This window comes from Halobacillus sp. Marseille-Q1614 (genome assembly GCF_902809865.1).
Taxonomy (GTDB): Bacteria; Bacillota; Bacilli; order Bacillales; family Halobacillaceae; genus Halobacillus_A.
The window spans coordinates 3,624,682-3,682,352 of record NZ_CADDWH010000001.1 but is presented as its reverse complement, the minus strand read 5'-3'; the positions used below and the strand labels follow the sequence as shown (position 1 = coordinate 3,682,352).

The 57,671-nt window shown below is 43.1% G+C and carries 50 protein-coding genes and 1 pseudogene (2 of these 51 only partly in view); 18 read left to right on the top strand and 33 right to left on the bottom strand.

Translation table 11 applies throughout. The features are described from left to right. Positions 1-123, bottom strand: the 5' portion of a protein-coding gene (pepT, locus tag HUS26_RS18400) for a peptidase T (RefSeq protein ID WP_173918489.1). It extends 1,113 nt beyond the left edge of the window; the window shows 123 of its 1,236 coding nt (coding positions 1-123); it begins with the start codon at positions 121-123; the stop codon falls past the left edge of the window. Between the two features lie 264 nt (positions 124-387). On the opposite strand from pepT, the gene HUS26_RS18395 reads away from it, so the two are divergent. After that, on the top strand, positions 388-1,461 hold the full coding sequence (locus HUS26_RS18395; protein WP_173918488.1) for an AI-2E family transporter: 1,074 nt from the start codon (positions 388-390) through the stop codon (positions 1,459-1,461). A gap of 77 nt (positions 1,462-1,538) precedes the next feature. After that, a complete protein-coding gene (locus tag HUS26_RS18390) occupies positions 1,539-2,729 on the top strand; it encodes an MFS transporter (protein WP_173918487.1) in 1,191 nt (396 codons plus the stop codon). A gap of 175 nt (positions 2,730-2,904) precedes the next feature. Here the strand turns inward: HUS26_RS18390 and HUS26_RS18385 are convergent, their stop codons facing one another. From HUS26_RS18385 to HUS26_RS18370, 4 genes are all read right to left on the bottom strand, one after another. Beyond that, the gene (locus tag HUS26_RS18385; RefSeq protein WP_173918486.1) at positions 2,905-3,954 is read right to left on the bottom strand and encodes a DctP family TRAP transporter solute-binding subunit; all 1,050 of its coding nucleotides are present in this window, start codon (positions 3,952-3,954) and stop codon (positions 2,905-2,907) included. Positions 3,955-4,018: 64 nt separating this feature from the next. Beyond that, entirely contained in the window at positions 4,019-5,284 is a 1,266-nt protein-coding gene (locus HUS26_RS18380) for a TRAP transporter large permease (protein WP_173918485.1), read from the bottom strand. A gap of 36 nt (positions 5,285-5,320) precedes the next feature. Further along, entirely contained in the window at positions 5,321-5,881 is a 561-nt protein-coding gene (locus HUS26_RS18375; RefSeq protein ID WP_254434242.1) for a TRAP transporter small permease, read from the bottom strand. Between the two features lie 250 nt (positions 5,882-6,131). After that, positions 6,132-6,986 carry a GNAT family N-acetyltransferase gene (locus tag HUS26_RS18370; protein WP_173918483.1) on the bottom strand — a complete coding sequence of 285 codons (855 nt, stop codon included), beginning with the start codon at positions 6,984-6,986 and terminating at the stop codon, positions 6,132-6,134. 118 nt (positions 6,987-7,104) lie between these two features. Between HUS26_RS18370 and HUS26_RS18365 the strand changes: the two genes are divergently transcribed. Then, a complete protein-coding gene (locus tag HUS26_RS18365; protein ID WP_173918482.1) occupies positions 7,105-7,287 on the top strand; it encodes an SE1832 family protein in 183 nt (60 codons plus the stop codon). A gap of 76 nt (positions 7,288-7,363) precedes the next feature. Here HUS26_RS18365 and HUS26_RS18360 read toward each other — a convergent pair whose 3' ends face one another. Continuing rightward, positions 7,364-9,214, bottom strand: a complete 1,851-nt coding sequence (locus HUS26_RS18360) for a sodium:proton antiporter (RefSeq protein WP_173918481.1) — start codon at positions 9,212-9,214, stop codon at positions 7,364-7,366. Between the two features lie 301 nt (positions 9,215-9,515). Here HUS26_RS18360 and brnQ point away from each other — a divergent pair, with 301 nt between their 5' ends. The 3 genes from brnQ (at position 9,516) to HUS26_RS18345 (ending at position 12,274) form a co-directional block, all read left to right on the top strand. Further along, on the top strand, positions 9,516-10,832 hold the full coding sequence (gene brnQ / locus HUS26_RS18355) for a branched-chain amino acid transport system II carrier protein (RefSeq protein ID WP_173918480.1): 1,317 nt from the start codon (positions 9,516-9,518) through the stop codon (positions 10,830-10,832). Between the two features lie 211 nt (positions 10,833-11,043). Next, the gene (locus tag HUS26_RS18350) at positions 11,044-11,637 is read left to right on the top strand and encodes a helix-turn-helix domain-containing protein (protein WP_173918479.1); all 594 of its coding nucleotides are present in this window, start codon (positions 11,044-11,046) and stop codon (positions 11,635-11,637) included. Then, complete coding sequence (locus HUS26_RS18345; RefSeq protein ID WP_173918478.1) at positions 11,543-12,274, top strand: IS3 family transposase; 732 nt, start codon at positions 11,543-11,545, stop codon at positions 12,272-12,274. Before HUS26_RS18350 ends, HUS26_RS18345 begins: the two co-directional genes overlap by 95 nt. Positions 12,275-12,322: 48 nt before the next feature. Here HUS26_RS18345 and HUS26_RS18340 read toward each other — a convergent pair whose 3' ends face one another. The 4 genes from HUS26_RS18340 to HUS26_RS18325 form a co-directional block, all read right to left on the bottom strand. Further along, positions 12,323-13,177 carry a transglutaminase family protein gene (locus tag HUS26_RS18340; RefSeq protein ID WP_173918477.1) on the bottom strand — a complete coding sequence of 285 codons (855 nt, stop codon included), beginning with the start codon at positions 13,175-13,177 and terminating at the stop codon, positions 12,323-12,325. A gap of 21 nt (positions 13,178-13,198) precedes the next feature. After that, positions 13,199-14,170 carry an alpha-E domain-containing protein gene (locus HUS26_RS18335; protein WP_173918476.1) on the bottom strand — a complete coding sequence of 324 codons (972 nt, stop codon included), beginning with the start codon at positions 14,168-14,170 and terminating at the stop codon, positions 13,199-13,201. Beyond that, positions 14,163-15,620: a circularly permuted type 2 ATP-grasp protein gene (locus HUS26_RS18330; RefSeq protein ID WP_173918475.1), complete on the bottom strand. Its 1,458-nt coding sequence runs from the start codon at positions 15,618-15,620 to the stop codon at positions 14,163-14,165. The genes HUS26_RS18335 and HUS26_RS18330 overlap by 8 nt, the downstream gene beginning before the upstream one ends. A 348-nt stretch (positions 15,621-15,968) precedes the next feature. Then, positions 15,969-16,907 carry an NADP-dependent oxidoreductase gene (locus HUS26_RS18325; RefSeq protein ID WP_173918474.1) on the bottom strand — a complete coding sequence of 313 codons (939 nt, stop codon included), beginning with the start codon at positions 16,905-16,907 and terminating at the stop codon, positions 15,969-15,971. Between the two features lie 100 nt (positions 16,908-17,007). Between HUS26_RS18325 and recQ the strand changes: the two genes are divergently transcribed. The 3 genes from recQ to kynB all read left to right on the top strand — a co-directional run bounded on the left by recQ (position 17,008) and on the right by kynB (position 21,407). Then, positions 17,008-19,152: a DNA helicase RecQ gene (recQ, locus tag HUS26_RS18320; RefSeq protein WP_173918473.1), complete on the top strand. Its 2,145-nt coding sequence runs from the start codon at positions 17,008-17,010 to the stop codon at positions 19,150-19,152. 357 nt (positions 19,153-19,509) lie between these two features. Then, entirely contained in the window at positions 19,510-20,775 is a 1,266-nt protein-coding gene (gene kynU / locus HUS26_RS18315) for a kynureninase (RefSeq protein WP_173918472.1), read from the top strand. Positions 20,776-20,786: 11 nt separating this feature from the next. Next, complete coding sequence (kynB, locus tag HUS26_RS18310) at positions 20,787-21,407, top strand: arylformamidase (RefSeq protein ID WP_173918471.1); 621 nt, start codon at positions 20,787-20,789, stop codon at positions 21,405-21,407. Positions 21,408-21,570: 163 nt separating this feature from the next. On the opposite strand, the gene HUS26_RS18305 is transcribed toward kynB, so the two are convergent. The 6 genes from HUS26_RS18305 to HUS26_RS18280 form a co-directional block, all read right to left on the bottom strand. Continuing rightward, positions 21,571-23,097 (bottom strand): BCCT family transporter, encoded by a 1,527-nt coding sequence (locus HUS26_RS18305; RefSeq protein ID WP_173918470.1) that lies wholly within the window; start codon positions 23,095-23,097, stop codon positions 21,571-21,573. Positions 23,098-23,239: 142 nt separating this feature from the next. Beyond that, complete coding sequence (locus tag HUS26_RS18300; protein ID WP_173918469.1) at positions 23,240-23,416, bottom strand: hypothetical protein; 177 nt, start codon at positions 23,414-23,416, stop codon at positions 23,240-23,242. A 54-nt stretch (positions 23,417-23,470) separates the two neighbouring features. Next, positions 23,471-24,955, bottom strand: a complete 1,485-nt coding sequence (locus HUS26_RS18295; RefSeq protein ID WP_173918468.1) for an NAD(P)/FAD-dependent oxidoreductase — start codon at positions 24,953-24,955, stop codon at positions 23,471-23,473. 325 nt (positions 24,956-25,280) lie between these two features. Continuing rightward, positions 25,281-26,522 (bottom strand): aminopeptidase, encoded by a 1,242-nt coding sequence (locus HUS26_RS18290; protein ID WP_173918907.1) that lies wholly within the window; start codon positions 26,520-26,522, stop codon positions 25,281-25,283. 205 nt (positions 26,523-26,727) lie between these two features. Further along, positions 26,728-28,626 (bottom strand): ABC-F family ATP-binding cassette domain-containing protein, encoded by a 1,899-nt coding sequence (locus HUS26_RS18285; protein ID WP_173918467.1) that lies wholly within the window; start codon positions 28,624-28,626, stop codon positions 26,728-26,730. A gap of 247 nt (positions 28,627-28,873) precedes the next feature. Next, positions 28,874-30,304, bottom strand: a complete 1,431-nt coding sequence (locus tag HUS26_RS18280; RefSeq protein ID WP_173918466.1) for a sodium:alanine symporter family protein — start codon at positions 30,302-30,304, stop codon at positions 28,874-28,876. 235 nt (positions 30,305-30,539) lie between these two features. Between HUS26_RS18280 and HUS26_RS18275 the strand changes: the two genes are divergently transcribed. The 3 genes from HUS26_RS18275 (at position 30,540) to HUS26_RS18265 (ending at position 34,109) form a co-directional block, all read left to right on the top strand. Then, positions 30,540-31,619 carry a Fe(3+) ABC transporter substrate-binding protein gene (locus HUS26_RS18275; RefSeq protein WP_254434241.1) on the top strand — a complete coding sequence of 360 codons (1,080 nt, stop codon included), beginning with the start codon at positions 30,540-30,542 and terminating at the stop codon, positions 31,617-31,619. A 164-nt stretch (positions 31,620-31,783) separates the two neighbouring features. After that, the gene (locus tag HUS26_RS18270; protein ID WP_254434240.1) at positions 31,784-33,388 is read left to right on the top strand and encodes an iron ABC transporter permease; all 1,605 of its coding nucleotides are present in this window, start codon (positions 31,784-31,786) and stop codon (positions 33,386-33,388) included. A gap of 1 nt (position 33,389) precedes the next feature. Beyond that, on the top strand, positions 33,390-34,109 hold the full coding sequence (locus HUS26_RS18265; protein ID WP_173918464.1) for an ABC transporter ATP-binding protein: 720 nt from the start codon (positions 33,390-33,392) through the stop codon (positions 34,107-34,109). A 189-nt stretch (positions 34,110-34,298) separates the two neighbouring features. On the opposite strand, the gene HUS26_RS18260 is transcribed toward HUS26_RS18265, so the two are convergent. The 3 genes from HUS26_RS18260 to HUS26_RS18250 are packed head-to-tail and all read right to left on the bottom strand — an operon-like array spanning position 34,299 to position 36,904. Further along, positions 34,299-34,814: an acyl-CoA thioesterase gene (locus HUS26_RS18260; protein ID WP_173918463.1), complete on the bottom strand. Its 516-nt coding sequence runs from the start codon at positions 34,812-34,814 to the stop codon at positions 34,299-34,301. A gap of 48 nt (positions 34,815-34,862) precedes the next feature. Continuing rightward, on the bottom strand, positions 34,863-36,215 hold the full coding sequence (locus HUS26_RS18255) for a HAMP domain-containing sensor histidine kinase (RefSeq protein ID WP_173918462.1): 1,353 nt from the start codon (positions 36,213-36,215) through the stop codon (positions 34,863-34,865). After that, on the bottom strand, positions 36,212-36,904 hold the full coding sequence (locus HUS26_RS18250) for a response regulator transcription factor (protein ID WP_173918461.1): 693 nt from the start codon (positions 36,902-36,904) through the stop codon (positions 36,212-36,214). Before HUS26_RS18250 ends, HUS26_RS18255 begins: the two co-directional genes overlap by 4 nt. Before the next feature lie 187 nt (positions 36,905-37,091). On the opposite strand from HUS26_RS18250, the gene HUS26_RS18245 reads away from it, so the two are divergent. After that, the gene (locus tag HUS26_RS18245; protein ID WP_173918460.1) at positions 37,092-38,240 is read left to right on the top strand and encodes a S1C family serine protease; all 1,149 of its coding nucleotides are present in this window, start codon (positions 37,092-37,094) and stop codon (positions 38,238-38,240) included. A gap of 373 nt (positions 38,241-38,613) precedes the next feature. Here HUS26_RS18245 and cls read toward each other — a convergent pair whose 3' ends face one another. The 8 genes from cls to HUS26_RS18210 form a co-directional block, all read right to left on the bottom strand. Then, positions 38,614-40,056, bottom strand: coding sequence for a cardiolipin synthase (gene cls, locus HUS26_RS18240; RefSeq protein ID WP_173918905.1), 1,443 nt, complete (start codon positions 40,054-40,056; stop codon positions 38,614-38,616). 86 nt (positions 40,057-40,142) lie between these two features. Beyond that, positions 40,143-40,679 (bottom strand): transcription repressor NadR, encoded by a 537-nt coding sequence (locus HUS26_RS18235; RefSeq protein ID WP_173918459.1) that lies wholly within the window; start codon positions 40,677-40,679, stop codon positions 40,143-40,145. A gap of 70 nt (positions 40,680-40,749) precedes the next feature. Continuing rightward, a complete protein-coding gene (locus HUS26_RS18230) occupies positions 40,750-42,231 on the bottom strand; it encodes a sucrose-6-phosphate hydrolase (RefSeq protein ID WP_173918458.1) in 1,482 nt (493 codons plus the stop codon). An 81-nt stretch (positions 42,232-42,312) separates the two neighbouring features. Then, positions 42,313-42,810, bottom strand: a complete 498-nt coding sequence (locus HUS26_RS18225; RefSeq protein ID WP_173918457.1) for a PTS glucose transporter subunit IIA — start codon at positions 42,808-42,810, stop codon at positions 42,313-42,315. A 108-nt stretch (positions 42,811-42,918) separates the two neighbouring features. Further along, positions 42,919-44,103 carry a methionine gamma-lyase gene (megL, locus tag HUS26_RS18220; protein ID WP_173918456.1) on the bottom strand — a complete coding sequence of 395 codons (1,185 nt, stop codon included), beginning with the start codon at positions 44,101-44,103 and terminating at the stop codon, positions 42,919-42,921. Between the two features lie 235 nt (positions 44,104-44,338). Further along, positions 44,339-44,542 (bottom strand): hypothetical protein, encoded by a 204-nt coding sequence (locus HUS26_RS20090; protein WP_254434239.1) that lies wholly within the window; start codon positions 44,540-44,542, stop codon positions 44,339-44,341. Continuing rightward, on the bottom strand, positions 44,539-45,531 hold the full coding sequence (locus tag HUS26_RS18215; RefSeq protein ID WP_254434238.1) for an MFS transporter: 993 nt from the start codon (positions 45,529-45,531) through the stop codon (positions 44,539-44,541). Before HUS26_RS18215 ends, HUS26_RS20090 begins: the two co-directional genes overlap by 4 nt. After that, positions 45,528-45,953, bottom strand: a complete 426-nt coding sequence (locus HUS26_RS18210) for a MarR family winged helix-turn-helix transcriptional regulator (protein WP_173918455.1) — start codon at positions 45,951-45,953, stop codon at positions 45,528-45,530. The genes HUS26_RS18215 and HUS26_RS18210 overlap by 4 nt, the downstream gene beginning before the upstream one ends. Before the next feature lie 177 nt (positions 45,954-46,130). On the opposite strand from HUS26_RS18210, the gene HUS26_RS18205 reads away from it, so the two are divergent. Next, positions 46,131-47,723, top strand: a complete 1,593-nt coding sequence (locus HUS26_RS18205; protein ID WP_173918454.1) for an FAD-dependent oxidoreductase — start codon at positions 46,131-46,133, stop codon at positions 47,721-47,723. Between the two features lie 313 nt (positions 47,724-48,036). Further along, positions 48,037-48,939 (top strand): EamA family transporter RarD, encoded by a 903-nt coding sequence (rarD, locus tag HUS26_RS18200; RefSeq protein ID WP_173918453.1) that lies wholly within the window; start codon positions 48,037-48,039, stop codon positions 48,937-48,939. A gap of 35 nt (positions 48,940-48,974) precedes the next feature. Here the strand turns inward: rarD and HUS26_RS18195 are convergent, their stop codons facing one another. Beyond that, positions 48,975-49,685, bottom strand: coding sequence for a GntR family transcriptional regulator (locus HUS26_RS18195; RefSeq protein ID WP_173918452.1), 711 nt, complete (start codon positions 49,683-49,685; stop codon positions 48,975-48,977). Positions 49,686-49,831: 146 nt separating this feature from the next. Between HUS26_RS18195 and HUS26_RS18190 the strand changes: the two genes are divergently transcribed. Further along, positions 49,832-51,181 (top strand): 6-phospho-alpha-glucosidase, encoded by a 1,350-nt coding sequence (locus HUS26_RS18190; protein WP_173918451.1) that lies wholly within the window; start codon positions 49,832-49,834, stop codon positions 51,179-51,181. Between the two features lie 78 nt (positions 51,182-51,259). Further along, positions 51,260-52,816, top strand: a complete 1,557-nt coding sequence (locus tag HUS26_RS18185) for a PTS transporter subunit EIIC (protein WP_173918450.1) — start codon at positions 51,260-51,262, stop codon at positions 52,814-52,816. A 65-nt stretch (positions 52,817-52,881) separates the two neighbouring features. On the opposite strand, the gene HUS26_RS18180 is transcribed toward HUS26_RS18185, so the two are convergent. The 3 genes and pseudogenes from HUS26_RS18180 to HUS26_RS20085 all read right to left on the bottom strand — a co-directional run. Next, the gene (locus HUS26_RS18180; RefSeq protein ID WP_173918449.1) at positions 52,882-53,379 is read right to left on the bottom strand and encodes a lactoylglutathione lyase family protein; all 498 of its coding nucleotides are present in this window, start codon (positions 53,377-53,379) and stop codon (positions 52,882-52,884) included. A 27-nt stretch (positions 53,380-53,406) separates the two neighbouring features. Beyond that, the gene (locus tag HUS26_RS18175) at positions 53,407-54,360 is read right to left on the bottom strand and encodes an NAD(P)/FAD-dependent oxidoreductase (RefSeq protein ID WP_305792013.1); all 954 of its coding nucleotides are present in this window, start codon (positions 54,358-54,360) and stop codon (positions 53,407-53,409) included. Positions 54,361-54,664: 304 nt separating this feature from the next. Then, positions 54,665-54,838: pseudogene (locus tag HUS26_RS20085) on the bottom strand (efflux RND transporter permease subunit); the annotation flags it as partial. Between the two features lie 190 nt (positions 54,839-55,028). On the opposite strand from HUS26_RS20085, the gene HUS26_RS18170 reads away from it, so the two are divergent. Beyond that, a complete protein-coding gene (locus HUS26_RS18170) occupies positions 55,029-55,874 on the top strand; it encodes a TetR/AcrR family transcriptional regulator (RefSeq protein WP_173918447.1) in 846 nt (281 codons plus the stop codon). Positions 55,875-56,103: 229 nt separating this feature from the next. Here HUS26_RS18170 and HUS26_RS18165 read toward each other — a convergent pair whose 3' ends face one another. Next, positions 56,104-56,553, bottom strand: coding sequence for a hypothetical protein (locus HUS26_RS18165; RefSeq protein ID WP_173918446.1), 450 nt, complete (start codon positions 56,551-56,553; stop codon positions 56,104-56,106). Further along, positions 56,553-57,671, bottom strand: partial view of an NAD(P)/FAD-dependent oxidoreductase gene (locus tag HUS26_RS18160; RefSeq protein ID WP_173918445.1) — the 3' portion only. It continues 102 nt past the right edge of the window; 1,119 of the gene's 1,221 nt are visible here — the last part of the coding sequence; its start codon lies beyond the right edge, outside the window — the gene reads right to left on this strand; the stop codon is at positions 56,553-56,555. The genes HUS26_RS18165 and HUS26_RS18160 overlap by 1 nt, the downstream gene beginning before the upstream one ends.

Genomic DNA, 57,671 nt, shown 5'->3' with positions numbered 1-57,671 from the left:
ATCAACTAGCTTTTGCGCCAAATCCCATTGCCCTTCTGTTGAAGGTGTTGTTTCACTTTCTAAATTCGACTGTGTATCGATTTTTACATAGTTAATAAATCGGGTAAGCAATTCTTCTTTCATAAAAATTCATCCTTTTCTATAAAAAAATATTTCCTGCTCTATTAAACCTCACAGTGGATAGGTATAGGAATCGCCTTCTCTTTTTTTGCGAACGCCCGCCCGAGCCTCCTATCACATCCATTATACTATCTTCTTACAACCTCAGTTATTCTTATGAGCGTAACCTTCTCTCTTATTGTATACTTTACTATAGAATATTTTGGTTATTGAATAGCGAAATTAGGGTACCGCCAGTAAACGAATTTTAAAAAAAGGTGTGAAGTAATGATTCATAAACGTTGGTTCCAAGTGTTAGTATCAGGTATATTGTTGTGTTTGCTTATTCTGCTGTTACATGAAATCAGCTTCTTCTTTAAACCATTTCTTACATATGCCGCTGCGATAGCGTTTCCGCTCATCGGCGGTGCGATTTTATTTTATATCTCAAGACCGCTGATGCACTTGCTTGAGCATTATAAAGTTCCAAGATTGGCTTCCATTCTGGTCATCTTCCTCGTGTTCATTCTGGCTGGTTTTCTAGTCGTTCAGTTTATTGCGCCTATTGCCCAGCAGCAGTTCAGCCGGCTTGTTGAAAACATCCCCCGCATGGGTGAAATGATCACAGAAACGATAACGTACTGGCAGCAAAACCAGGATATCATTCCTGATCAGTTTAACAGTGCTCTCGAAAATGTGGTTCAAACGTTACAGGATTCGCTGGATGCAGCGCCGGGTGTTATCATTAACGTCGTCAGCCAGCTTGTCGGTTTTGTATTCGGCCTCGTGCTTATTCCATTTTTCCTTTTCTTTATGCTTAAGGATGGACATAAGCTTGTTCCTTTCTTAAAACAATTTATGAACCTGCGGGTTGCCGGAAGCTTCGATCGTCTGGCTAAGTCATTGGACCATACGCTTCATTCATTTATTATCGGGCAGTTAATTGTTAGTGTGTTTGTAGGATTGATCTTACTTGTCGGGTACCTTATCATCGGCTTAGAGTATTCATTGACACTGGCTCTCTTTGCGATGCTGATGAATGTAATCCCGTTTGTCGGACCGTTCTTAGCGGTGATTCCCGCTATTCTCGTCGCCCTTTTTCAGGAGCCGATCATGGCTGTCTATGTAGCGATTATTATGATTATCGCTCAGCAGCTGGAAGGAAACCTCGTTTCTCCTAATGTTATGGGAAAAGCTTTGAACATCCATCCGCTTACGATCATTACGGTCATTTTAGCAGCGGGAAGCCTGGCTGGTTTTCTCGGATTGCTGTTTGCCATTCCGGCCTATGCTGTCATAAAAACGATTATCAGTCATTTCTACCAGGAGTGGCTGGACAACCGCAAAGCAGCTCATGATTAAAGGTCTGTTCTCTCACCCGCTATCACTGGTATAGCGGGTTTTATATGTTTGACATGTACAGAAAGGAAGGAATCATTATGGATCGAGCGTCTAATAAGCTTTGGACCTGGCCGTTTATCTTTTTAATACTAGCGAATTTATTTACATTTATGAGCTTTCAGATGCTGCTGCCGAACCTTCCACCTTACATAGAATCGATCGGCGGAAGTGAACTGCAAATTGGATTAGTGACGACGATGTTTTCCATTGCTGCTATTTTAATCCGCCCTATTACCGGTCATATTCTCATGACAAGCAAACGGAAGCTTCTCGTCTTGATCGGGGCTGTCTCGTTATTAGCGATGACTCTGTTATACCCTATTACCCAAATCGTTGTTTTGGTGCTCATTATCCGTTTTGCTCACGGACTAGCATGGGGCTGGTCCACCACTGTAAATGGGACAGCCGCTGTGGATATAGTGCCAAGACGACGTGTAGGAGAAGGGATGGGCTATTTTGGTTTATCGATTACTATTGGAATGATTATGGCGCCAAGCCTCGGGATTTACCTTTATCAAAACTATGATTTCTACTTACTCGTCTGGATTTCTGCAGGGTTAGGGATCATTGCTATCTTATTATTTAGTTTGACCTCTTTTAAGACGCCAGAGAGCGTATACTATAACCAAAAACAGCCGCCGCGTTTTTCCTTTGTAGGAGCGCTGATTGAAAAAAGAAGCGGCTACCCTGCTTTGGTTACTTTCTTAACGACATTCGGCTATGGCTCGATCGTCACATATATTGTGATCTTCGGTGTAGAGCAAGGGTTAGACGGAGTATTTTTGTTTTATTTCTTCAATGCCCTTCTGGCGACTTTAGCCCGTCCGATTACAGGGAAATATTTTGATAAGCATGGCCCCTGGAAACTCATTATGGTCTGCTCGGCCTTATCTTTTATCGCTATGTGGATTTTAGCTCTGGCTGATTCTAATCTGGATCTAGTGCTGGCCGGTGCTCTCTTTGGAGCAGGATACGGCTCGATGATGCCTGCTTTTCAAGCCTGGGTCATTTCGAAGACTACGGTTGAGCGAAGCGGTATTGCTAACGGAATGTTTTACTCTTCCATTGACCTTGGAATCGGTCTAAGTGCTCTTATCCTTGGCTTTGTTTATGCTTTCGTAGACACTGCTGCTCTCTTTAAAATGTCAAGCTTTCTTTTTATTATAGTCATTCTGTTAACATGGAAAGATTACCGGGTGCAGACGGAACCATGGCAGGCCCCGCAATAAAAATTGCGAGTGGAGCCAGACAGAAAAAAAGACTGTACTCCACCTAGAAGCAGGATCTTTTTAAGTAAAGGGATTCTCCTTGGAATCGAGTGGTTCTCGCACCGAAGGAGAAAATAAACATTCTCTCTACAACACAAAAGACCGCTTCCTTGTTTAAAGGAAGCGGTCTTTATTATTATTCTGCTGATTCAGCTTCTTCAATTTCCTTCTCTAATTTCTCTAAAATAGCTCCATCTACTCCAGAGACATTTTCAATATAGTAATCACGGATAGGCATCGCTTTTTCACGGAAAGCTTCTCGCTGTTCTTCTGTTAACTCGATAATCTCTGTTTGGTTTTCTTCATCATTCTTGATGGTTTCCAGCCATTCCTCGTTTTGAGCCTGCTGCTCATCAAACGCCCACTGTTGCATTTCTTCTGTTGTTTCATTTACCATTTCCTGCATTTCTTCTGGAAGACCATTAAACCAGTCTGTGTTTACAGTAGTCATGGCCACATAATTATTATGATTGGAAATGGTCATATAATCCTGTACTTCGTGGAATGAAGCATCTCCAATAAAGAAGATTGGGTTTTCCTGACCATCTACTGTATTACGATCTAAAGCGGTGTACAGCTCAGACCAGCTCATCGGAGTCGGGTCAGCCCCATACGCTTTGTAGGACTCAAGAATTAAAGGAGAATCCTGTGTACGCATTTTGAAGCTCTGGAAATCGTCAGGGCTTTCGATAGGAGTGTTGGATGTCCACTGCATCGCTCCCTCTGTCCAGTACGATAGCGGTGTAATACTATGTTCTTCATATCTCTCACGCAGATCAGTATTTAAAGCTTCACTCGTGTTTAAGATTTCCTGTGTTTTTTCAACATCGTCAGGAAATAGGAAGTGCAATGCAAAAATCTGCCCTTCATTTACCATGTTTCCTGTAAAGCCTGGCGACATAACCGCCATTTCAACGGTTCCATTCTGGAGCTGTTCTACTTGGTCAGTTTCACTGCCTAGTCCGCCAAATTCATAAACGTCGATGTTCACTTGTCCATCTGACTTTTCTTTCATGCGCTTAGCGAATTCTTCAGCATACTCATATTGACCCTGGCCTTCTACTTCCTCCGTAACGAATCTCCAGTTATAACTTTCTCCGCCGCCATCACCGCCGTTGCCCTCTTCATTTTGACCACAGGCAGCCAGCATTAAGCTCATAGCCGACGCTGCAACTAATCCTAACATCTTCTTTTTGTTTAAAATGATAATGACCTCCCAATTTTTTATTTATTTTAGCTTTCCCCCGGCTCTATAAAAGAATGAGAGAAAGTTCTTCAAAGTAAATCAATAAAACAGAAATTATCACCATCATTATGATATAAGGCGGGGTACCTTTAATAACCTCAAGGTACGGTTTATTAAAGACGGCACTCGCCGTAAAGATATCGACCCCAAATGGCGGTGTGGCAGAACCTAAAGCGGCCTGGAATGTAATGACCACTCCTAAGTGAACCGGATCGACACCCGCACTCATAGCTGCCGGGTAGAAAATTGGAGTAAGTACCAATATTACGACGATAGGATCTACAAACATACAGCCAATAAAGAAGAAGATGGTAACCATAATCAATACATAAACGGCTGTAGGATCAGTTCCTAACACAGTATCTGTAATCATTTGCGGAATCCGGGCAAATGATATAACCCAAGTAAACGCTTGTCCTCCTGCTACCAGTACGAATACGGCGGAGGTTACCAGACCTGTTGATCTTGCAATTGCCGGCAGCTCTTTTATATGAATGGATCGATAAATAACAACTTCTAATATAAAAGCATAGAGGACAGAGACCCCGGCTGCTTCTGTAGGGCTGAAGAGTCCTGAATAGATTCCGCCGATAATAATGACTGGGAATCCAAGCGGCAATAAAGCTTTACGTGTAAACTTGAACCGCTCGCTCCATGTCGCTTTATCCGCTAGTGGTATATTGGCTCTTTTTGCATAGATAATACTGAAAATAGCAAAGCTTAAGAAAACAATAATACCTGGTATGATTCCTGCAATAAACAGATCGCCAACAGAAGTTCCAGAAACTAAGCCATACATGATCATTCCGATACTTGGAGGAACAAGTAAAGCTACATCACTAGAGTTAATGATTAAAGCAATCGCGGATGAATCTTTGTAACCTATTCTAAGTAAACGTTCACGCATCGGCTTCCCAACCGCTACTACAGTAGCCTGGGTGGAGCCTGAAATGGCGCCAAACAATGTACAGGCAGCAGCTGTCGTTACGGCATAACCGCCTCTGATATGTCCAATAAACGATCCAATAAAGTCTAATAATCTTCGAGATGTTTTTCCTGCTGTCATTATATCAGCAGCAAAAATAAATAGAGGTACAGCTAGAAGTACGTATGCTTCAATACCTGTAGCAAATTGCTGCATTAAAATCATAGGGTCCATATTGGGAAAAAATAAGAATACACCGATAAGAGGAGCCACCATAAGCGGAATCATCATCGGGAAATTCAATAACAAAAGGACCACCATGATCGATAGTAAGGTTGCGGCCATGTCGTTATCCCTCTCTATGTGAATTTGATATTTGGTTTATAGATGTCCTGTAGCCTCATCGATTTTAGGCTTTTCTTCGTCATTGTAATCCTTTGCATCTGTTCCTAAATAAACGTGCTCACGGTCACGAAGGTTCACCCACGCATTTCGCAAGAATTGTATCCCCCCGAGCAAAAATCCTAGAGGAATCGGTACGTAAACAAGATACTCAGGCATTTCTAATGCTGGTGTTACTGTACCTGAATTATAAACGCTTATGACATAGTAGTAGGAATAGTAAGTCAGCGTAAAGAGAACACCTGCCGTACAAAGATGAATAAATACCGATACGACCTTTCTTACTTTGAAAGGAGCTAAATCGTAGAAAGCTGACATGCTTATGTGACGGCCTTTTCTCGCCGCATAACTGATCCCCATAAATGTGGCAACAATAATAGCAATTTTGCTGACTTCATTTGCGAAGAAAATAGAATAGCTGAATAATGCTCGTGTAACGGCGTTTCCTACAACCATGAGAGCGATAATAAGAACAGCATATCCTAAAATAAATTCTTCTATTTTAAGGATGACTTTGTCTAATGCTCTGAAAAATTTCAAATGTTTTGCCCCCTCTGGTGAGCCTATAGTAAGGATTTTAGCCCAATTACTTAAAATCATACAGAATATTATGAGAACCTACAAACGGACTGTAAGAGGATAAATGCCCCTTACATAGTATTTAAACAGACCTGCTTCAAAATAGTCTGCTATATTACATAAAGATTAATAATGCTTCTAAAAGGTTACAAATACTCGTAATTCTAAATAATTGTAAAAAATCGTTGTAAGAAACGACCTAGACAGTTTTTTAACCTTCAAGGAAGTGATAAACGAGTGATTCCCCCACTTGCTTATACCCGATTTTTGTATAGATAGAATTGGAAGTAGGATTAGATAAGTCCGTATACAGTGAACAGAATTTTTTGTCTTCCTTCAGCAGTTTCTCACTGAGCTGAGTCACAGCTGAAGTAGCGTAGCCTTTTCTTTTGTACTGATCTGGTGTAAATACCCCATTGATTGTCGCTCCATTGATCGTAGAACGGCTGTGACAAACCATGGATACATTTTTCCCGTTAACCTGATAAACATACACCTTTTGCGCATCTAGTAATCTTTTGGCTGTCTGCTTCGCATAGGGTACCTGGGATAATTCCTGAGCCTCTTTATAGAACTGCTCAAACCATTCAGAGATCCAGTTAAGATCACTGCTCTTTGCGACGGCCAGCTTACCATCTCCCTTCTTTTCTTTATTCACTTGCTCCAACTCATAAATAGCCTGCTTCATGTGAAGCTCTGCTCTCCTGCCCGTTCGCTTCGTCCATTCTTCCACAAACCAATTGACGATATGAGCAGCACCTAAAACTCCAGGAACGTCTTGGCCATTTTTATAAAGATAATCAGCTAACACTTTTATTGCCTCTCTTGAAACACCGGAAACTGATGGAAGGATCCACAAATGCGGTGGGGTCCTCATCGTTAAATAATGAGGCTGGCTGTTTTCTTCAACTGTCAATAAGGTCTCCTGATGATGATAACGGGAAGGATTATTGGAAAGTTCCCCTAATATTCCTAAAGGCAGATTATTCTCTGATTCTTTTTCTAAAAGTAGTGGATGTGTGTTTATTTTAAATTGGTGAATATCTTTAAACTGAGCTATATTCATCAAAATGCCTCTCTCTCTAGTACCATTAGATATATTTCACCATGCTTTATTCAGAATTTTCAAACCATTGTTGGACTATCGCTATTCCTCTACAATAGTTACTAAAGGAGTGATGACGATGACCAAACAGGAAATAAGAGATGAAATCGCGTTTCTGAAATCAGATTATATACGCATTCAAGGGGATCTAGAAAAACTGGACGCCGCCGGCGGTAACGTGGAAAATGCCGAAAAACAGCTCGCCCAGATGGAAGATCAATTAAAAGATTTAAAACAGCAGCTGGCAAAAGCACCAGAATAAAAAAGCGTCACGATCATGGATCGTGACGCTTTTTAGCCTTCTCCTAGCTGGGAGAAGTAGCATTTTTACCTTTTTTCTACTTCTTCCCATTCCTCTGGTTTTCCAGCTTTTCCCGAATTTTTTCTTTTTCTTTATTCGGCGGAGTTAGAGACACAATAACATCTCCCGTCTCCACTTTCGGCTGGCTTTCATTGCTAAAGAACTCAATTTTCTTAGAAGGTTTTCTGACAAAAACCATCATGGCCCCTTCATTCATATTCTTTAAATAATCCATATACTTAAACTGTTCGGTTATCGTTGTCTTCCTGAATATATATCCCATTTTAATAAGACGATTTAATTCTTCCCAGGAAGCCGATTGTCCAATTAATACTTTACCGCCGATCGTACGGCCGAGATCTTCTAAGTTATCTCCCTGCTGCTGTTTTCTTAAACTCAGCTGATAGAGATTGCTGCGGCCAAACTCGGGTACAAACGTTGTACAGACAAGGGCGTTGTAGGAATCGTACTCGGTCGCTGCCACCATATATTCGTACGGGGTCATTTCGAGATGATATTCCGTCTGCTCGGATAAGATCTCCCCATGGTAGGTCTTTAAACCTTTCGATCTGGCGTTCGCCAGCCTCTCCCAGGAAGAATCGCTTATCATAACAGGTACTTTTAACTCTTCAAGTACACTGGCCAGCCCGGTTGTAAATGGACTCCCTCCTACTACTAACACTCCAGGAGGCCCTTCCATTGACAGGCCGAGCTTTTTCGAAAGCCATCCGATAGAAAAGCCATGGGCGACTACTGTAGTGAATACTAGAGCAAAGGTTAAAGATATCAAAATAGAAGCATCTTCAAACCCGGCATCCAGCAGTACATTTGCAAAATAACCAGCTACCGTAAGAGCCACAATTCCTCTTGGAGCGATCCAGCTCACCAGCAGCTTCTCCGACTTGGAAAGATCGGTTCGCCATGTCGATACAAAGATGGACAGCGGGCGGACAATAAACAGCATGAGCAGTACAAAGCCAATGATCTGTGGATTAAATATTTCAAGAAGCGTTTCTCTATTCAATGAAGCGGTCAGCATCACGAAAATAGTGGATATAAACAAGAGAGAGATATTCTCTTTAAAGTGACGCATATCTGATATGGAAGAGATATGCATATTGGCCAGCGTCATCCCCATCGCTGTTACCGATAACAGGCCAGTTTCGTGAGTGACTTCATCTGCCAGTGTAAAGCACAGGATAACAGCCGCAAACACAACTGGAGACTTAAGAAACTCAGGAATATACCCACGCTCGAACATAATACCAATCCCTTTTCCTAATCCGTAACCTAACAGGACAGCAAAGATAGAAGCCAGGAAAAAGGTGACGAGAGACGAGATCGTTCCATTATGACCGATGAGAAACTCAATAATCTCAAAAGCAAATACAGCTAAAAGAGCTCCAATCGGGTCGATAATAATACCTTCCCACTTTAAGATCTTAGCAGGTCTCGGCTTTAATTTGGCCTGCCTTAATAAAGGAAGAATGACAGTAGGACCTGTTACGATAAACAGCCCTCCAATTACAAAAGCGACCGCCCATGACAGACCTGCCACATAGTGAGCGGCAAACGACCCTAAAATCCAGCTGATAAACGCTCCAACCGTGACGATTCGAAACACAGGACGCCCTAAACCTTTTACTTCTTTAACGTCCAGATTTAAGCTGCCTTCGAATAATATCACCGCTACAGCTAAAGATATAATCGGACGATAGAGTTCTCCAAAATCTGCCTGTGGATCAATTAATCCAATAATCGGACCGGCTAAAAGCCCGGCAATCGACATAATCACAATAGCCGGCAGCCGAAACCGCCAGGCCAGCCACTGAGAACCCACTCCCAGAAGCCCTATCAATGTTAAATTCAATAATAGCGAATCTATCATAAAAAGAACCTACTCTCCTATTTAAATCTTCATCATATGTCAATATTCTATAGACGCTTTGAGGCAATGTAAATCATATTGATTGGGCAATATGTTTTCCTTATAATACACCTTCCAAAAAGTACTAAACCACTTTTTCGAAATTTACTAAAAAATACGTTGACATAATTTTTTGACATTGGTACGATTACGCCTGTGACAAATGTTGATGGCAGGTTTTTTATGGAATTTAATGACTTCTTTAAGCGTCTCTGAGAAGTTCTTAACAAAAGAATGACTATCATTTGAGGAGTAATGCTTTATGCAAAAAAGAGATACAGTCTTTATCGGCTTCATGCTGTTTGCTTTATTTTTTGGAGCAGGTAACTTAATATACCCGGTTACTTTAGGGATGGAGGCCGGAACCTTGTATTGGCCGGCCATTATTGGCTTCGTCTTAACCGGTGTAGGGCTGCCAATTGTTACAGTTGCCGCCATATCACTCGTGAAAAATGGAGCGATCGAATTAGCCGGAAGAGTCCACCCTATGTTCGCTGTTATTTTTACATCTATTATTTATCTGGCGATCGGTCCGTTCTTTGGAATTCCAAGAGCCGCCAACGTTGGATTTGAAATGGGTGTCGCTCCGTGGATCGGAGGTATTAACGGTTTAGGGCTATTGGTCTTTACCGTTATATTCTTCGTTCTCGTCTTTATTACAAGTTTAAACCCGAGCAAGCTTGTTGACACAGTGGGTCAATATCTAACTCCCGCTCTGTTCCTTGCGATTATCAGCTTAGTCGTCGGCAGCTTTTTTCTATTGAACGGAGAAGTCCAGCCGCCTGTTGAAAAATACAGTGCTCAGCCATTTTCCGCAGGATTCATTGAAGGTTATTTAACAATGGATGCGATTGCGGCGCTAGCGTTTGGAATCATTGTCATTACAGCATTGAAAGAGCGGGGAGTTACTGATCCAAAAGAAATTACGTACCGTTCTCTGCAAGCCGGCTTTGTAACAGCACTCGGTCTCGCTTCTGTATATATTTGTATTGGATGGATCGGTGCCAAAATGGCATCTGAGGGGACCTATGAAAGCGGGAGTGCTGTCCTTTCTGCGGCTGCCAGCCTGATGTATGGAAACGTCGGAACTTTGCTTATTGGCGTCATTGTGCTGCTTGCGTGCTTTACAACATGTGTAGGGCTGACCGTAGCCTGCGGCCAGTTCTTCTCTAAGAGATTTCCACAGCTATCTTATAAAGCTGTCATTACACTGATTACTATCGTAAGTTTTGCGGTATCCAACCTAGGTTTGAACGAGATCATTGCTTACTCTGTTCCTGTTCTTGTTTTCCTTTATCCAATTACGATTGTGCTCGTCATTCTTACGTTTATCGGAAAATTATTTAACCATTCGCCTTATGTATACCGCGGGGCTGTTCTCTTAACAGCTGTCGTAAGCCTGTATGACGGTTTGGTTGAATTTGGTCTTACTATGAGTTTTGCAGAACCATTAATTATGTCCCTTCCGTTTTCTGATTTCAGCTTAAGCTGGATTGTTCCTGCACTGATTGGGGGACTTGCTGGATGGGGGATTTCCTACTTTAAAGCACCCCGCACTAGTGAACGGTATCAAAATTAATAGCTCTAATTAAATTTCACTGTTGATTTTCAGGGAATTCACTCGCTTTCCGTGGATGAACGCTTTTTTCACAGGAGTCTCGCAAATTCCCTTTTACTCTACAACGTCATTTAAATTAAACCAATTATTAAAAAAGAAGGGGTTCCCAAGCCGGGAAGGTAGTGCACCCCGGAAGTTAGAGTTAATAATCTAACTACCGGGGTGTTTTTGTATGTCAAAGTATAGTGAGAAATTTAAATTACAGGTGGTAACGGAGTACTTCCAAGGTCATCTAGGGTACGCTTTATTAGCTAAGAAGTACTCGATCCCTAGTGATGTTCAAATTTTACGCTGGGTTCGTGCTTATCAAGCCTTCGGAGAAGAAGGTTTAAAAAGGAAGCATTCGAAACAAGTCTACCCTGTCCAATTCAAGCTGGATGTATTAAACTTTATGAAACAGACAGGCGCTTCTCATCAGGAGACTGCGATTGCCTTCCAATTGAACAACCCTGCGTTAATTGCGAACTGGTCCAACATTTTTCGGAAGGAAGGGATCGGAGGCCTCCAAGAAAAAGCGAAAGGACGGCCCTCTATGTCAAAAAATCATAAGAAAAAGTCAACCAAATCAGCTAAAGAATTAACTCGTGAAGAACAATTAGAACGTGAAAATGAACTCCTGCGTTTAGAGAATTCCTATCTAAAAAAGTTAAAAGCTTTTCAGGAGAATCCGAATGCCTATCTCGAAAGCACAAACAGCGCTGGTATTCGAACTCAAAAAAGAAGGATTCAAATTAAAAGATGCCTTACGAAGAGTGGACATTCCTGAAGCCACTTATCATTACCAGAGAAAGCAGTTCAAGAAGGAAGATCCGAATAAAGAGTGGAAAGAAATGATTACGAACCTCTTCCATAAGCACAACGGAACCTATGGCTATCGCCGCATTTCCTTCGAACTTAGAAACCAGGGGTATATCATCAACCATAAAAAAGTTCAACGGATCATGAGTACGCTCGGATTGATATGTGAAAAATCCACCCGTAAATCCCGGTATAAATCGTACAAAGGTACGGTCGGGAAAGTGGCTCATAATCGATTAAAACGCAGGTTCCATACGCCCATTCGGCTGGATACCATTCAAACGGAAGCCGAATACCGGACAACCATCCACTCCGATCAAGGCTGGCATTATCAACACAACACGTGGGTGAAAACATTAAAGAAACATCAAATCTTTCAAAGTATGTCCAGGAAAGCAAACTGCGCAGATAATGCGGCCATGGAGAATTTTTTCGGGATCCTCAAACAAGAAATGTATTACGGAGAAGAACTGGTTTCTTATGAAGCGCTTAAAAGAAAGCTCGAGGTCTACGTGGACTACTATAATCATGAACGCGTAAAAGCAAAATTGGCTGGTTTAAGTCCCATACAATACCGAACTCAAACCAGCCAATCAGCTGCATAATAAAAACTCTAACTTTTAGGGGTCACTACCGATCCCCTTCTTTTTGTTTTACTGTTCTAAGAGAGTAACACTTACCTTAACATCAGACTTCTGCCCGCCTCCTCTATAAACACCCTGAAGTGGGCTGACATCTGCATAATCCCGGCCGGTGCCGATGCGAATGTGATTCTCCAGCGCTTCTACATTATTCGTGGGATCTAAGCCGAGCCATCCAATACCAGGAACCATAACTTCTACCCAGGCGTGAGTCGCTGCATCACCGACTAATGCGGAGTCTTCGCCTACATATAAGTAGCCGCTGACATACCTTGCTGGAATCCCCTTCGCCCGAAGCACCCCAAGCATGACATGAGCATAATCCTGGCAGACACCCGCTTTTAAAGGCCATGATTCAAAAGCTTTCGTTCCTACGTGAGTAGCAGTACCGTCATAAGCAATCGAACCATTTAAATAACCCATAAGGTCTAAGGCAAACTGAAGGGGATCACCCACTTCTCCCCCAACAGCCTGAACAATTTCATCTACCTGTTCTTTATATAAAAAGGTATACGGCGACTCATTTATATAATGCAGATAGTGATCATTAAATAGCTGGGAGTTAAAGATACGGCGCATTTGATCCGTGTACTTCAGCATATAGATCAGCGGGCTTTTCTGTATGCTGACTACAGAATTCGTCTTTACAATTAATTCATTGTGCTTGTGAGCAATAAAGAATGATTCCACGTGATTTCCCCAGATGTCTGTATGCTCCTTTGTGGTAGAAACAGGAGTGACCTCTGTTCGATACGACAACAGCCTCTGACACTCATCGTTCCTCGGCTTAAGTCGAATATCATTCATACTTTGGTCAACGAGAGTTTCATAGTGGAACCAGTTTGTGTGCTCAATTTGGTACTTCATAGACTTACTCTCCTTCTTCCCCTACGATTGAGTAGCACGTACAGGATTGACTAAATAATAGGTCATCGAGAAGACACGGCTGAGCTGGTGGCAATTGTCCTGGAATCTATCAAGAAAGACCATTAGCTCTTCCATCGACATACCTGAAATATCTGTATCGTTAATTTCTGCCTTAATGTCCGTTAACAGCTGGAATAAGTCCTCTGAATAATGAGACCTCTTGCCTGCTTCTAGATTATGAATTGTTTCTAAAATATGATCTACACAATAGCGAATAGAACGAGGAAATTTTTCTTCTTCAATAAGAAAAGTCAGAACTTCCTGCGGGTTCATTGTCGGCGGGTGGTCTTTTATAAATGAATCGTAGCCATTGACAATTTGCAAAGCCGTCAGCCAGTAATAATACGATTGAGAGTCTGTACTATTCTTCTCCCGCAGAGTTTTTTCACAAATAACGTTTAAAATGCGTGCCGTTTTCTCTGCACGCTCTATCCATTTACCGATCTTAATAAAAGCATAAGGGGTGCCGCGTGTCATGGTAGATTCGATAATTCCCTGACACGTCATCGACATAGTGATGACATCTTTTAAGTGGCTCTGAATAACAGGAGGAGTAAACGGCTGATCGACCTGGCTCTGCTTCTCCAAATAAAAACGGTTAATCATCTGCCATAATTCGTCCGGAATAATATCACGGGTGGCGCGGGCGTTTTCCCTGGCAAAGTTAACCGTATTCTGCAGGGCATTGTTATTCATCGGGCTTAACGTAAGATACTGAAGGATCGTATCCCTGTTCAGACGTACGTAATGATTATAATAATCCTGTTTGGAAGCACAGATTTCAAGAATCTCTTCCCAGTCCCGGTCCAATACATTCTGATCGGAAGCCTCAAGCATATGAATCATCTGGGCGCTTAAGATTCTAGCATTGTTTTCTGAACGCTCAATATTTCTCGACATCCAGTATAATGAGTCGGCTACCCGGCTAAGCATGGCCATTTCCCCCTTCTGTTAGGACCCATGTATCTTTTCCTCCGCCGCCTTGGGAAGAATTAACAACTAGAGAACCTTTTTTCAGAGCTACCCGCGATAGTCCGCCAGGAAGGACATGCGTTTTCTCACCATTCATAACGAAAACACGTAAATCCACGTGACAAGGATAGAATTCTCCTTTTTGAAAGGCAGGGGCTCTAGACAATTTAATCGTCGGCTGGGCAATATACTGATTTGGCGTCTCGATGATCTTTCTGCGGAACATGCTTCGCTCCTCCTCCGTAGAGTGCGGACCAATCAGCATATCGTAGCCCCCCGAAGCTCCCACATTCTTAACGACAAGCTTTTCGAGATTTTCAATTACATATTCTAACTGTTCGGGGTCGCGAAGAAAGTAAGTATCTACATTTTTAATAATCGGATCTTCGTTCAAGTAGTACTGAATCATTTGTGGAACGTAAGCGTACATCGCCTTATCATCGGCCACTCCATTCCCAATTCCGTTTAATATTGCTACATTCCCTTTACGATAAGCCCGCAAAAGTCCCGATACTCCTAAAGCCGAATCCGGACGGAAAGCTTCCGGGTCTAAAAAGTCATCATCGATCCGGCGGTATATAATATCGACGCGTTTTAATCCACGTATCGTTTTCATGTAAACGATATCATCTTTAACAACCAGATCTCGTCCTTCTACTAATTCTATGCCCATCTGCTGAGCTAAAAACACGTGGTCATAATAAGCCGAATTGTACATTCCCGGCGTCAGCAGGACTGCACAAGGCTGTGGGGAGTTCGTATGGTCGGGAGCATGACTGAGCAATGCACCATGAAGCTCTTTAAATTGAATTTCTAATGACTGAACCGAATGCTGGAAGAACAGTTCAGGATAAACTTGTCTCATAACATAGCGATTTTGAAAAACGTACGACATGCCGGATGGGTTGCGTAAGTTATCTTCGAGGACACGATATTCTCCATGCTCATCCCGAATCAGATCAATACCCGCTAAGAAAATATGATTATTCAATGGGATTTCTAATCCGGACACCTGTTTTTCGTAATAATAAGGGTTGTCCCTAATGAGTTCTTCAGGGATAATTCCATCCTTCACAATCTCTTGATCTTTATAAATATCATCCAAAAAGCAGTTTAAAGCTTTCATTCTTTGTTCCATGCCTTTTTCAATCGTCTTCCACTGTTCTTCCGGAATGATAATCGGCACGAAATCAAAAGGCATCGTTCGTTCCGTTCCACCTTCGTCACTGTAAACCGTAAACGTTATCCCCTGCCTCAAAAAGCTTAGCTGCGCAGTCTCATGTTTTTCTCTTAACTCATCTTCAGAAGTATCGGCAATTAACTTATAAAAAGACTCATAATGATTTTTCGGCTTACCCTCTTGATTCATCATTTCATCGAAAAAAGACCCTGTTTGATAATTTTTCAACATGGATACTCTCCCCTCTCGAGACTGCTATGTAAAAACTATACCCTCAAAATTATAGAATAGTCAAAAAATTATTAAATATTTGCCATATAATGGAGAGTCTGCTCGTTTTTAAGCGTCACCACATCATGTGGAGTCATTCGATATCGGTAAAGGATGTACCGAACTTAATCCCGGTTCCTGCTTCTCTACGATCGTGACCTCTATGCAGGGTTACAGGCCGTCTTTTATTAGCAGAAGTCTTGCAGAACCCCTTGCTTTTTCTAAATAATATCAACAAAGTGTTTAAAAGTGCCAAATATTAAATAAAACACTTATGCCCTCTTCAAAATTGAGAGCATAAGTGCCTGCTTACCCTTTTATCTTTATGACAATTTTACCGGCTGCATGGTGGCTTTCACTGACTTCATGGGCTTTTCGCAAGCCTTCTTCACTTAATGGATAGGTGTTTTCAATCTTAGAAGTTAATTCACCTTTGATCATTAGATTTGCCAGCTGGGCCAGTTTTTCTCCATCTGGTTCGAGCCAGACAAACTCACCTTTCACCCCGTGCTTATCAGCCGTTTCCTGTTCAGGAGGCTGAACGATTGAAACCATTCGTCCTCCTTCTCTTAGAACCTTATAGCTTTTTTCCTGAATATCTCCGCCAAGCGTATCAAGAACAATGTCGAAGTCATCTAATACTTCTTCAAAATTTTCTTCTTTATAATTGATAAATCGATCGACACCTAATTTTTCGACCCAGTCCTGATTCTTTCCGCTGGCCGTGGCCGCAACGTAAGCTCCAAACGATTTAGCGATTTGAATCGCATAATGCCCTACTCCGCCTGAACCGGCGTGAACGAGAACTTTATCCCCTTCTTCTATGCCGGCAGCGTCTACTAAACACTGACGGGCTGTCAGACCGGCCAAAGGCACAGCAGCAGCCTGTTCATAGGAGATTTCCTCCGGAAGATGTGTCAGTACATGCTCGTCAATCGCGGCATACTCGGCATAAGTCCCAAGTCGAGATAGTTCAGGACGGGAGAAGACACGGTCTCCTTCTTTAAATTTGCTGACTTTCGAGCCGGTCTTTTTCACAATCCCTGCGGCATCCCAGCCTAATATAATCGGAAATTCAAAATCTAACTTTTCCTGTAAATATCCTTCTCTTAATTTCCAGTCGATTGGGTTAATGGAAGTTGCATATAACTCCACCAGCACCTGGCTTTCTTCTATTTCAGGAATCGGCATGTCCTTTTCTTTCAACTGATCCGATCCTCCATACTGCTCTATAACAATGGCTTTCATAAAACCACTCCTTTAAAGTAAATCGTCTACATAATTTTCCCCTCTCTATTGATTTGAAACATGATACGATAAGGGGAGCATGAATAAAGGATGATCACCGATGATAGAACAAGCTCAGCAAATACTTCAGGATTATTATGGATACCCTTCTTTCCGTCCTGGACAGGAAGAGGTTATTCAGAACGTCTTTGAGCAGAAAAACACTCTGGCCGTTATGCCTACAGGTGGCGGGAAATCGTTATGTTATCAGATCCCCGCATTAACTCTTAAAGGCACGGCTGTTATAATTTCTCCTTTAATATCTTTAATGAAAGACCAGGTGGATGCTCTTATTTCCTATGGCATCGCTGCCACTTATATTAACAGCTCCCTGTCGTTTGAAGAACAGCAGCAGCGAATGATCGATATTGAAAAGGGCCGCTATAAGTTTGTTTATGTAGCTCCTGAACGGTTTGATTCAGGCGGGTTCCTTTCTACACTAAAACGAATCAATCTTTCCCTGGTCGCTTTTGACGAGGCTCACTGTATTTCCCAGTGGGGACACGATTTCAGGCCCAGCTACCGGTCAATCGTCCCTACCCTTTATAAGATTCCCAACCTCCCTGTAGTGATGGGATTAACAGCAACAGCTACTAAAGAGGTCATTGCCGACATTCAGAAGTTAATCGGCGTATCCGATCAATCTGTCGTTAATACCGGCTTTGCACGAGATAATCTTTCGTTTCGCATTATAAAAGGCCGGGACAAGCGTGAATTTTTACTGGAATATTTAAAACAGCGGCCGAATGATGCCGGCATTATTTATACATCCACACGTAAAGATGCCGATTTCCTGCAGAACTTTCTAGAGAAAAAGGGATATTCGATTGGCAAGTATCACGCAGGCATGAGTGAGCAGCAGAGGCAAAAATCCCAAAGCCAGTTTGTTCAAGATGAAATTACGACAATTGTAGCCACCAATGCATTTGGGATGGGAATCGATAAATCAAACGTACGCTATGTGGTTCACTACTCAATGCCGATGAATTTAGAAGCCTATTACCAGGAAGCCGGCCGTGCCGGCCGTGATGGTGAAAACGGAGACTGTGTTTTATTATTTTCCGGCCAGGATATTCACCTTCAGCGCTTCTTAATTGATCAATCGATGATGGATGATGAAAAGAAACAGGACGAGTACGGAAAACTCCAATCAATGGTAAATTACTGTCACACCCATATGTGCCTGCAGGAATACATTCTTGATTACTTTAAGGATCCTTATCACTACGAAGCCTGCGGAAAGTGCTCCAACTGTTTACATGAAGGCGAAGATGAAGATATGACCCGGGAAGCGCAAATGGTGTTGTCATGCGTGAAGCGAATGGGCGAGAAATTCGGGTCAGGACTAACCGCTAAAGTTCTGCGCGGATCGTCTGACCAGCGCGTGAAACAGTTTAGATTTCACATGCTTTCTACTTACGGTATTTTATCCCACTACACGGAAAAGCAGCTGACCCAGTTCATCAGCTTCCTTACTGCAGAAGGGCTTTTGAGTCCTGGCCAGGGACGCTATCCGACTTTACAGCTGACCGAGGAATCGGTTGCCGTTTTAAAAGGAGAACGAGAGGTGCGCATGCTTGTTGAATCGACGACTTCTCATCAGGAAACGGATTATAATGAGGCGCAATTTGAAGAGCTTCGAAACTTAAGAAAACAAATTGCCGAAGAAAACAACCTGCCCCCTTACGTCATTTTCTCCGATGCCACTTTAAAGGAATTTACCATTTACCTGCCGAAAAATCGTGAAGAAATGCTTAACATTAAAGGGGTCGGGGAACAAAAGTTTGAACAGTATGGAGAAAGCTTTCTCGAAATACTGATTCCATGGGCCGAAGAAGCTGGAGACCGCCCCTCCCCTCAATCGCAGCCTGTCTTTAAAAAGAGGCCATCTAAAGACACGGGTGAAGGTCCAAGTCATGAGATTTCCTTTAAGCTTTGGAAAGAGGACGAATTAACGATTGAGGAAATTGCTGATAAGAGAGAGATGAGTGTCCAAACGATTGAGAAACACATCTTTCGCTGCATGAAAGAAGGTGCTGACGTCGATTGGGATGAATGGTTCTCTCCCGACCAGGAAGAAGCTGTACTAATGGCCCGTAGTAAAATGGATGAAAAAAGGCTGAAGCCATTAAAAGAAGCTTTACCCGAAGACTATACCTATCGAATGGTTAAAGCCGTATTAGTAAAACACGGATATATGGAATAATGAAAAGCCGGGCGGATCACTCGGCTTTTTCTTTTTCCTTTTAAAAGATTCGGAAATTCGTTATAGAACATTCCGTCAGAACGTGAAGAAAATCCCCTAATCCCAGCCAGCATCAGATAAGAAGACCTTTTTTAGTACCTGTGCTAATACCGCGAGACTCCTGCACTACAAAGGAGTGATCCAAGGCAAGCGCGATTTTCGCAAGAAGGCTGTAGTAACTAGGAAGTTCGATTAATTAAGCCCTCAAAAAAAAACAAAGTCTTTTTCTGCGATGGGTATCCTGAAAAAAACCGACTTTTCTTTTATATTATTTTCACACGCCGTTTTTACTTTATAATAAACATAGGAGGGGATGGAATGGATAGACATGAAATCTTAAGGCTTGATGAACGAGACAAACTCCGCTCATTTAAGGATGAGTTTTATATTCAGGAAGGCACATATTATATGGATGGTAATTCGTTAGGACTGCTGTCAAAAAGAGCTGAAAAAGCTGTACTCACTTCTATTGAAGACTGGAAAGAGCATGGCATCGAAGGGTGGATGTCCGGAAAGCAGCCTTGGTATTATATGTCGGAGAAAATCGGCGAAATGACAGCCCCCTTAGTGGGAGCTCATGCTCATGAAGTAATTAATACAGGATCTATTACGACAAACCTGCATCAGCTTCTGGCTACCTTTTACAAGCCAAAAGGCAGGCGGACGAAAATATTATCGGATGCGCTCAATTTCCCATCAGATATATATGCCATCAAAAGCCAGCTTGAGCTTCACGGCTATTCACCTGAAAATCACCTTATCCAGGTTGGCAGCGAGGATGGCTATACTCTCAGTGAGGACGAGATTATTCAACAAATGAATGATGAAGTCGCCGTCATGCTGCTTCCTTCTGTTCTATATAGAAGCGGCCAGCTGTTAGATATGAAGAAGCTGACTGATGCAGCTCATGCCCACGGCATCATTACAGGGTTTGATTTAGCTCATTCGATTGGATCCCTGCCTCACGAGCTTCACGATTGGAATGTCGACTTTGCGGTATGGTGTACGTATAAATACTTAAACAGCGGACCTGGCGGTGTTGGAGGATTGTTTGTCCATGAAAAACACCTCGGCCAAAAACCGGGACTGGCCGGCTGGTTCAGCTCCAGCAAAGATAAGCAATTTGATATGGATCATGATTTAACACCAGCAGACACAGCAGGCGCCTTTCAAATCGGCACGCCGCACATATTAAGCTCTGCTCCGCTGCTTGGCTCGCTGGAAATATTTAATGAAGCAGGAATTGAAACCCTTAGGGAAAAATCGCTGAAATTAACCCGTCTTCTGATGGATCTAATCCAAGATCACCTGCCGGAAGATACGTTTTCCATTGCCAATCCGGTTAATGATGATGCACGCGGCGGCCACGTAAGCCTGGTCCACCCGCAAGCCGCGAGTATTTGTAAGGCGCTCAAACAGGAAGGCGTTATTCCTGATTTCCGTTCACCAAATGTCATAAGACTGGCGCCTATCGCTCTTTACGTTTCCTATGAAGACGTCTATGACACGGTAATGATTTTAAAAGATATTATGGAACAGAAAAAGTACAAGCAGTTTAAAAATGAACGCGACATTATAGCATAAGGAGGAAAACGATGAAGTGGATCGATATTTCTATGACTCTTAACAGCGGCACTCCCCCCTGGCCTGGCGATGAACCTTTTCAATATAAATTAACTTGGGGTATGGAAGATACAGGCTCCGTGAATGTCGGCCAGTTTCAAGCGAGCAACCATATAGGCACACACGTGGATGCCCCTTTTCATTATGATAATGATGGAGAAAAAGCGGCCGCCCTCCCGCTTGACCGGTTTGCCGGAAACGCACTTGTGCTCAATATGGAAGGTAAAGATGTAATCACTGCCGATGATCTTGAGCCGTTTGATTTTAACGGTGTCGAAAAGTTGTTATTTCGAACATTAAGCTGGAAAGACCGCAAGCAGTTCCCCCCATCCTATACAGTGATTGGTGAAGACACCGGTCTTTTCTTAAAGGAAAAAGGGATTCACCTTATTGGAGTGGATACTCCATCGGTAGATCCAGAAACAAGTAAAGAGCTGCCGGGACACCACAGCTTATACGCAGCTGATATTTTCATTCTTGAAGGATTGGTGCTTGATCATGTAGCTCCGGGAGTCTATGAGCTGACTGCCTTTCCTTTAAAAATGGAAGAAGCGGACGGGAGTCCTGTAAGAGCCGTTCTTAAACAAAGCTAAGGAGGTCTCCACATCATCCCTACACTTTGGGCAGACGGGAAAACGACTCGCTCTCCACGGTCTGATCAGCCTCAGTTGTTAAAAAAAGAACACAAAAGAAAAAACCCTTGGAGAAATTTCATTCTCTTCGAGGGTTTTCTTTTCGGACTTATGAGACCAGTCCTTATTTTTTATACTGTTCCGTCCACATTTGTTTTGCCACGCGGGGAGCCAGCCAGATCGTAGGAAGTAAGATCAGGGATACCGGCACAGCCGTTACGACGATAAAGTTCTGCAGCTGGGTAATTCCGCTGTCTCCCGTAACAAGAAGAATTGCGGCAATCGACCCCATAATCACTGACCAGAAAATGCGCAGCCATTTTTTCGGATTTCCTTCGCCTATGACTGCCATAGCGATTGTATAAGACATAGAGTCACTTGTAGTTACAACAAATAAAACCGTCAGCACTAAGAACAACGGCGAGATAATGGAAGCCAGAGGGAACTGTTCCGTAATCGCAAACATAGCCGCATGATTACCTGCTGCATTTAATGCCTCTGATACCGACCCTGGGTTCTGCAATTCGAAGAAAATTCCGGAACCTCCGAGAATTGTGAACCAGAAGGCAGAAATAACTGGTGCAAAGATGGATACTGCGACAATAATTTCGCGTATCGTTCTTCCGCGGGAAATGCGGCTTACTAAAATAGCCATCATCGGACCATATCCAATGAACCATCCCCAGAAGAAGACCGTCCATAATGAAAGCCAGTCTGCATCTCCACGGTACGTACTCATCGGAATAAATTGATCTACATATAAACCAAAGGAAGATATGAAATGGTTAACGATAAATCCTCCTGGACCGACAATCAAGATAAACACCATTAATCCTATAGCTAAGCGAACATTGAAACTGCTCAACAGCTGAATTCCTTTATATAGACCAGAAATTGCGGAAACCGTAGAAATCAGGACGACAGCAAAAATGATGGAAAACTGGGTGCTGAACGTATCTGGAATCCCCATTAACTCCTGTAATCCGTAACTTGCCTGAAGTCCAAGAAAACCGATCGGCCCAATGGTACCTGCAGCAACCGCAATTATACAAAAAGCATCTACCAATGTACCAAGCCAGCTGTTACGCAGCTTTTCACCAAAAATCGGGTAGAGAAGTGTACGTGGCTTTAACGGCATTCCTTTTTGATAATGCCCATACATCATAATTACCGCACTAATGGTTCCGAGGATCGCCCAGGCTAAAAATCCCCAGTGCATAAAGCTTTGAGCTAAGGCAGGGTTTACAGCAGCTGCTGTTCCTGCTTCGATTCCTCTGTGAGAAAGGTATGGTGGAACAGTAAGGAAGTGGTACATTGGCTCTCCTGCAGCCCAGAACACACCACCGCCGGCCAGCAGTGTGGCCATAATAATAGACAGCCACTTATACAGGCTGAGCTCCGGTTTTTCCAAATTTCCCATTCTGATTTTTCCATACTTGGAGAAAGCAAGCCAAATCCCTACCAGGAAGGTGGCAAGCATTAGCAGCTGCCAGAATCCTCCGAAGTATTTAGCTGACCAAGCGAACGTTTGATTAACAAAATTTTCAATCCATGTAATATTAATAAGAGCAAAAATAACGAACAGAATTAAAGCCCCTCCACTAATTATAAAGACAGGCCAGTCTACTCGACTGCTTTGATTTTTATTCATATGGCACTCCTTTTTTTCTTTTTCACACAATTGCTTACCCTATCATTCTTTTGCCTATTATGTAAAGAAACAATATTTCCCCATACAAAAAGGCCCTGGGTTAGCCCCTGGGGCCTTTACGTATATTTCCTGACTGATCTCTTTATTTCTTATCTTTACCCACAATATCTTCACGGTCTCTATGACGATTCTGACAATCCTTACACATCATAACTTCCTTCTCATGACGTGATCTCAAGATGATTCCACAGCTGCTGCATTTTCCTATATCATTAGGGTTTGATTGAAAACCCGGCAGTTCACCCTCAATACCTGTCATGATCGCTCCTCCTTTAATATCTGGTTAACACTTATATACCCTTTTTATCATTCCTCAATCTTTTGTAATTAACCTCGCTGCTATGAGTCCTGATAAAGTAACTCCAAGCGTCCCGGCCCCCGGGAAAACCGTATCCCCACATTGATAAAGGTCAGGAATTCCAGTACGGGCGGAATAACTGCGCAGCCAGCTGAAGCGGCCATCAGGTGCATACCCTCCGACTTTTCCCTGATCCCGTCTTAACCATTTCTGAAAAGTAACCGGTGTCCCTGGCAGGACGAGATCCAAGCTGTCAGTAAATCCATCAAAATAATGATTAACCGTAGAAAGCAGATTATCAGTCATCGCTTGCTTATTGTTGTCATATTCCTGTCTCTCCCACCACTTCTCAATAACCGTATGGGTCGATAACGTAAAGGAACGCATGCCTTCTGGTGCCATTGTTGTATCTCCCCTGCTTGAAAGTGACAGCAAGAATTGGCCTCCATCGTGTAATGCTTCAGAGTTATCTGGGTCAATAAATTGATGATAAAGGCTGTCCGTATTTTTAAAGACTTTCTCTTTTACACCGCCATGAATGATAAACGCTCCCCATGCTTTCCGCTCCTGCTCTTTGCTTTTTCTCACATACGCCCGCTTCAGCAATTCATCATTGACGACAGAAGGAAAGTTATGAACGGAATTATTTAAAATCACCCGTTTACTATAGAACGCCTGATTTCTTTTTGTGGACAGCTTGAAGGTGTCCCCTTCCTTTGATACTTCAAATACAGGGTGTCTTTTAAATACATCACTTCCCTGCTGCTTAATAAATTCACCCCATTGTTCTGCAATGACCGCAAGACCGCCGTGCACGGCAAAGGCTCCTTTATGAAAGGTCTGCAGAGCCGTATACCCTAAAAATGCCGGGCAGTATTCTACACTCGTCTGAACACTGTCCATCAATTCTCCATTTAAAAAAGTGAGAAACAGCTTATGCTTTTCGAGACCGTATTTTCTAAGGCGATGATAGACCGTCTGGGTCATAAACGGCAGAAGTTTTATGGAGTCTTTGTCCAGTAGAGGAGGAATCATCATCAAGTCACTTATCGTTTTAGGAGGAAAAACCGGCCGCTTCTCTATTAAACGGTCAACGAGGGCACCGACCTTGAATACTTCATCATAAAAAGCTTTCACATTCTCTTTGACATCCGGGAAATGCAGATCAATTTCCTGATACCAGCGGTGAGAATCCTTATAGTAGTGAATGGTCTGATCAGGAAGGTGGATATCCATAATCGGGTCAAGAAGGGTCATCGGTGGCTTTGATAATTCAAGTGATTCATAGAAGCGATCAAATACTCCTCCCGGCTCAAATCCCATTCCAACGGTAGCCCCTGATTGGAACCGGTAACCGTCCCGCACAAATTTACCCGCACTTCCTCCAAGTTCATTGGAAGCTTCAAAAACAGCAATTTTATATCCTTTTTTACTTAATTCGGCGCCGGCAGCAAGGCCCCCAAACCCTGCGCCTACGATGGCTGCGTCATATGCTTGCATATTATTCCCCTCATTTCCTGTATAAGGACTATTCCCTTATTTCCAGGCTTCTATCCATAAGAATAAGCACTGAAATACAATGCTCTCAGCCTTTAGAATACTTACAGGACGCTGACGAACGCCCGATCTCACGAAACCCGCGCTGTGTGGTCTCTGTCATTCGTTTTTCCGCAGGAATCTCTTGAATCGCTAAGCTTTGAACTTCATGAAGCTATGCATTTTATCAAGGTTAACCATTTTCATCAATAAAGTGAAAATGAGCAAAAAATATGGCTGCCGAGAAGGTATCTCGACAGCCTGTCAGCCTAAGTTCTTTTTTCTTTATTTAAAAATCGATAGCCCAGCTTCCGTTTCTCATGACAGGCTCTTTTGTTCCATCTTCTAAATAGCCGTCAATATCCAGCTCGCCGGAACCCATCATAAAGTCTACGTGGCTTAAGCTGTCGTTGACGCCGTTTTGGTCTAATTCTTCTTCATTCATATGTGATCCGCCCTCGACGTTGTTCGGATAGGCTTTTCCTAAAGCAAGGTGGCAGGAAGCATTTTCGTCATATAGCGTGTTGTAGAAAATCAGGCCAGACTGGGAGATTGGCGATTCGTGAGGCACGAGCGCCATTTCCCCAAGATGTTTAGAGCCTTCATCCGTATCCAGCAGGTGCTGCAACGTTTCTTCTCCCTGCTCTGCTTTAAAATCAACGACTTTTCCATCTTTAAAGGTAAGGGTGAAATTGTCGATGACATTTCCGCCGTAGTTGAGCGGTTTCGTGCTTGATACATGTCCGTTTACTCCATATTTATGTGGAGCCGTAAATACTTCTTCTGTCGGCATGTTAGGGTTAAAAGTGACCTTCTTTTCTGTCTGAGAAGAACCGCCTTTCCAAATATGGCCTTTAGGAAGCTCTACCTCAAGATCTGTTCCAGGCGCTTTATATACAAGCTTTTGATACTGCTTGTCATTTAAATATTTACGAACTATATCAAGTGTAGCATTATGCTCTTCCCATGCGGCTACAGGATCGTCCTGATCTACGCGTACGATGCTGAAGATCTCCTCCCACAGCTTATCAATCGAATCTTCTTCAGACTCATTAGGAAAGATCTTTTGAGCCCAGGCAGGAATCGGAATGCTTATGATACTCCACTGAATCCGGTCATTCATCGTATAACTGCGGAAATTAGACATTGCTTCTGCTCTCGCTTTGTTGGCAGCAGCTACCTTTCCTGCATCAATTCCTTTTAGAAGGTCTGGGTCAGTGGAACGGATAGATAATACGGCTGCGCCTTCTTCACCGAAATAGTCAAACATCTTACGCTGCCACTCCGGTACTTCTTTTAAAACTTCAACATCTGCATGCTCATAGCGCAGACGGGCTAATTCATCATCTGCCCACACGACATAGACATCTTTGGCGCCCATTTCATAAGCTTTCTTCGCTACTATGCGCGTGAACGGAGCCCCTTCTACTGTGGAGTTGATCATTAATCGCTGATCGTTCTGTAGGTTAACTCCTGTTTTTAATGCAAGCTCTGCATATTTCTCCAGTTTTTCCTGGCTTGGAAACTTCATCATTTTCGTCTCTCCTCTTTATCTAATAGGGGATGTATCCGTTCTCATTATTCCATAATTTCATTTTTTTCACAAAATTTGTGTGTGTATTCAACTCAAAAAGGGAGGGGGTTCGCTTGCTTTTTTTTCGGACGAACCGGCAAGCATCCTTACTCTCGATCTCCTCCGAAGTCATATAAAAACACAAGGGATTTCCCTTGGGTGATTAGGATTCTTCAACCTCTTCAACTATGAGGGACAGCTCTTCCCAGCGTTCCATTTTCTGCTCTAACTGCTGCTCCAGCTGTTCTTTTTCCTTCGATAATTCTTCGACCTTGCTGTAATCGGCAGCTGCAGCTGCCATTTGCTCATCCAGCTTTTCGACCTGCTCCTCCATTGAAGCAATCTCGTCTTCTATCGTTTCCCACTCCTGTTTCTCGCGGTATGAGAGCTTGCGTTTTCGATTGGAGCGGCGTGTGACTTCCTGATTGGATGAAACCGGCTTTTCTTTAGCTCTTACGGATAGATCCGTTTTCACCTGCTCTAAATACTCCGAATAGTTCCCGTAGAAGCGGTCAATGGATCCGCTGCCTTTAAACGCAAGCAGTTTATCAACGACGCGATCTAAGAAATAACGGTCGTGGGAAACAGTAATGACGACACCCGGAAAATGTTCTAAATAATCTTCCAGAACACTTAACGTTTCAGTATCTAAGTCGTTGGTTGGCTCATCCAAGAACAATACGTTCGGCTCCGTCATCAGTACCCGCAGTAAATACAAGCGACGTCTTTCTCCGCCTGATAATCGGTGAATATACGTCCACTGATGGGATCTTGGAAATAAAAATCTTTCCAGCATCTGCTCTGCTGTTATTTCATCACCATCCGCTGTTGTAATGACTTCAGCTGCTTCTTTTATATACTCAATGACTTTAAGAGAACCATCGATATCTTCATGATCCTGCGTGTAATAGCCAATTTTCACAGTAGATCCGACGGCTACTTCCCCTCTATCAGGAGTGATCCGGCCGGCCAAAATATTCAACAGTGTCGTTTTCCCAGAACCGTTTGGACCGATAATTCCGATACGCTCCTGTGGAACGACGAGGTAATTAAAATCATCGAGGATAGGCTGGCTTCCGAATGAATGAGAAATATCTTTCAACTCAATGACCTGATTCCCTAAACGGGTCGAACCAATTGCCATGTCCACATTTTGTTTTTCTGTCTCGAAGCTTTGTTCCTGCATAGCTTCTACTCTCTGCTTGCGTGCCTTTTGCTTGGTAGTTCTGGCTTTGGCTCCTCGTTTTAACCAGGCGAGCTCTCTTCTTAGCGTATTTTGGTGCTTCTGCTCTGCCTGCCTTTCCCATTCCTCACGCTCGGCTTTCTTTTCTAAAAAGGTTTCATAGTTTCCCTGATACGTATATAAACGGCCTTTGTCCAGTTCATAGATAAGATTGCTGACTCTATTTAGGAAGTAACGGTCGTGTGTAACTACCATTAGCGCGCCTTTATACTGGGCTAGATATTCTTCGAGCCATTCAATCGTTTCATTGTCGAGATGGTTAGTCGGCTCATCGAGAAGCAGCAGGTCTGCAGGCTGGATAAGTGCCTTGGCGATCGCTACACGCTTTTTCTGGCCGCCTGATAGATTGCGGATCTTCTGATCAAAGGATTCAATTCCAAGCTTCGTCAAAATCGTTTTTGCTGCTGTATTCGCTTCCCAGGCCCCGGTGTTATCCATCTTCTGCTGCTTTTTCAGCATTTTATCCTGAATCCCAGGGTTTTCAGGGTCTTTCATAAGCTGCTGAAGCACTTCTTCGTACTCACGAATTGCCCTCATGATATCAGAATCACCAAAATAGATTTGCTCTAATACAGTTAAATTCACATCAAGCTGCGGTTCCTGGGGCAAATATTCGATATTAAAATCCTTCGCATGCTGTTTATCGCCGGTATCGCCTGTCTCTAAGCCGGCAATAATTTTCAATAACGTAGATTTCCCAGTTCCATTGACTCCAATAAGACCAATTCTCTGGCCTTGAGATATAGTGAATGATAAATCGTTAAATAAGTCTTTGTCCCCGTAACTCTTACTTAATTGTTCGACAGTTAAAATGCTCATCTTGCCCACCCTTTAGTAATCAAATCTACTACTACTTTATCATAAGGTCCTATTGTTTCCATTTTAAAAAGACTGCAAGGAGTCAGATCTTCCATGCAGTCTTTTTTCATTGGCTATGTTAATTTTGAATGTGATTTTTGAAAATGGGACCCGCTCGTTCGCGGCCTCACTGCAGGAGTCACAAACAGCCCGTTTAGTCTCACAGAACTTTTCTGTATAAAATCAACAAGACCGTTTAAAGGCGCTTTTATTTAACAGATTCTTTTTCAGATGACTGGTCTCTTCTCCAGTATTCCATACCTTCAACACCAGGGAGGTGGTCCTGATAAAAGACAGGATCCTTTCCTTGCTTTCTCTGACGCGTATAGTCTTTTAAAGCAGCATAGGCTACTTTTGACAGCAGCAGGATGGCGAACAAGTTGATCAGTGCCATAATCCCCATCGTAAGATCGGCCAGCGACCAGACAAGTCCGAATTCCGCAACCGCCCCAAACATCACCATAGCTAGCACACCTAAGCGGTAAATCAGCATAGTGCTTGAACTTGTTTTAATAAATTCGATATTTGTTTCTCCATAATAATAGTTACCAATAATAGAACTGAAGGCAAATAAGAAGATCGCCACAGCCACGAAGACAGCAGCCCAAGTACCAAGCTCTGTTTCAAAAGCAAGCTGGGTGACCTGTATACCATCTAAATCGGTATTGATATACTCTCCTGAAACCAAAATAATAACAGCAGTAGCACTACAAATAACGAGCGTATCTATAAATACCCCTAATGTCTGAATAAGACCCTGCTTAACCGGGTGAGTAACTTCCGATGTTGCCGCTGCATTTGGCGCACTGCCCATACCGGCTTCGTTAGAGAAAAGCCCGCGCTGAACACCGATTAATATCATTCCGCCAAATGTACCTCCGGCAAACTGCTCAAAGCCAAAAGCACTCTGAAAGATTAAAGCGAACATTTCTGGAATCTGCCCTAAATTACCAAAAACAACGTACCCGGCTAATATTAAATAAAAAATCGCCATGACTGGAATAACAATTTGAGTTACCTGTGCAATTCTCCTTAAGCCGCCGAAAATAATCAGCGCTACGATGACTGTTAAAATTGCCCCCATCACCCATTTACCCATATTGAACGATTCTTCAAAGGCAAGGCGGATGGTATTTGATTGAACAGAACTGAATACCAGACCGTACGTAAACGTAATAGTTATGGCAAAAATAATTCCAAGCTTACGGTTCTTTAAACCTTTTTCCATATAGTACGCAGGACCGCCCCGATATTGATCCTTATCCGGCACCTTATAAATTTGTGCAAGTGTACTTTCTATGAAGCTGGAAGCTCCCCCTAAAATTGCGACAAGCCACATCCAGAATACCGCACCCGGACCTCCAATGGTAATCGCTGCCGCTACCCCTGCCAAGTTCCCTGTACCGACACGGGAGGCTGTACTAATTGCAAACGCCTGAAAGGGAGATGTTCCTTTTTTCCCTTTCGCTGATATGGCCCGCTTATCAAACAGTACCCTAAACATTTCCGGGATATAAGTAAACTGGGCAAGCTTCAGACGAACCGTAAAAAACAGACCAAGTCCTAATAGAACAATAATGATAACGTATTCCCAAATAATCGTGTTTAAGAATGTAATGACGCTCTCCAAAGCGCTCACCTCCACTTTCTGTAATTATTTTACAATGAAGAAATATTTCCCTTATATACGCTCAGATAAACATCCGCAAAAGATACTTTACCATAACTGTTTCATAGTTAAATATAATTATCTGGAAATTTCATCTATTTGCCTAATATTCGGTTGACATCTTCCCCAAATCAAGTAAAATAGTCAATGACATTGAAAATCATTTTCATTTACACAAAAGAAAATTACATATGAGGTGAGGAACTTGAAGAAATGGTTTTTATTTAGCTTATTATTATTTTCGGCAATAGCGTTAGCTGCTTGCGGCAGCAGCCAGGAAGAAGACTCTTCTTCTGAAGGCGGAGATGAAGAAGCCCAGAACAGCGAGAAAGCTGGAGAAATCAACCTTTATACAGGTCGTCATTATGATACAGATCAAGAATTATATGATCAGTTCACTGAAGAAACTGGAATTAAAGTTAACGTAATCGAAGGAAAAGATGATGAACTTATCGCTCGTATGAAGCGCGAAGGAAAAGCTTCTGAAGCTGACCTGCTGATTACAGCCGATGCCGGACGTCTGCACCGTGCAAAAGCGGACGAACTTTTACAGCAAGTCGATAATGAAGTTCTAAATGAAAATATCCCTGAAAAACTTCGTGATGAAGATAATCAGTGGTTTGGTCTAACGAAACGTGCCCGTGTGATTGTTTATAATAAAGAAACAGTAAACCCTGATGATATTAAAACTTACTCTGACCTGACGAAAGATGAATGGCAGGATAAAGTATTAATCCGAGGCTCTGAGAATATTTACAACCAATCTCTAGTAGCTTCTATGATCGCTTTAGAAGGTGAAGAAGCAGCTAAAGAATGGGCTCAAGGCGTCGTTGACAATATGGCACGCGATCCTCAAGGCGGAGACCGCGACCAGGCGAAAGGTATCGCCGCTGGTGAAGGTGACGTTGCCGTTATGAATACCTACTATCTTGGAAAAATGCTTCACTCTGAAGACCAGGCTGAAGTAGATGTAGCTAAACAGCTTGGCATTATCTTCCCGAATCAGGACAGCAATGGAACTCACGTAAACATCAGTGGTATCGGCTTAGCTGCCAGCAGCAAGAACACCGAAGATGCTCAGAAGTTTATGGAATTCCTCTCAAAAGAGGAAGCTCAAGCGAAGTTTGCCGAAGCTAATTATGAGTATCCAGTAAATGAAAATGTTGAACCTGCTGATACTCTTAAAGAGTGGGGAGACTTCAAAGAACAAGACTTAAACTTAAGCGAGTTAGGTGAAAATAACTCTGAAGCTATTAAAATCATGAATGAAGTGGGCTGGAAATAAACCCTCTTCCCCTCTGCCGCCCTTATGTAAAGGGCGGCCTTTCATGTATATACAATAAAGCTATCGACCTGGTATGATAGAACGGTACGCTTTTTATTCAGGTTTAATCTTTAAAGGACGTGTCCGTTTTGAAGCTGTTTCGAAAACTTCCAGGATATGTGAATATGTGGACATTACTTACTCTAATGATCGTTGTCCTCATTTTATTGCCGAACGTTACTATACTGGTCAGCTTTTTCACTGAAAAAGCCGAAAATTGGCCGCATATCCAGGAATTCATACTTCCCAATCTTATTAAAAATACAAGCCTGCTTATTATATTTACAGGTTTTCTATCCGTCATGATTGGCACAAGTCTCGCATGGCTTGTCTCAGCTTATGACTTTCCCTTAAAAAAATTCTTCAAATGGGGATTGATTCTTCCGCTGGCTATCCCACCTTATATAGCCGGCTACACTTATAATGGCATGCTCAGCTATACAGGCGTAATTCAGACAAATCTAAGAGAGAACTGGAAGATCGAAGTAAACCAGGATTATGTAAATATCCTTCACCTGCCTGGTACTGTTTTTATATTTACATTGTTCCTGTTTCCATATGTCTATATGATTACAAGAGCTTTCCTGCAAAACCAGTCGTCCTCTCTTATCGAGAACGCCCGGCTGCTCGGCAGAGGTCCTTTTTCAATATTCTTTCGAATCGTTCTTCCGATTTCCAGAGGAGCCATCGTAGGCGGAGTAAGCCTTGTGTTACTTGAAGTGCTGAACGATTACGGTCTCGTCCAATATTTCGGCGTGCCGACTTTTAGTACAGCAATCTTCCAAACCTGGTTTGGGATGGGTGATCTTAATGCAGCCATTAAGCTCTCGGCGACTCTTATGTTTATCGTATTTGCGATTCTTGTATTAGAAAAAATCCTCCGCGGACGTAAAAAATACAGCTATACGACGACGAAGGTCCGCCCTTTGAAGCCCATTAAGTTAAAAGGAGGCAGAGCCTGGACGGCCTTCAGCTATAGTGCTCTTATCTTCTCTTTAGGTTTTGTCATTCCCGCAGCCCAGCTGATGTCGTGGATGATCTTAACCTTTGAAAAAATGATGTCGACCGCCTTTTTCGAGCTCATCCGAAACTCGCTGTTCGTTTCCCTGGCAGGTGCTGCCATGATTACGGTATTTGCCGTGATCATCGCTAACTTTTCAAGAATGCACCACAGCCTCATATCTAAATCGACAGCCCGGGTAACCATTCTAGGCTACTCCATTCCTGGTGCTGTCATAGCGGTTGGAATCAGCACCATATTTATCGAAATTGACAATCTGTTATTTGAACTTTATGAATTAGCGGGGATAGAAACATCATTATTTATCAGTACAAGCCTGTTTATGTTAATATCAGCTTATGTAATCCGTTTTCTAGCGGTTTCCTTTAATTCATTAGAAGCCGGGTTTGACAAAGTCGGCAATAAATTTACGGAAGCTTCGCGAATGCTTGGAATGAATGTTACGAAGACCTTTTTCAAAGTCGACTTAAAAATGATCAGGGGCCCGCTCATAAGCGGCTTTATCCTGTCTTTTATCGAAATCATAAAGGAGCTTCCACTTACGCTGATTTTAAGACCCTTTAACTTTGATACACTTTCGACGAATGCTTACCGTTATGCCAGTGATGAACAAATTCATGAAGCTTCGCTGGCTTCTATCATCATAGTTGTCATTAGTGCTGTCGCCATTTATTTCTTTCACCAAGTATTAGAAAAGGAGCCGAAATGATATGTTCATTCAAATCCAGGATCTTTGTTTCAATTATCCGAAATCAGATGATAAGACGATTCATAACTTCTGTTTAACGATTGAACAAGGCGAAATCATATCCATTTTAGGGGAAAGCGGAAGCGGAAAAAGCACAATCCTCCGCCTCCTGTGCGGACTTGAAACGCCAAGCTGCGGAATGATTAAGATCAACAATAAGGTGATGACAGATGATCGCCATTTCATCCTTCCTGAGAAACGCGGGATCGGCATGGTCTTTCAAGATTACGCCCTCTTCCCTCATATGACCGTAGCCGAGAATATTCAATTCGGATTAAAAGGGTATGGGCGCAAAGAGAAGAAACAGCGTACGGAAGAAGTGCTGTTTCTTGTGAACATGAAGAACTTTGCCAAACGCTATCCGCACGAGCTAAGCGGCGGGCAGCAACAGCGAGTCGCCTTAGCAAGAGCGCTCGCTCCTAAGCCGTCACTGCTCTTACTGGATGAACCTTTTAGTAACCTGGACGCTGATCTGCAGATTAAAATACGTGGTGAGTTAAAAGAAATTATAAAGAAAACAGGGACGACTTCGATTTTCGTGACTCATGACCGTGAAGATGCACGTGCCATTGCCGATCGTATGATTACAATGCGTGACGGTGCTGCATATGAATGGGAATCCTTATGCACGGCACGTGAAGAAGAAGTGAAGCAAAAAGAGCTTGTTCATGCTCAGAGCTAATGCAAGAAGCTGTCTTCATAAAGTAAAAACCCCTAGGAGAATTTTTATTTTCTCCTAGGGGTTTTTTCCTTTTGGGTTCTTTAACGGAAAAACAGATGGTGTGGTTATCAGAATTGTTGACCCTGCAAAAAGCATGAAAAAGCGATCTGCTTTCCTCCCTAGCCCCAGCAAGTCTAGTTTATGATTGTTTTATTGGCTCCATGGAAGATCTGTACCGAACATTTCAGCCAGCTCTTTGGATTCCTTTCTTCTTGCCTTACGGTGGTCATGCCGTTTCTGAGCACCTTCATGAAGCCATTTCTCTTCTTCGGATTCCGGCTTAACAGGAGGCACCGGCGTCGGCTGATTATTTTCATCAACCGCTACCATCGATAGAAAGGCCGTCGTACATACCTTTCGTTCTCCTGTCAGCAGGTTCTCGGTAATAGCTTTTATAAAGACCTCCATCGACGTATTATGAGTCCACGTGACAAAGGCTTCAAGGCAAATCGTATCACCTTCAAACACAGGCTGAAGGAAGTCGACTGAATCTGTAGAAGCTGTGACGACAGGTTTCCTGCAGTGTCGAACCGCGGCAATTGCCGCGACATCGTCAATATGAGCCATCAGCTTACCTCCAAATAATGTGCCGTGACTATTCGTATCAGGCGGAAGCACGTGCGAGTTTTTTACGGTAAGTGAATGTTTACATGGTTTCTTTTCCATTGCTCGTCCTCTCTTTCTCTTGAATCGCTCAATCTTTCAAAAATTATATCATGACAGGTCAGGGTTCGGTCGTTTCGGTATTCTTATTTCAAACACAGCCCCTGGGCCGTCTTCATTGTTAGAAGCACGGATCGATCCCCCGCTTCGTTCGATAATTGCTCTTGAAATAGCCAATCCGAGCCCCGTTTCCCCTTCTTTCCCTTTGATGAAGCGTTGAAACAGCTGTGGCAGCAGGTCTTCCGGAATTCCTGAACCATCATCGATGACTTTTATGGATAGAACATCTTTGGATATGTTGGAAATTATGTCCACCCGTGTTTCTGCATGTCTTACAGCATTCCCGATAATATTGATCAGAGCTTGCAGAACCCTTTCTGGATCCACATAGCTAGTAAACTTATGATATGAACTAGAATGAAGCACGACTCCTTTTTCATTAGCCAGCGGGTATAAACGGTCTTTGGCTTGATCCGTCAGTTCGGCAAGATTAACCTCGGAGGGCTGATACACATCTTCACTGCTGTCCAGTTTAGCAAGCAGGATCATTTCATTTACGATTTTTTTCAGCCGTTCCGCTTCACTGACCATGACATTTAAGCCGCGCTCTGCATCTTTCCCTTCAAAAATCCCGTCTCTTATCCCTTCTGCATACCCTTGAATAGACATAAGCGGCGTTTTTAATTCGTGGGAAGCATTCTGGAAAAATTGTTTCTGTGTATTTATATACCGCTCCAGCTCTTCTGCCATATGGCGGACACTTTGCTCGACATCCTTAATTTCTCCACTTGATTTTACAGGCTGGACTTCACTGAACTTCCTTTTTTCAATCTTCTTCACTTCCTGCTTCAGCCGGCTGAGCGGAGTAACCAGCCGGTTCGTCATAAAGTAGCTGACGGCCAGCGCCAGCAGAAGCCCAATCACAATCACCCGTATCATTCGCTGGGCAAACGCATTTTGGACGATCTGGAGGTCATCTAAAGGAGTAGCCATCACTAGTATCCGCTGTGAGCTGTTCGGGGCAAATGAAATTGGGTACACAACATAGCTCTCCCCGTTGCTCTCCCAAACCTCCTCACTGGCGAGTTCATCTTCAAACCGATTCATCCAGTCTACCGCTGTTTCAGCTGGTAATGAACTGAACAAAACCTCTTCCTGGCTTAGATCAAACAGCAGCAGCGGGTAGTTTTGGTTCTGAACAAGATCCGACAGCTGAGACAGCCTAACGGATGCGTCCTGTTCCTGACTGATTCGATTTAATAAAACTGCGCGTTCCTGGAGCTGGACCCTTTCATCCTGTATTAGCATATCCATTATCAGAGAGTAGGTATAAAAAGCTGTAATAGACATAACAATCAGGATCAGAGCAGCAAAAGCAGCATTTAATTGATATTGAAGCTTCATGAGGAACTGCGTCTCCCACGCAGGCGATACCCATGGCCCCAAACAGTCTCAAGCGGAAGCTCCTTCATCTTTTTCCGCAGCCGCTTTACGAGATCATCGACGGCACGGTCACTTCCGAAATAATCTTCACCCCACACTTTTACTAACAGCTCCTCACGGCTGTATGCCCGGTTCTCATGCTGGGCGAGAATTTTTAACAGCTCATATTCCTTTGTGGTTACCTCTACTTCATTCCCCTGAAAATAAGCACTTCGCTCGGTTTCATTTAAAATTAGTCCGCCGGCTGTAATCTCCTCGATTTCCTCCTGGCTGTCTGTCTGCATGACACTCCAGCGCTTGAGCTGCCGTTTCACCCGTGCGACCAATTCCCGGGGACTAAAAGGTTTTGTTAAGTAATCATCGCCTCCCAGTTCAAGGCCTAAGATCTTATCCACCTCTTCGTCCTTCGCGGAAATGATAATAATCGGCACCTCGGAAGTCTGCCGGATCCTTTTACAGAATTCGTAGCCATCCATACCAGGAAGCATTATATCAAGCACCCACAAATCAGGAGGAGAGGTCTGGAAAAAGTCCCAAGCTTTTTCTGCCGTATTTAAAGTTACTACTTCATATCCTTCTTTTTCTAAGTAAGCTTTAACAATATCACGAATATTGGGATCGTCTTCTACAACTCCTATGCGCCTTTTCATGGGTCGTCCTCCTCTATATAAGTTCTTCTTCCCATTTTCGCATATTTTCATGTAAGAATGGAGCATTACACACTTTTTACATATTTGCTCCAAAGGCCTGCCATAACTGATGGTTATAGTATGAAGTGTACAGAGGGAAATCGTTGGAAAATACTTAATCAAGAAAAGGAAAGGGGTCATTGATTGTATGGATAACAAAGAGAAGCAAGTTATCAAAAAAAGTCGTAAACGGTCCGGTTTTGCTTATGCAGTATTAGGAGCTATCATTGCGGTTTTCTTGATTACAGCTGTTTTCCAATGGAGAGGAATCAATATTTCCATTAGCACAAACGAACCCTCTGCCCAGGCTGATGAGCTGAATCTTGGAAAAGACCAGGATGAAGTGACTCAGGCCATCAATGAAGCCTCTGAAGCCGTTGTTGGCATTATCAACAGCCAGCAAGGTATGCAAGGTAGCCAAAAAGCCGGTACAGGATCTGGGGTCATCTATAAGAAAGATGGCGGCAAAGCTTTTGTGGTAACAAACCATCATGTTATTGAAAATGCCTCCTCCCTTGAAGTCGTTTTACATGACGGTACGAAAGCAAAGGCCAAGCTTAAAGGAAGCGACCCCCTGACAGATCTAGCCGTTTTACAAATAGATAGCAAGCATGTCGATAAGGTTGCGAAGCTAGGATCACCTGGAGATGTCCAGGTCGGTCAAACAGCCATAGCTATCGGTAACCCGCTCGGCATGGAATTCGCTGGATCAGCCACCAAAGGTATCGTCAGCGGACTGGAGCGTAATATCCCCGTAGATATTAACGGTGACCAAAAACCCGATTGGCAGACCGAAGTGCTTCAGACTGACGCCGCGATTAACCCAGGAAACAGCGGTGGTGCGCTGGTCAACTTACAGGGCGAAGTCATAGGGATTAACTCTATGAAAATAGCCAAAGCCCAAGTGGAAGGCATCGGCTTTTCTATCCCAATGGAAACCGCAAAGCCAGTCATTGAACATTTAGAAAAAGATGGAGAAGTAACTCGCCCATATATGGGAATCCAGTTACAGGACGTCAGCCAGATTCCTAGTTCAGTTCTGGAAGGGGAATTGAACTTGCCTCAAGATGTAACCCAAGGCATCCTTGTAGGCAGTGTGGAAGAAGGCTCTCCAGCAGCTGATGCCGGATTGCAGAAATACGATGTCATTACGAAAATTGACGGTGAGAAAATTGAATCGTCCATGAGTCTCCGCCAATATCTGTATCAGGATGTTGAAGCGGGCGACACAGTAACATTAACGGTTTATCGAAATGGTGAGCCGACGGAAGCTTCGCTCAAGCTTTCCTCCCAATAATTTAACATATACCTCTCTTTCTTGAGTGCCCTAAAATGGGGCGCTCTTTTTTTGTTAGGATCAGGGCTTTTGACGTCGCGGTACTCCTTTTGTCAGTTCTCCTCTCTTTCAGCGGTCCGCCCCACTTTTTTGACGCTCACCCCGCCACTGTAAAATAAGAACAAAGGCTTAAAGCGCCCTGGTAGACACGAAACGCATAAGCAAAACGGCCGGAGGAAGGCGGCCTTCCCTTTTAGCAGGGCGGATTTCTTATGACGCGAGTGTCTGGGCGCTGGAGCTGGATGTCGCTTTTTTTAAACATATATATCCACGGTTTGGAATTTTATAATTTCCTAGACAACAAAAAAACTGGCCCGTAAAACGGGACAGTTTTTTATAGTATCGGTGAAATCAGCCGTGCAATTGCTTCTTTGAAGCGAATCCATAATGACCGTTTTTTATATAATTTGTAAGTTAACTCCGTAGAGTCTACAATGTCTTCCTGAAAACGATCCGCGAGTTCGCGGGCAATATCAGGATGGTAAAGAAAGGCGTTGACTTCAAAATTCAGCCGAAAGCTTCGCACGTCGATATTGGCTGTTCCAACGGAAGCGATATTTCCATCGACGACGATAGTTTTCGCGTGAAGGAAGCCTTTTTGATAAATATAGACGGTTGCACCTGCTTTTAAGAGTTCGCCGACGTTTGAGAAAGTTGCCCAGTAGACAAACGGGTGATCCGGCATTTTCGGAATCATAATTCGCACGTCCACACCAGAAAGAACAGCAATTCTTACCGCGTCAAGGAGGCTGTCATCCGGTATAAAATAAGGGGTCTGAATATAAACGTAATCCTTCGCAGAAAGGATCATTTTTATGTACCCATGCTTTATTTGTTCCCATTCGGAATCAGGTCCGCTTGAAACGATCTGCATGGCTACGTCGCCCTTTGCTTCAGCCTGATAGTAGCGGTCCTGGTAATGAATATCATCACGCGAAGCCTGGTTCCAGTCAAGGATGAAACGGGTCTGCATATTGTGCACGGCTCCGCCTTTTACCCGAAGGTGAGTATCCCGCCAGTAGCCGAAACGTTTGTTAAAGCCCAAATATTCATCTCCAATATTAAAGCCGCCGATGTAACCGATTTTCCCATCAATAATCGCTAATTTGCGGTGGTTCCGATAATTAATTTTCATGTTCAGCTTAGGAATCAGAGGCGGGAAAAAGGATTCTACCTGCCCGCCGGCTTTTTCAATTTCTTTCACGAACCTCCGGCTGAGTGTTCGCGAGCCCATATCATCATATAAAAGCTTGACTTCGACGTTCTGTTTAGCCTTCTTAATCAGCACATCAGCCAGCCGCTGGCCAAGCTGATCATCGCGTACAATGTAATACAGCAAATGAACGTGGTCTTCGGCCTGTTCAATATCTTCAAGCAAGGCGTGGAATTTTTTCTGGCCATCGGTGAAAACTTCTACTTCGTTATCCTGGGTTAGAAGTGCATCGTTGTTTTTCAAATGCATGAAAATCAAGTCTTCATAAGGCACGATTGCTTCGTTTTCAACTTTTAACGTATGCTCTTTAATTCCCCGCAGCTGATCCTGGACAGCTGTCAGCAGTCCGAGGCGGCTTTTTTTATCCCATGTAAAAATTTCTTTATGGCTTAGACGTCGTCCAAAGATTAAATATAAGATAAATCCGGCGACCGGAAGAAACAGAAGAACCATCAGCCAAGCCCATGTAGAACTGGCATCTCTTCGCTCAAGGAATATGACGGCAAGTGCGAGAAGAACGTTTAATACGATAATGGTACTAAAAATGTAGGGGATAAAGTTAATATATGGAATAATGTCCAACCCGGTCACATCCTTTTCTGACAACTGGTTTTCTTTAATAGCGGATTTCTTAAAGGCTTCCCTTTAAATTATGATTCAAACAAAATGCCTTTTTCCTTAAGATCTTTCACAGCTTCATTTAAATGTTCTTCCTTCGCTGCTGCTATTGTATGCGAATGAATCCCTTCGGTTAATTCTAATAGATAAGCTGCATTGGCAGAAGCAATTCGTTCGAGAAACTTCCTGACATCTCTGCGGCTGGCGATCTCAAGTCTCGCCTTTAAATCCCCGTATACGGGATGTTCAATTAGAACGTCCAGTACATGAACTCCGTGGTCTACAAGAATATTAAGCTCCTCCTCTGTCTGTTCAGGTGTATGCTGAACCACAATGGTTCTTTTAAAAGGGAGCTGTTCTCTTGATTCTGTCATATATACGTAACCCTGGCTGGTTGCTATAATGGGTTCCCCGCTTGCTTTCAGAAGAGAAACATCTCCTACGATCACTTGTCTCGTGACGTCCATCCGTTCGGCAAGCGAACTGCCTGTAATAGGTTCTGTTCTTTCTTTTAAAATATTTAAAATCTCTTCTCTTCTTTGACTGGCTTTCATCTTAAAATCCCGCATAAAACGACTCCTTCTTGCAAATATCAGATTCCATTATTTTAACATAAGTAGTTAAAATAAGACGCCTAATTTAGGCGTCCCCTATTGACTCAATTTGATACCCTTTTAACCTCCATTGTTCAATGGAGAACACCGTTTGGCCAAGTGATGTAAACAGAATGTCAGGATCATTCAAATCAGGATATATTCTTGATGTAAATACCTCTTCTCCGTCATTTACGAAGATTTCAAGAGATGAGGTGTCGATAAAAATCCTTAAACTCCACAGTCCATTTTTTAATCGAACACGGCGAAACTCAGTTTTAGATTTATCCTCTAAATGAGGACGGGATAAGGTGAGAATGGAGTCTTTTTTGGTAAAACTTAACGAAGCGTAATGGAAAAATTCAATCGCAAATTGGTCGTTCAGCTCCTCGAGTTCAAGGTGGAGTTCCACCGGGCGGCCGCTGATACCGCGAACGGCTTTTTGATCATTTTCTATCGATATTTCCGAGTGCAGGAGCACAGCTTCCCTCATCAACGCCAGTTCTTGCACAGGCTCCTGAATCAGCTGGCTGCCGTTCCACTTTAATTCTCTCGGAATCGTCAGGCCGTGAATCCAGCGGTTTTCTATTGTAGGGTGAGACTGCTCAAACTGCTCGGGTACTCCCATCCAGCCAAATAAAATCCTGCGGCCGTTTTCATCTTTAAATGTTTGGGGAGCGTAGAATTCGAACCCTCGATCAAGTTCTTTAAAGGAACCGTGATCAAAGCGGCCCTCCTGTTCCTTCAGCTTTCCAGTGAAGTAACCGCTCTGATAAGTGTTCGCATAGTTCATGCCTTCTGCTTTTAATCCTTGAGGAGAAACGATTAGAATATCCTCCCCTTCTAAATGAAACAGATCCGGACACTCCCACATATAGCCGAATTCTTTCAGACCATTTTCTTTTGAGCCGGCGACAGGGCCGAGATACTCCCATTCTGTTAAGCTGCCTGATTTAAATAAGAGAACTTTCCCTTCATCCTTATCTGTTTTTGCGCCGACGACCATATACCAGGCATCATCTTTTTTCCATACTTTAGGGTCACGAAAATCAGCGATTTGATAGCCTTCGGGAATGGAGAGAATAGGCCCTTCTTTTTTAAAATGAAGACCATCTGTGGAAGTGGCCATGCACTGGTATTCTTCCTGCTGTCCATTTTCAAGAATGACGTTTCCTGTATAGAACAAACACAAGGTATCCTCATGGACGATTGCACTGCCTGAATAACAGCCGTCCTTATCAAACCATTCAGAAGGCGTCAGCGCGATCCGCTCGTGACGATAATTCACAAAGTCATCCGTTATGTAATGCCCCCAGAATTTTGTTCCATGGTCTGTTTTAAAAGGCATCCATTGATAAAAGATATGATATTCACCCTTCCAGTGAATAAGCCCGTTTGGATCATTTAACAAACCAATAGGCGGCATAAGGTGAAAGGCTAATCGATATGAATCGCTGTTTACTTTTTCCCCATGTTTTAGAATTTCTTCTTTAACCTGCTGCCGTAACTGCGCATCTTTACTCGTCATAAAAAACCTCCCCGCTCATATGCTAAAAGAACCTAACGTATCAAGTGACGTCAGGTTCTTAAAGTCTTTTCGAGCTAAAAATTATTTAGTTTGAAGTTTAATGATGCTTGTCTCTCCTGCCTGTACTGAATCGTTGTAAGCAGGCTCGAAGTTCTCTACGATATCGTCATAGTTTGTGATGACGATTGGAGTGATCGTGCTCTTCGCTTTTTGCTCAACCAGCGCCGTGTCAAAAGTAATAAGCGCGTCTCCGGCTTTTACTTTATCACCAGTTGTGACGTGGCCTTCAAAGCCTTCGCCTTCCATTGATACTGTTTCTAAGCCGATGTGTACGAGTACTTCAACACCGGATTTTGTCTTAATTCCAATCGCGTGATTCGTCGGGAACAGCTGAACGATTTCACCGTCAACCGGGCTGACTACTTTTCCGTTGTTTGGTTCGATAGCCACTCCGTCTCCCATCATACGCTGGCTGAATACTGGATCCGGAACCTCATCTAAAGCTACGACTTTACCGCTTAACGGAGCTACCAGGTTTTCTTCTACGCTTTTATTACCGCCAAATAGTTTCTTAAACATATAGGAATCTTCCTTTCTATCAAGCTGTTGGTATTTTTCACTTTCCCTTAAATAATTCCTGTAAACCTCATTATATGTAAGGCCGGACGTTACATCCAGCCAAATGGTTTATGACTTAGAATCCAAAATTTGGAGAGCCTGCTGCAAGTCTTGCCAAATATCTTCCCAGTCTTCTAAACCTACAGAAAGCCTTAGCAGTGAATCATCAATTCCCATTTTCTCACGTTCTTCCTTCGGGATAAGAGAATGAGTCATTGTGGCCGGATGCTGAATTAATGATTCGGCGTCTCCCAGACTAACAGCAATCTGAATCAATTTCAACTGATTCATAACGCGCATCACAGCAGTTTTTTCGCCTTCTATCTTAAAGGAAATGATTCCGCCTCCCTGACTCATTTGCTTCTCTACAATTGCCCGCTCTGGATGGTCTTTATCAGCCGGATAATAAACTTCTTTTACGGCCGGATGAACCTTTAGTTTCTCCACAATCTTATGTGCATTCTTGCTGTGTCTGTCCATTCGAACAGGCAGTGTTTTCATGCCCCGCAGCAATAGCCAGGCATCAAATGGAGCCATGATCCCGCCGACATCCTTCTGCACGGTAAGAGCCAGGTTAATCATGAAATCTTCTTTTCCAGCCACAAGTCCGCCGACTACATCTCCATGTCCGCATAAATATTTGGTAGCACTGTGAACGACAATATCACAACCAATCGCCAGCGGCTGCTGTAAGTACGGAGACGAGAACGTATTATCCACAACGACAGGAATATTCTGCTCATGAGCCACTTTTGCAGCCATTCTTAAGTCAATAACTGTCATCGTCGGGTTTATAGGCGTTTCTATAAATAGACATGAAGTATTCGGCTGTATCATCTGCCGCAGCTGATCTTCTGTTTTCATTTCGCAGAAGGAAGATGTGATTTGATACTTTTCTTCTAACAGCTGTAATAAGCCATACGTACATCCGTAAACCCCATTCGTGCAGAGGATATGGTCGCCTGCTTTCGTTAAACGCATTAAGACAGCCGAAATGGCTGCCATTCCTGATGCAAAAGCCAGGCCTCTTTCCCCCGCTTCTGCTGCGGCAATTCTTTCTTCTAATACGCGGACAGTAGGATTGCTTAAGCGTGAATAAATGTATCCTTCCTTTTCGCCGGCAAATCTTTTTTCTCCTTCTTCACCAGAAGGGAAAGAAAAAGTCGATGTTTGAAAAATAGGCACAGACAGGCTTCCGTGATAGCTGTCCTGCTGGCCGCCGTGAATATATTTCGTGTCAGATCGATAGTTCATTAGGATACCTCCTTCCCTATCATCGTATGCGGCCAAGCCCTATAACTTGTAAAAGAGCTATACATTCTTCTTTTTTAAAAGAAGTCAGCTTTTAGAGCCGTGCCAGCAATATCAGGAGCCCGGCTTCAAAGATAAACCTAACTTCCTCTTTTTCTAAATGATAAATTTCCATTTATTCAAAAGAGATAAATAATAAGACCTAATTTAGCCTATTTCTAAAGCCGGCATTCCTTTTTTAAGAAGAATATTTAAGTTTCTCCTGCTGCTGTTTGTGAGCTCTCCGCCCATGAAGAAGTACATACAGAATGACTACACTAAAAACAATAAATGAACTGTAAAAGTACAGGGATGAGAACCCTAAACCGGCAGCTGCTATTCCTACGACATAAGAACCGATCCCAATCCCGGTGTCAAAAATCGTGAAAAAGGTGGCGGTCACAGATCCGGCCCTCTCCGGAACTTTTTTAAAGCGATCGTCTGCATGCTCGGCAGCATCGTACCCCAGCCGAGGCCGATCAACCCACCGGCAGCCAGCAGCGTAAACGCAGAGTCAGCCATACTTAATACGATTAATCCGATTCCAAAAACAATAATGGAAGGAATGACAATAACATTCTCGCCATATCGGTCGAACCAGCGGCCGGTAAAAGGACGGGAGAGTAATAAAACAATGGCATAGACCATAAAAAAGTAGCTCGCTGCCTGGCCAAGCCCAAGCTCAACCGCATAAACCGAGACAAAAGAAAGAACAGCGGCATAAGCAAGAGAAGCAATAGCTCCTGTTATGGCTAGTGGCACAACTTCCTTTTCAAATAGACCATTTAGTTTAGGCACAAAGCTTGCACGTACTAAACGTATTTTTGTTTTCGGGACACGTATGAGCCCTCCGGTAAGAAGCGCAATAGCTGAAGCGGCAAGACAGCTCACAAACATGACAGGATAACTGAAGGACTGAATGAGTGTCAGCCCAAAAAATGGACCAGCCACCATTGCAACGTTCATCGACATCGCAAAATATCCTACCCCTTCTCCTTTCCTTCGATCAGGAACAACGTCAGCAGCAAGAGCTCCCAGCACTGTTGATGCCATTCCGAAGCCGATCCCGTGCAAAAAACGAATACAAAGCAGTACAGCCAGTGATTCAGTCACCAAATACAAGCATGTGCTTAAAAAGAAGATGATTAAAGCTGTGTACAAAACCGGCAGCCGGCCAAGAGTTTCCACCCAGTGCCCGGTAAGAGGCCGAATTAATACCGCAGCAATTAAAAAGATGGTGATCATCAAGCCTGCTGTCCCTTCCCCTGCTTCCAGCTCATTCAATACATAAATAGGAAGTGTGACAAACAGAAGGTAAAATACGAGAAAAATAAAAAAGTTGCTTATCCAGACGTTGATAAAACTCCACGTCCACAATTTTTGCTCTGTCATAATTCCGTCTTCCTCCCTGATACGACGGAAGAAAACTTTCTTATATAGCAGTCGAGCTCCTGCTTATTCTCTTCTCCAAATTTTTGGATAAGCTCGTTTTCCGCAGTTTGTATAGCCGCTTCCCATCTCGAATAGCTGGATTTCCCTTTCTCTGTGAGCATAAGTGCATGTGTCCGCTTGTCCTCATGACTCTTTTTACTCACATATCCTAACTCCTCCAGCCTCTTAATCGTTCTTGATAGCGGAGGTCCTTCAATATTCAGCTTTTCCTTCAGCTCTTTCTGTGTAAGCTGATCATATTGATGAAGCTGAAAAATTACTGCCCAGTGTGACATATAAATATCTTCATCTTTTAAAGCTTGATTTAAGTATTGATTGACGGACCTTGCAAGTTGTTGAAGATGGTGAAAAACAAGTGACATTCGAATACCTCCCATTTCGTTACCTAGGTAACGAATATAGCAAAAAAACAAGCCGTTTTTATTCGGCTAATTCTTTAATTATACCAATAAATCGACAAATGGTCTATCTTCATTCCTTTACATGTTTTCCTTCAATTAGGACAAACTGAAAAAAAGTGGCAATAGGAGGATTTTTAAATGGATGAAAAATTAGACTGGACCCACCCTGAACCGTTATGGAGGAAGAATGCCAATATCCCTTCCTTTGAACCTTTACAAGAGGCTGAAGATACAGAGGTTGTGGTTGTCGGCGGCGGGATTACCGGAATTTCAACAGCATACTTACTTGCTAAAGAAGGGAAAAAAGTAATTTTAATCGAGGCTGATCATGTAATAAATGGAACGAGCGGCCATACAACAGCAAAAGTAACAGCTCAGCACGATATGATCTACAACGAACTGATTCAGCATTTCGGCGAAGAACAGGCCGCTCTTTATTATAAAGCGCAGGATGATGCCTTATCGTCCATTGAAAAGACGATTCAGGAGCTTGATATTTCATGCCAGTGGAAACGTGAAGATGCTTATCTGTACGCAGTCACAGCAGAAGGTGCGAGAAAGCTTGAAAAAGAAAGAAAAGCCTATGAGCGCTTAGGCATTAAAGGCGGCATGGTGGAAAAACTGCCTTTTCCAGAAAAAGCAACCGCAGTGCTGGCGATGAAACATCAGGCACAGTTCCATCCAGTGCAATACTTAATGGCACTTCTAGAGGAATTCCAGAACCTTGGCGGCACAGTGTACGAAAAGACGAAAGCTGTAAAAGTCCATGATAGAGACCGTGTTGAAATTGAAACCGGGCAAAATGCGACGCTCACCTGTGATTCACTAGTGATCTGCTCTCATTTCCCATTCCATGACGGAAGAGGTTTTTATTTCAGCCGTATGTATGCCGACCGTTCCTACGCAATTGCGGTTGAGCCTGAGACGGAATGGAAAGGCGGCATGTATTTAGCGGTCGACGGCCCATCTCGATCTGTCCGTTCTACGGAATACAATGGAAAGCAGATGCTGATTATTGGCGGAGAAAAGCACCGCACCGGTGAAGGCGGGGAACACTTATCACACTTTGAAGCACTTGAAGATTTCGCTTCAAGGATGTTCGGCATTAAGAGCCAACCCTTTAAATGGTCGGCTCAGGACCTGACAACTCTTGATAAGGTTCCTTATATCGGCCCTATTCAAAAAGGCAATAAGCGTATTTATGTAGCTACCGGATATAGAAAATGGGGAATGACCAACAGCCGGGTTGCCAGTGAATTAATCACTGATTACATTATGGGCCGAGAATCGCTTTACCATTCACTCTTTACCCCGTCGCGGTTTAATGCCGATCCGAGCATGAAAGAATTTATGAAAAACAATTTCACTGTGGCCTCCCACCTCGTTGAAGGAAAACTGGAGCTTGTGGGAACTCGTCCTGAAGCACTTCTTAAAGGAGAAGGAGCCATTGTCCAGTGGAAAGGTGAACGTGCCGGTGCCTACAAAGACCAAAACGGAGAACTTCATGTGTTAGATACCACTTGCACGCACATGGGTTGTGAAGTGGAATGGAACAGTGCAGAACACAGCTGGGACTGCCCATGTCACGGCTCGCGCTTCTCTTATGATGGTCATGTAATGGAAGGTCCGGCTAAGCAGCCTTTGAAAAAGATTGCCTACAGTGATACAGATGAACTGCGGCACCTTCCACCTGAAGATTACAACGAGCAGGAATCCACCGACCAGCCATAAAATATTATAGGTTTAACTTCCCGGGGAGAAAATACCACTCCCTTTGCAGCGGACGAACGCCCGATCTTCCTCGAAAACCGCACTGCAGAGTCTTGGGTCGCTTTGTCTCTCAGTATTCTTTCCCGGGAACAAAAAGATGGACTTCCCTTTGCCCCCGTGGCTAATTTGAGGTCCATCTTTTTCATGTTTTGACAGAAATGTATCACGTTCTCCATCTACTAAAAACGATAACCTTTTGTAAGCAATTTCCTTTCTTTATATTCTTTAGTTGGCTAAAATAGCCTTATTGATATTTGGAAAGGATTTATGGCTTATGATTGAAGACAACAAACTAGGCATCCTCTATACAACAGGAGCCTATATTCTATGGGGATTCCTGCCGATCTACTGGAAGATCATTCAGCATATACCTCCATTTGAAATCCTGGCTCATCGGATTGTCTGGTCGGCCGTATTTATGGCTGCCGTGATTCTGCTTGTCAGAAAGCAAAAACAGCTGTGTGCAGAAATGAAGCTGCTGTTTAAAAACAAACGCAGCCTGATCGGCATTACCCTTGCTTCAATCATGATCAGCACGAACTGGCTCACCTATATTTGGGGTGTAAATAATAACCATGTGATCGAAGCGAGCTTAGGGTACTATATTAATCCACTCATTAGTATACTTTTAGGAATGATTGTGTTAAAAGAAACTTTTTCTAGAGTCCAGTGGATTGCCTTCTTCCTAGCCGGCACCGGCGTATTGTATATGACTATCCACTTCGGCTCTGTGCCGTGGATTGCTTTAATGCTCGCTTTCAGCTTCGGCCTGTACGGGCTTTTGAAAAAACTCGTGCCCCTTAATGCGATGTTCGGCCTGATGATTGAAACACTGATCGTCTCACCTATTGCCTTCCTCTATTTATTTAATGTGGAAGGGACATGGCAGAACATGGAGTGGTACTCGTGGACGACGGTTTTTGTCATCGGCTCAGGCGCAGCCACAGCAATTCCTCTGCTTTTGTTCGCCGCAGGAGCGAAACGGATTCCCTTATCAATGGTGGGCTTTCTTCAGTATTTCGCGCCAACGATAATGCTGATGCTCGGCGTGTTTTTATACAACGAACCTTTTACAAAGGTTCACGCTGTTTCGTTTACATTGATTTGGTCAGGGCTTGCCGTTTATACGTATTCCAGGATGAAACGGCTGCGTAAATATGAAAAAAAAGCCAGCTGAAAATGTCCCACAACACAGAAGTTGTGGGACATTTTTTAAGGACGTGCAGCTCGAAGTGTGAATTTGTATTCATCACTCTTAAAATGGTTTTCACTATATTCAAATACGGTTCCGTCTACAAAGATGCTGTAAGACTGCATTTTTAAAATAGGAGTCGATTCATCTACAGTTAAAGCTGCTGCAATCTCTGCACTTGGCAGAACAGGAATAACTTCTTGGAAGCTTTCCTTTATTTTTTTACCGACTTCTTTCTCAATATAGTCGTATTTAGAACCTGTCATAATCCCATAGGACAAGTTCGGAAACATATCGACAGGAAGATAAGTATCCTCCACGACGTAAGGAATATCGTCTACAAGCCGCTGCCTGCGAACATAGAAAACTTTCTTCCCTTCTGACAGCTGCAGCATTCTTCTTATATGATCGTCAGGATCGATCAGTTGAAAATCCAGCACACGATTGACGGGTTCTTTATTTAGCTTTCTCATTTCCTCTGTGAAGCTGATTAATTCAAATATATTATGTTCAATCTTCTGTTCTTTTACATATGTTCCGCTTCCTTGAACCTTTTCCAGCAAACCTTCTTCTACAAGCAATTTAATAGCTTGTCTCACGGTAACTCGTGAAGCCTCATATTGTTCAGCAAGGTGGAGTTCAGTCGGGATTGCCTCCCCTTCCTTCCAAATACCATTTGTAATATCCTCTTTTATCTTTTGCGCAATTCTGCGGTATAAAGGCGCTGCCATCCCTATTCCTCCTGTTCTTCAATACTTCCATTATAGCGAATAATTAGAAAAAATTCGATACAAATGTTGACGCTTTCAGTAATATGTATTATATTCATATTAAATTAACTTTAATACAAATATAGTACCTTTTGGAGGCGAATCGTATGAAAAAACAAAACTTAGTCGTCGTAGGCGGAGGCAGCACCTACACGATTGGTATGATCATGAGCTTAATTGCAGAAAAAGACCAGTTCCCATTAAAGTCCATCACCTTTTACGATACAAATGCTGAACGTCAAGAAAAAATCGCAAAAGCGTCTGAAATAATTTTACGTGAGAAATATCCCGAGTTAGAAAGCTTCTCTTATACCACGGATAAAGAAGAAGCGTTAACAGGAGCAGATTTTGTTTTCGTTCAAATTCGTACAGGTGGTTTAGCCATGCGTGAGCAAGATGAACAAATCCCCCTTCGCTACGGAGCTGTCGGCCAAGAGACTTGCGGGCCTGGGGGAATGGCTTACGGACTTCGCTCGATTGGCGATATGATTGAACTCGTTAATGATATCCGCCATTATTCCCCAGACGCTTGGATCTTAAATTACACAAATCCAGCAGCGATAGTCGCTGAAGCCCTTCGCCGCGAATTTCCTGAGGACAAGAAACTATTAAACATTTGTGATATGCCAGCAGCGATAATGGTCAGTTACGCTGGCATCTTAGGAAAAGATGTTTTTGATCTTGTGCCCGAATACTTCGGTCTTAACCATTTTGGCTGGTTCACAAAGATTCTTGATAGAGAAGGAAATGATCACACGGATACTATTAAACGTGCCATCACAGAAGATGGTTTTATTCCTGAAGATGCAGAAATTGCGAACGATCCATCCTGGATAAAAACCTTTAAACAAGTAGAGCAAATGGTGACGGATTTCCCAGAGTACTTGCCAAATACGTATCTGCAGTATTATCTCTATCCTTCTCAAATGGTAGAAAAAGAACAGCCTGATAATACTCGTGCCCGTCAAGTTATTAATGGCCGCGAAAAGAGAGTTCATACTCTGGCCGACCAGATTATCAAAGACGATTCTACTCAAAATGTGGAGTTAGAAGTAGATATTCACGGACGTTATATGATTCGTGTAGCAGCGTCCATGGCTTATAACAATGGAGATATTTTTATCGTCATGGTCGAGAATAATGGAACCATCGCTAACTTGCCTGACGATGCCATGGTCGAAGTCCCTGCGGTTATTACAAACCGTGGACCTAAACCATTCTCCGTCGGTCATATCTCCACTTTTTATAAAGGGTTAATTGAAGGTCAGCTTGCTTACGAAAAGCTCGTCGTCGACGCTTTTTATGAAAACAGCTACGAAAAAGCATTACAGGCCTTAACGTTAAACCGTACAGTGGTTGACGCACCGAAAGCACGTAAAATTCTTGATGACATGATTGAAGCTAATAAAGATTTCTGGCCAGATCTTCATGCAAGTAAACAAGCTTTAACTGTTTAATTTTCAGAGGACCCGGAGCTATCTGGGTCCTCTCTAACCTATCAAAGGAAAGCGTTTCCTTAAAGGAGGATAAGTAAATTGAAAAAGCATTTTGGAAGTTTGCAGAAGTTTGGAAAGTCGCTGATGGTTCCTGTGGCCCTTCTTCCTGCTGCAGGTATTTTGCTTGGGATTGGTGCAGCGCTCACAGGACCGCTGGCCGATACATTAACGTTTCTTCAAAATGATATGATTCAGTTCATCGGTAAAGGCATGTCTGATATCGGAATAAGCATATTCGATAACTTAGCCGTTATTTTTGCTATTGGTGTAGCAATCGGCCTTACAAACGGTTCTGGAATTGCCGCGCTCGCTGCCTTACTTGGGTATGTTATTATGAACAAAACCATTTCCTTTGCTCTTGGAATCACTCCAGAAATGGTCTCCGAAAGTGGAGAATATGGAATGGCTGTCGGGGTCCCTACTCTAGAAACCGGAGTTCTTGGCGGAATTATTGTCGGCTTACTGGCTGTTTGGATTTATAATAAGTTTCACGAATTTGACCCGCCAGAAGTTTTAGGATTTTTTGCCGGAGACCGATCAGTAGGTATTGCGATGGTCTTCTCCTCTATTTTCCTGGCTCTTGCGATGATGGTAGTATGGCCCCCGATTCAGACGGGTATTAATGCAGCAGCCAATGTCATTGCCAATGGCGCTACTAACCCGCTCTACATCGGCTTATATGGTTTTCTCGAAAGAGTTCTTATTCCAACAGGACTTCACCATATTTGGTATGCTCCATTCTTGTGGACTTCTTTAGGAGGTACAGCTGAAGTAGCCGGAAGCGCTGTTTCAGGTGATCAATACATTTTCCTTGCGCAAATCGCAGAGGGCGTTGAAGTAACTGCAGGACGTTTCATGGCTGGTAAATTCCCTATTATCATGTTCGGCCTGTTAGGGGCTGCTCTTGCTATGTACCGTCAAGCTGATAAGAAGAACCGTCCAGTTGTAAAGGGTATGCTTATTGCTGCTGCAGGTACAGCGTTTTTAACAGGAATCACCGAACCTATTGAGTTTACTTTCCTGTTTGTAGCACCGCTTTTATTCGTTTTTCATGCAATTCTTGCCGGCATCTCTTTTGCCCTTATGTACGTGCTTGATGCCAATATTGGATGGGCAGGCGGTTCAGGACTCATTGATTACGTCCTCGTCAATGCAATCCCAGGAACAAATAATTGGTGGTTAAACATTGTGGTAGGTGCTGCCTTCTTCGTAATTTATTATATTTCTTTCTCCTTTGCTATTAAAAAGTGGGATCTCGCTACCCCAGGGCGCGGAGGACAAGAAAACAAGCTTTATACTCGTAAAGATTTTAATGAAAAGAAAAAAGGCGGAAAGTCAGAACAAACTCGTGAAACAGCCTCACTGATTTTAACAGCATTAGGCGGCGAAGAAAATTTAAAACATGTCGATGCTTGCTTTACCAGATTAAGAGTAGAAGTAAAAGAAGTGAGTAAGATAAATGAAGATGAGCTAAAGGCTCTTGGAGCTGCAGGTGTAGTAAAAGTCGATCACAACATCCAAGCCATTTTTGGAGGCCGATCCGACCTTTATAAGAATGAGATCAATCGAATGATTAATGATTCAAATGCGTCATAGATAAAGAAAACCGTCCCACTTTCCAGGAAATGGGACGGTTCTTTTTATACAACGCCTGCTTCTTCCTAGTAAGCTCCGTCTGAATAAGTAAGTTCGTAGCTGTGGCTGTATATTTCGACTAAATTTCCAAAAGGATCCTCGCAGTACACCATCCGGTAGGGCTTCTCTCCTGGATAGTACTCACGCACCGGCATCCTTTGCTTCCCGCCGTGTGCTATAATTTTTTCTACTAAATCTTCCAGATCGGGATCCTGCACACAGTAGTGAAAGATTCCCGTCTTCCAATATTCAAAATTATTATCAGGCGATTCATTTTCAGGGAATTCAAAGAGTTCGATTCCAACCTTATCAGATGTCGACAAGTGGGCAATTCTGAATTCACCCCATCCTGTACCAAATACATCTTTACACATAACCCCAATAGGGCTGTCATCCTCTACCACCTTAGATGGTTTCATGATGACATACCATCCCATCACCTCTTTATAAAAGCGAACCGCTTGATCAAGGTCGGGGACGGATAATCCAATATGGGAAAAAGAACGAGGGTATGTTTGTTCCATCTTCATTTCCTCCTATCATTTTTCATTTCATGAGCCATCCATTATAACATGGGCTACATCATAACCCGATAAAAATGCACTTTCAACACGTGTACGGCCTGCTTTGTCATCCGGCCTAAGGAAAGCATCTCCTGCTGCAAAGAACGTATGCTCCTTATCTAAGCATATGTAGGCACCTTTATAGGTTTGGACTGCCTGAGCATAAGGCCAGTATTCAAGTTCCTCCGAATGGATGGAATCAAACGGGAAATAGTTCTTCATCCTATCTTTTATTTCATTTAAAACTCCGCTCCGTTGATTACGGGTTTCCGACCAATCGGCCGTCATGTAAACACTGGCCATGTGGACGCGGGATATTCCTTTTTTATGGTGATCGACAAGCCTCTCGACACCATTAGGAAGTTCTTTGTCCAAATGTCCTGACTCTGGGAGGTTTACAGGCGAGTTAAAGCGAAAAATTCCTACATATGCAGGCTTGAACCTGATGCCTTGTAAAGGATCATCATCCAAACCTGAAACCTCCAGCAATTCAGCTGCTAGCGGCACAGGCATTGTAAGCAGGACACGGAGGCTTGACCACATGCGGCCATCAGCTGCTTTTAACAAAAAGTGTTCCTTCTCTTTCACAATCTTCGTAATCTGAGCACCGCGTTCTGCCGTGAGTCCTTCAGCTAAATGATCGGCTAATCCCTGCATGCCGTCTACACTTGTGTAGCGCGGATAGTCGTCTCCAAACCAACGCTTAACCCAGCCTTTTTCAAGCCACTGATCAACACTGTTTTGGAATTCTTCTGTCCTCACGGTAAAAAACTGGGCGCCATAATCCGCCCTTCCATGCTCATCCTGCTTTGTCGCTAGACGTCCGCCAATCCGGCCGTTTTGTTCAAGAACGACCACTTTCTTTCCAGCAGATTGCAGTTTCTTCGCAGCGGTTAAGCCAGCCATTCCCGCTCCGATAATGGCAGCATCATATTTTTCCAAAGCGCTTCCCCCTTTTCTACTCATCTTTCCCTGATTGAGAAAGAAGAACACTTTTTTACAGGTGTTCTTCAGGCTGCCGAGAAAGTCTTAACAGCTTTTTCCTCATAGAGTTTCCTGTTAAGTCTATCGTGGTTGGCGGGATTCCATTGGCCATAAAAAGGGAGTTATGGGGCGGGAACCACCTCGCTTTTTAGCGGGAAAGACGGCAATCCTCCTCGGGCGTAGTGACCTGCGGGGTCTTGCCAGCCTAGCTCCAATGGCGGCTAGAGCTTAGCTTCATCGAGATCTTTGTCAAAGCTGTATGAGATGAAGCATTTTGATACGAGCTCGAATCGACTATATTGACCCCGCTTAAGCTGCTCACCTGCTGTTCGATCGGCTCCTATACTTCCTCGCCCGCTTTTGGGTGCTGCTCTGGATATGCAGTCGTCACCGCAATAATCGGCGGATTTATATCTGGAATTGTTTCTAGTTTCATATTTTATCCTGCGTATAAACCTGCTATGGTAATAATGATAGTCATTAACCATACCGAAAACATAGAAAAATTAATAATACCTCTCAACCACCTTCCTGCATTTGACCAATTAGTCAGTGACATATAAAATTCATTGACTAGTCAGTCAAAAGTCAAGAAGAAGTTTTAGTAATCATAAGGAGTTCAAATTATGGAAGATAAGAAAGTACTTATCATTGAGACATCAATTAAGCTTTTTGCCAGCAAAGGATTCACAGCTACCTCCGTTCAGGAAATAGCGAGTGAGTGTAACATCTCTAAAGGAGCCTTCTACCTTTACTTCAAATCAAAAGACGCTTTGCTTCTTGAAATCTTCTATCATTACTCTCAGGAAATTCAAATAAAAACTGAAGAAATTCAAGCGATGAACCTGGATCCAAGAACAAAGCTTATTCAACAGCTGTCCGTCACTTTTAAAGAGATTATAAAGCATCGTGATTTTATCATTATGCAAATCCGAGAGCAGGCGATTCCCTTCAACAAAGATATTGAATCTTTTATTCAGCAGATGAGATTCAACACATACCTTTTTTATAAAAAAGGGCTGCTGGCCATCTACGGTAAAGAGATCGACCATATTATCTGGGAAGTTTCCGTTTTGCTGCAAGGGATATTTAAAGCCTATGTCGATTTAATTATTATTGAAGGAATCGAATTTGATATTGACGAATTGTGTGCATCAATTGTTAAACGCGTCGATTTCCTCGTGCACGGATTTACACAAACGGGTGACCAACCAGTCATAACTGACAAACTGATGAATCAGATTATCCCTGACGATTTTTACTACAACCAGTTAGAAACGATTATTTATACATTAGAAAATATTGAAAAAGAAGCAGAAGGAGATGTGGAAGTTACTGCTTCTGTTCTGCTCGAAGAAATTAAGAAGAAGGAACCCCGGCTTGCTGTCATTAAAGGGATGCTGTCTAATCTAGAAAATGACAAAAGATTTAAAGAAATAGCCGGTCAAATTCGTACATTCTTTCAGATATAAATAAGAGAACCTTGTGAAAATATGAAAAAGACTTTGCTCCATAAAGCCCGGAAAGCTGGATGAAGAAAAGTCTTTTTCGTTACCGAGGAAGCGAATACTGCGAGATTCCTGCGGAAAAACAGACGATCCGAGACCCCGCAGTGTGAGTTTCACAAAGAGGCTCAGGCGTTCGTCCACGAAAAAGCGATTAGTATCCGCGACGTGGGGGAAGATAAAATCTTTTTTATTATTATAAATCTAATTCTATTTCATCAAGAATCGGATATACCGCTTCTACCCCTTTTTCGGCAACTGTGCAGGCGACACCTAAAGGGGTAGTCCAAAACGAATCAGGAATATACGGATTCTTTAAACCAGCTGGCTGAAAGAGCGACCGGTAAATCCGCTTGAGATGAGACTGGGTGACGGCTGGATCGGTTTCCTTCTCGCCTCTTGCTATTAAAAACACATACCTCATTGACTGAAACAGGTTATCCCCTGGCATGAATGTGTACTCTTTAAACAATTTAAGCTGTTTTTTCGTTTCTTCTTTCAACCCGGATTTCACGGCTAAATCTTCTAAATGCTCGTAAAGATGGCGATACACCTGCTGAAAGATACGTCGTTTTTCGTCCTGCATCACTTTATCCGTATAAATCTCCTGCAGCTTTAAGAAAGCCGCTTCCTTAGTCCAGCTCATCATTTCTCCTCCTTAAGCTCAAAGTTTTTCGCCTCGTATTCTACCGAGCCATACAGCTCTGGAATATCGGTGGAATGGTCTTTCAAAAGGCCCGGCAGCGAAGGAACAATTTTATTCCACACCGTTGGATTGGCTGCCATTGCTTGAAATAGTGCTTCTTCATTGGCCGTCCATGACCTGCGGGACTGAATGTAATCTAGCGTCAATCGGTAGCTTGGGGCTAATCCCTGGTCCCGTTTTTCTTGGAATATTTTCGCTGCATCTTCCCACGGTAAGCCATTATCATTAGATTTTATAGCTTCTGCCAGCAGGAAGGCCTGCATAAAAGCGTCATTCATGCCCAGGCCTGTGCTTGGATCTTTACTATGCCCGGCATCTCCGATAAGAGCCCAGCCCTTCCCCGCCGCCTGGCGAAAGAAATTAGGAACGCCTGGTGTCCCAATAATCTCTCCTTGTAAAGAAGCTTCTTTCATCCGTTTCTCCATCCCATAATACGTGCGATAGATTTCTTCGAATTTTCCCTGGTTTTTGGCAAGCTGTTGAAACTCCTCCGGCCAGACTTCAAGCCCTAAGCAGTCCCTCCCTTGTTCCATCGGGAATAAAAATCCTATCCTCCCGTCGTTTAAAAATATTTCTGTAGTCGGTTCTAATAAGGGTGTAATGTTTTTATAATACCCGTAGAAAACAGGCCGAATCGGAGAATGGTCTCCATACTTCTTTGCTCCTGCCAAGTGGGCAATCTTTGAATTCTTCCCATCAGCTCCAACAACTAAGGGAGCCTTCAGGTACTGCTTATTCCCATGGCTGTCCACTATGACGATTCCATTTACCCGGCCATCTGACTTAAGTAAATGGACTGCCTGCGTTCCTTCTAACAGTTCCACACTAGGGAAAGACAGTGCTTTTTTTATTAATACTTGATCCAGATGAGCACGTTTTGGTATAAGCGTATAGGAAGAGCGAGGTCCTTCAATAAAGCTGTCCTTTATATATGTACGCATTCTGGTGATTTTACGAAGGCCCGTGGCTTCTACTTCTTTGAGAACTTCTAACTTTTTTAAATACTCTAAGTGAGAAAGGTGATGAGTAGATAATGTATCACTCGGAAAATGAGCTTT

Bases quoted from the DNA above. Each gene is read 5' to 3' on its own strand.
- kynU (WP_173918472.1), top strand. From the start codon at position 19,510: ATGGATAGACATGAAATCTTAAGGCTTGATGAACGAGACAAACTCCGC.
- HUS26_RS18235 (WP_173918459.1), bottom strand. From the start codon at position 40,679: ATGCGGGATTTTAAGATGAAAGCCAGTCAAAGAAGAGAAGAGATTTTA.
- HUS26_RS18265 (WP_173918464.1), top strand. From the start codon at position 33,390: ATGTTCATTCAAATCCAGGATCTTTGTTTCAATTATCCGAAATCAGAT.
- HUS26_RS18260 (WP_173918463.1), bottom strand. From the start codon at position 34,814: ATGGAAAAGAAACCATGTAAACATTCACTTACCGTAAAAAACTCGCAC.
- HUS26_RS18270 (WP_254434240.1), top strand. From the start codon at position 31,784: ATGTGGACATTACTTACTCTAATGATCGTTGTCCTCATTTTATTGCCG.
- HUS26_RS18380 (WP_173918485.1), bottom strand. From the start codon at position 5,284: ATGGCCGCAACCTTACTATCGATCATGGTGGTCCTTTTGTTATTGAAT.
- HUS26_RS18205 (WP_173918454.1), top strand. From the start codon at position 46,131: ATGGATGAAAAATTAGACTGGACCCACCCTGAACCGTTATGGAGGAAG.
- HUS26_RS18385 (WP_173918486.1), bottom strand. From the start codon at position 3,954: ATGTTAGGATTAGTTGCAGCGTCGGCTATGAGCTTAATGCTGGCTGCC.
- HUS26_RS18295 (WP_173918468.1), bottom strand. From the start codon at position 24,955: ATGCAAGCATATGACGCAGCCATCGTAGGCGCAGGGTTTGGGGGCCTT.
- brnQ (WP_173918480.1), top strand. From the start codon at position 9,516: ATGCAAAAAAGAGATACAGTCTTTATCGGCTTCATGCTGTTTGCTTTA.
- HUS26_RS18245 (WP_173918460.1), top strand. From the start codon at position 37,092: ATGGATAACAAAGAGAAGCAAGTTATCAAAAAAAGTCGTAAACGGTCC.
- recQ (WP_173918473.1), top strand. From the start codon at position 17,008: ATGATAGAACAAGCTCAGCAAATACTTCAGGATTATTATGGATACCCT.
- HUS26_RS18305 (WP_173918470.1), bottom strand. From the start codon at position 23,097: ATGAATAAAAATCAAAGCAGTCGAGTAGACTGGCCTGTCTTTATAATT.
- HUS26_RS18395 (WP_173918488.1), top strand. From the start codon at position 388: ATGATTCATAAACGTTGGTTCCAAGTGTTAGTATCAGGTATATTGTTG.
- HUS26_RS18180 (WP_173918449.1), bottom strand. From the start codon at position 53,379: ATGGAACAAACATACCCTCGTTCTTTTTCCCATATTGGATTATCCGTC.
- HUS26_RS18210 (WP_173918455.1), bottom strand. From the start codon at position 45,953: ATGTCACTTGTTTTTCACCATCTTCAACAACTTGCAAGGTCCGTCAAT.
- HUS26_RS18225 (WP_173918457.1), bottom strand. From the start codon at position 42,810: ATGTTTAAGAAACTATTTGGCGGTAATAAAAGCGTAGAAGAAAACCTG.
- HUS26_RS18165 (WP_173918446.1), bottom strand. From the start codon at position 56,553: ATGAGCTGGACTAAGGAAGCGGCTTTCTTAAAGCTGCAGGAGATTTAT.
- rarD (WP_173918453.1), top strand. From the start codon at position 48,037: ATGATTGAAGACAACAAACTAGGCATCCTCTATACAACAGGAGCCTAT.
- HUS26_RS18330 (WP_173918475.1), bottom strand. From the start codon at position 15,620: ATGTTGAAAAATTATCAAACAGGGTCTTTTTTCGATGAAATGATGAAT.
- HUS26_RS18255 (WP_173918462.1), bottom strand. From the start codon at position 36,215: ATGAAGCTTCAATATCAATTAAATGCTGCTTTTGCTGCTCTGATCCTG.
- HUS26_RS18290 (WP_173918907.1), bottom strand. From the start codon at position 26,522: ATGAAGTTTCCAAGCCAGGAAAAACTGGAGAAATATGCAGAGCTTGCA.
- HUS26_RS18195 (WP_173918452.1), bottom strand. From the start codon at position 49,685: ATGGCAGCGCCTTTATACCGCAGAATTGCGCAAAAGATAAAAGAGGAT.
- HUS26_RS18250 (WP_173918461.1), bottom strand. From the start codon at position 36,904: ATGAAAAGGCGCATAGGAGTTGTAGAAGACGATCCCAATATTCGTGAT.
- HUS26_RS18365 (WP_173918482.1), top strand. From the start codon at position 7,105: ATGACCAAACAGGAAATAAGAGATGAAATCGCGTTTCTGAAATCAGAT.
- HUS26_RS18170 (WP_173918447.1), top strand. From the start codon at position 55,029: ATGGAAGATAAGAAAGTACTTATCATTGAGACATCAATTAAGCTTTTT.
- HUS26_RS18390 (WP_173918487.1), top strand. From the start codon at position 1,539: ATGGATCGAGCGTCTAATAAGCTTTGGACCTGGCCGTTTATCTTTTTA.
- HUS26_RS18190 (WP_173918451.1), top strand. From the start codon at position 49,832: ATGAAAAAACAAAACTTAGTCGTCGTAGGCGGAGGCAGCACCTACACG.
- HUS26_RS18340 (WP_173918477.1), bottom strand. From the start codon at position 13,177: ATGAAGTACCAAATTGAGCACACAAACTGGTTCCACTATGAAACTCTC.
- HUS26_RS18325 (WP_173918474.1), bottom strand. From the start codon at position 16,907: ATGAAAGCCATTGTTATAGAGCAGTATGGAGGATCGGATCAGTTGAAA.
- HUS26_RS18360 (WP_173918481.1), bottom strand. From the start codon at position 9,214: ATGATAGATTCGCTATTATTGAATTTAACATTGATAGGGCTTCTGGGA.
- kynB (WP_173918471.1), top strand. From the start codon at position 20,787: ATGAAGTGGATCGATATTTCTATGACTCTTAACAGCGGCACTCCCCCC.
- HUS26_RS18350 (WP_173918479.1), top strand. From the start codon at position 11,044: ATGTCAAAGTATAGTGAGAAATTTAAATTACAGGTGGTAACGGAGTAC.
- megL (WP_173918456.1), bottom strand. From the start codon at position 44,103: ATGAACTATCGATCTGACACGAAATATATTCACGGCGGCCAGCAGGAC.
- HUS26_RS18300 (WP_173918469.1), bottom strand. From the start codon at position 23,416: ATGACAGGTATTGAGGGTGAACTGCCGGGTTTTCAATCAAACCCTAAT.
- HUS26_RS18345 (WP_173918478.1), top strand. From the start codon at position 11,543: ATGCCTATCTCGAAAGCACAAACAGCGCTGGTATTCGAACTCAAAAAA.
- HUS26_RS18230 (WP_173918458.1), bottom strand. From the start codon at position 42,231: ATGACGAGTAAAGATGCGCAGTTACGGCAGCAGGTTAAAGAAGAAATT.
- HUS26_RS18285 (WP_173918467.1), bottom strand. From the start codon at position 28,626: ATGAGCATTTTAACTGTCGAACAATTAAGTAAGAGTTACGGGGACAAA.
- HUS26_RS18335 (WP_173918476.1), bottom strand. From the start codon at position 14,170: ATGCTTAGCCGGGTAGCCGACTCATTATACTGGATGTCGAGAAATATT.
- HUS26_RS18215 (WP_254434238.1), bottom strand. From the start codon at position 45,531: ATGACAGAGCAAAAATTGTGGACGTGGAGTTTTATCAACGTCTGGATA.
- HUS26_RS18370 (WP_173918483.1), bottom strand. From the start codon at position 6,986: ATGAATATAGCTCAGTTTAAAGATATTCACCAATTTAAAATAAACACA.